General features: G+C 60.4%; 49 protein-coding genes and 1 tRNA gene (1 of these 50 running past the window's edge). 20 read left to right on the forward strand and 30 right to left on the reverse strand.

Translation table 11 applies throughout. The annotated features are described in order from the left end of the window. Positions 1-485: 485 nt before the first annotated feature. From BFP93_RS18295 to BFP93_RS18310, 4 genes are all read left to right on the forward strand, one after another. Positions 486-2291 (forward strand): phenylacyl-CoA dehydrogenase, encoded by a 1806-nt coding sequence (locus tag BFP93_RS18295; protein ID WP_065894134.1) that lies wholly within the window; start codon positions 486-488, stop codon positions 2289-2291. A gap of 341 nt (positions 2292-2632) precedes the next feature. After that, entirely contained in the window at positions 2633-3922 is a 1290-nt protein-coding gene (locus BFP93_RS18300; protein WP_065894135.1) for a GGDEF domain-containing protein, read from the forward strand. A gap of 90 nt (positions 3923-4012) precedes the next feature. Next, positions 4013-5782 (forward strand): acyl-CoA dehydrogenase C-terminal domain-containing protein, encoded by a 1770-nt coding sequence (locus BFP93_RS18305; protein WP_065894137.1) that lies wholly within the window; start codon positions 4013-4015, stop codon positions 5780-5782. 145 nt (positions 5783-5927) lie between these two features. Beyond that, the gene (locus BFP93_RS18310; protein ID WP_065894139.1) at positions 5928-7706 is read left to right on the forward strand and encodes an acyl-CoA dehydrogenase C-terminal domain-containing protein; all 1779 of its coding nucleotides are present in this window, start codon (positions 5928-5930) and stop codon (positions 7704-7706) included. Positions 7707-7932: 226 nt separating this feature from the next. Here BFP93_RS18310 and BFP93_RS18315 read toward each other — a convergent pair whose 3' ends face one another. Then, on the reverse strand, positions 7933-8832 hold the full coding sequence (locus BFP93_RS18315) for a LysR family transcriptional regulator (RefSeq protein ID WP_065894142.1): 900 nt from the start codon (positions 8830-8832) through the stop codon (positions 7933-7935). A gap of 209 nt (positions 8833-9041) precedes the next feature. On the opposite strand from BFP93_RS18315, the gene BFP93_RS18320 reads away from it, so the two are divergent. The 4 genes from BFP93_RS18320 (at position 9042) to BFP93_RS18335 (ending at position 11449) form a co-directional block, all read left to right on the forward strand. Beyond that, positions 9042-10304 (forward strand): aspartate aminotransferase family protein, encoded by a 1263-nt coding sequence (locus tag BFP93_RS18320; RefSeq protein WP_065894144.1) that lies wholly within the window; start codon positions 9042-9044, stop codon positions 10302-10304. 223 nt (positions 10305-10527) lie between these two features. Continuing rightward, positions 10528-10893 (forward strand): type II toxin-antitoxin system RelE/ParE family toxin, encoded by a 366-nt coding sequence (locus tag BFP93_RS18325; RefSeq protein WP_065885483.1) that lies wholly within the window; start codon positions 10528-10530, stop codon positions 10891-10893. Next, on the forward strand, positions 10877-11197 hold the full coding sequence (locus BFP93_RS18330) for a helix-turn-helix domain-containing protein (RefSeq protein ID WP_065885484.1): 321 nt from the start codon (positions 10877-10879) through the stop codon (positions 11195-11197). Before BFP93_RS18325 ends, BFP93_RS18330 begins: the two co-directional genes overlap by 17 nt. Before the next feature lie 93 nt (positions 11198-11290). After that, positions 11291-11449: a YqaE/Pmp3 family membrane protein gene (locus tag BFP93_RS18335; protein ID WP_003194776.1), complete on the forward strand. Its 159-nt coding sequence runs from the start codon at positions 11291-11293 to the stop codon at positions 11447-11449. Between the two features lie 5 nt (positions 11450-11454). Here the strand turns inward: BFP93_RS18335 and pqqE are convergent, their stop codons facing one another. The 9 genes from pqqE to BFP93_RS18380 form a co-directional block, all read right to left on the reverse strand. Continuing rightward, the gene (pqqE, locus tag BFP93_RS18340) at positions 11455-12636 is read right to left on the reverse strand and encodes a pyrroloquinoline quinone biosynthesis protein PqqE (RefSeq protein WP_065894145.1); all 1182 of its coding nucleotides are present in this window, start codon (positions 12634-12636) and stop codon (positions 11455-11457) included. Beyond that, complete coding sequence (gene pqqD / locus BFP93_RS18345; protein WP_065885486.1) at positions 12578-12853, reverse strand: pyrroloquinoline quinone biosynthesis peptide chaperone PqqD; 276 nt, start codon at positions 12851-12853, stop codon at positions 12578-12580. The genes pqqE and pqqD overlap by 59 nt, the downstream gene beginning before the upstream one ends. After that, complete coding sequence (gene pqqC / locus BFP93_RS18350; RefSeq protein ID WP_065894147.1) at positions 12850-13602, reverse strand: pyrroloquinoline-quinone synthase PqqC; 753 nt, start codon at positions 13600-13602, stop codon at positions 12850-12852. Before pqqC ends, pqqD begins: the two co-directional genes overlap by 4 nt. A gap of 10 nt (positions 13603-13612) precedes the next feature. Then, positions 13613-14524, reverse strand: a complete 912-nt coding sequence (pqqB, locus tag BFP93_RS18355; protein WP_065894149.1) for a pyrroloquinoline quinone biosynthesis protein PqqB — start codon at positions 14522-14524, stop codon at positions 13613-13615. 70 nt (positions 14525-14594) lie between these two features. Further along, the gene (gene pqqA / locus BFP93_RS18360) at positions 14595-14669 is read right to left on the reverse strand and encodes a pyrroloquinoline quinone precursor peptide PqqA (RefSeq protein WP_003194766.1); all 75 of its coding nucleotides are present in this window, start codon (positions 14667-14669) and stop codon (positions 14595-14597) included. Between the two features lie 159 nt (positions 14670-14828). Next, positions 14829-17204 carry a pyrroloquinoline quinone biosynthesis protein PqqF gene (gene pqqF / locus BFP93_RS18365; RefSeq protein WP_065894151.1) on the reverse strand — a complete coding sequence of 792 codons (2376 nt, stop codon included), beginning with the start codon at positions 17202-17204 and terminating at the stop codon, positions 14829-14831. A gap of 48 nt (positions 17205-17252) precedes the next feature. Beyond that, positions 17253-18047 (reverse strand): carbon-nitrogen hydrolase family protein, encoded by a 795-nt coding sequence (locus BFP93_RS18370; RefSeq protein WP_065894153.1) that lies wholly within the window; start codon positions 18045-18047, stop codon positions 17253-17255. 10 nt (positions 18048-18057) lie between these two features. After that, a complete protein-coding gene (locus tag BFP93_RS18375) occupies positions 18058-19740 on the reverse strand; it encodes a flavin monoamine oxidase family protein (RefSeq protein WP_065885542.1) in 1683 nt (560 codons plus the stop codon). Positions 19741-19907: 167 nt separating this feature from the next. Next, on the reverse strand, positions 19908-20354 hold the full coding sequence (locus BFP93_RS18380) for an Lrp/AsnC family transcriptional regulator (RefSeq protein WP_065885491.1): 447 nt from the start codon (positions 20352-20354) through the stop codon (positions 19908-19910). A 262-nt stretch (positions 20355-20616) separates the two neighbouring features. Here BFP93_RS18380 and BFP93_RS18385 point away from each other — a divergent pair, with 262 nt between their 5' ends. Continuing rightward, on the forward strand, positions 20617-20865 hold the full coding sequence (locus tag BFP93_RS18385) for a CsbD family protein (RefSeq protein ID WP_065885492.1): 249 nt from the start codon (positions 20617-20619) through the stop codon (positions 20863-20865). 164 nt (positions 20866-21029) lie between these two features. Here BFP93_RS18385 and BFP93_RS18390 read toward each other — a convergent pair whose 3' ends face one another. The 7 genes from BFP93_RS18390 to rpsU all read right to left on the reverse strand — a co-directional run bounded on the left by BFP93_RS18390 (position 21030) and on the right by rpsU (position 30109). Beyond that, positions 21030-21317, reverse strand: coding sequence for a type II toxin-antitoxin system RelE family toxin (locus BFP93_RS18390; protein ID WP_065894155.1), 288 nt, complete (start codon positions 21315-21317; stop codon positions 21030-21032). A 9-nt stretch (positions 21318-21326) separates the two neighbouring features. Beyond that, positions 21327-21617 carry a Phd-YefM gene (locus BFP93_RS18395; protein ID WP_065894157.1) on the reverse strand — a complete coding sequence of 97 codons (291 nt, stop codon included), beginning with the start codon at positions 21615-21617 and terminating at the stop codon, positions 21327-21329. Positions 21618-21961: 344 nt separating this feature from the next. Further along, a tRNA-Ile gene (locus tag BFP93_RS18400) sits at positions 21962-22038 on the reverse strand. 17 nt (positions 22039-22055) lie between these two features. Then, positions 22056-25427, reverse strand: a complete 3372-nt coding sequence (locus tag BFP93_RS18405) for a bifunctional diguanylate cyclase/phosphodiesterase (RefSeq protein ID WP_065894159.1) — start codon at positions 25425-25427, stop codon at positions 22056-22058. A gap of 135 nt (positions 25428-25562) precedes the next feature. Further along, entirely contained in the window at positions 25563-27413 is a 1851-nt protein-coding gene (gene rpoD, locus BFP93_RS18410) for an RNA polymerase sigma factor RpoD (RefSeq protein ID WP_065894161.1), read from the reverse strand. Positions 27414-27480: 67 nt separating this feature from the next. After that, on the reverse strand, positions 27481-29451 hold the full coding sequence (gene dnaG / locus BFP93_RS18415) for a DNA primase (protein ID WP_065894163.1): 1971 nt from the start codon (positions 29449-29451) through the stop codon (positions 27481-27483). Between the two features lie 442 nt (positions 29452-29893). After that, positions 29894-30109: a 30S ribosomal protein S21 gene (gene rpsU, locus BFP93_RS27680; protein ID WP_002551877.1), complete on the reverse strand. Its 216-nt coding sequence runs from the start codon at positions 30107-30109 to the stop codon at positions 29894-29896. Between the two features lie 202 nt (positions 30110-30311). Between rpsU and tsaD the strand changes: the two genes are divergently transcribed. Further along, the gene (tsaD, locus tag BFP93_RS18425; protein ID WP_065885497.1) at positions 30312-31337 is read left to right on the forward strand and encodes a tRNA (adenosine(37)-N6)-threonylcarbamoyltransferase complex transferase subunit TsaD; all 1026 of its coding nucleotides are present in this window, start codon (positions 30312-30314) and stop codon (positions 31335-31337) included. Positions 31338-31355: 18 nt separating this feature from the next. Here the strand turns inward: tsaD and plsY are convergent, their stop codons facing one another. Continuing rightward, positions 31356-31925: a glycerol-3-phosphate 1-O-acyltransferase PlsY gene (plsY, locus tag BFP93_RS18430; RefSeq protein ID WP_057723660.1), complete on the reverse strand. Its 570-nt coding sequence runs from the start codon at positions 31923-31925 to the stop codon at positions 31356-31358. Between the two features lie 74 nt (positions 31926-31999). Here plsY and folB point away from each other — a divergent pair, with 74 nt between their 5' ends. Together folB and folK are read left to right on the forward strand one after the other, a co-directional pair. Continuing rightward, the gene (folB, locus tag BFP93_RS18435; RefSeq protein ID WP_065894165.1) at positions 32000-32353 is read left to right on the forward strand and encodes a dihydroneopterin aldolase; all 354 of its coding nucleotides are present in this window, start codon (positions 32000-32002) and stop codon (positions 32351-32353) included. After that, the gene (gene folK / locus BFP93_RS18440; protein WP_065894167.1) at positions 32344-32862 is read left to right on the forward strand and encodes a 2-amino-4-hydroxy-6-hydroxymethyldihydropteridine diphosphokinase; all 519 of its coding nucleotides are present in this window, start codon (positions 32344-32346) and stop codon (positions 32860-32862) included. The genes folB and folK overlap by 10 nt, the downstream gene beginning before the upstream one ends. Before the next feature lie 72 nt (positions 32863-32934). On the opposite strand, the gene BFP93_RS18445 is transcribed toward folK, so the two are convergent. From BFP93_RS18445 to BFP93_RS18495, 11 genes are all read right to left on the reverse strand, one after another. Continuing rightward, entirely contained in the window at positions 32935-34167 is a 1233-nt protein-coding gene (locus tag BFP93_RS18445) for a multifunctional CCA addition/repair protein (RefSeq protein WP_065894169.1), read from the reverse strand. Positions 34168-34230: 63 nt separating this feature from the next. Beyond that, a complete protein-coding gene (locus BFP93_RS18450) occupies positions 34231-35796 on the reverse strand; it encodes a SpoVR family protein (RefSeq protein WP_065885501.1) in 1566 nt (521 codons plus the stop codon). Beyond that, positions 35793-37064 (reverse strand): YeaH/YhbH family protein, encoded by a 1272-nt coding sequence (locus tag BFP93_RS18455; protein ID WP_065885502.1) that lies wholly within the window; start codon positions 37062-37064, stop codon positions 35793-35795. The genes BFP93_RS18450 and BFP93_RS18455 overlap by 4 nt, the downstream gene beginning before the upstream one ends. Before the next feature lie 113 nt (positions 37065-37177). Continuing rightward, positions 37178-39100 carry a PrkA family serine protein kinase gene (locus tag BFP93_RS18460; protein ID WP_065894171.1) on the reverse strand — a complete coding sequence of 641 codons (1923 nt, stop codon included), beginning with the start codon at positions 39098-39100 and terminating at the stop codon, positions 37178-37180. Between the two features lie 285 nt (positions 39101-39385). After that, complete coding sequence (glpE, locus tag BFP93_RS18465; RefSeq protein ID WP_065894173.1) at positions 39386-39715, reverse strand: thiosulfate sulfurtransferase GlpE; 330 nt, start codon at positions 39713-39715, stop codon at positions 39386-39388. Positions 39716-39724: 9 nt separating this feature from the next. Beyond that, a complete protein-coding gene (locus BFP93_RS18470) occupies positions 39725-40576 on the reverse strand; it encodes a symmetrical bis(5'-nucleosyl)-tetraphosphatase (RefSeq protein WP_065894174.1) in 852 nt (283 codons plus the stop codon). Next, positions 40576-40956: a Co2+/Mg2+ efflux protein ApaG gene (gene apaG / locus BFP93_RS18475; protein WP_065885506.1), complete on the reverse strand. Its 381-nt coding sequence runs from the start codon at positions 40954-40956 to the stop codon at positions 40576-40578. Before apaG ends, BFP93_RS18470 begins: the two co-directional genes overlap by 1 nt. Positions 40957-41157: 201 nt before the next feature. Next, complete coding sequence (gene rsmA, locus BFP93_RS18480; RefSeq protein WP_065885507.1) at positions 41158-41976, reverse strand: 16S rRNA (adenine(1518)-N(6)/adenine(1519)-N(6))-dimethyltransferase RsmA; 819 nt, start codon at positions 41974-41976, stop codon at positions 41158-41160. Next, the gene (gene pdxA / locus BFP93_RS18485) at positions 41973-42962 is read right to left on the reverse strand and encodes a 4-hydroxythreonine-4-phosphate dehydrogenase PdxA (RefSeq protein WP_065894180.1); all 990 of its coding nucleotides are present in this window, start codon (positions 42960-42962) and stop codon (positions 41973-41975) included. The genes rsmA and pdxA overlap by 4 nt, the downstream gene beginning before the upstream one ends. Continuing rightward, positions 42959-44293 carry a peptidylprolyl isomerase gene (locus tag BFP93_RS18490; RefSeq protein WP_082632017.1) on the reverse strand — a complete coding sequence of 445 codons (1335 nt, stop codon included), beginning with the start codon at positions 44291-44293 and terminating at the stop codon, positions 42959-42961. Before BFP93_RS18490 ends, pdxA begins: the two co-directional genes overlap by 4 nt. Then, on the reverse strand, positions 44274-47048 hold the full coding sequence (locus BFP93_RS18495; RefSeq protein ID WP_065894182.1) for an LPS-assembly protein LptD: 2775 nt from the start codon (positions 47046-47048) through the stop codon (positions 44274-44276). The genes BFP93_RS18490 and BFP93_RS18495 overlap by 20 nt, the downstream gene beginning before the upstream one ends. Positions 47049-47178: 130 nt before the next feature. On the opposite strand from BFP93_RS18495, the gene BFP93_RS18500 reads away from it, so the two are divergent. Genes BFP93_RS18500 through BFP93_RS18510 form a run of 3 tightly spaced genes read left to right on the forward strand, consistent with a single transcriptional unit; the run spans position 47179 to position 49644 of the window. Then, positions 47179-48204 (forward strand): aminoglycoside phosphotransferase family protein, encoded by a 1026-nt coding sequence (locus BFP93_RS18500; protein ID WP_065894183.1) that lies wholly within the window; start codon positions 47179-47181, stop codon positions 48202-48204. Continuing rightward, positions 48201-48875, forward strand: a complete 675-nt coding sequence (gene murU, locus BFP93_RS18505) for an N-acetylmuramate alpha-1-phosphate uridylyltransferase MurU (RefSeq protein WP_065894184.1) — start codon at positions 48201-48203, stop codon at positions 48873-48875. Before BFP93_RS18500 ends, murU begins: the two co-directional genes overlap by 4 nt. Position 48876: 1 nt before the next feature. Further along, a complete protein-coding gene (locus BFP93_RS18510) occupies positions 48877-49644 on the forward strand; it encodes a TerB family tellurite resistance protein (protein WP_065894185.1) in 768 nt (255 codons plus the stop codon). A gap of 592 nt (positions 49645-50236) precedes the next feature. Here the strand turns inward: BFP93_RS18510 and BFP93_RS18515 are convergent. Then, positions 50237-51205, reverse strand: coding sequence for an alpha/beta hydrolase family protein (locus BFP93_RS18515; RefSeq protein WP_065894186.1), 969 nt, complete (start codon positions 51203-51205; stop codon positions 50237-50239). Between the two features lie 75 nt (positions 51206-51280). On the opposite strand from BFP93_RS18515, the gene BFP93_RS18520 reads away from it, so the two are divergent. The 5 genes from BFP93_RS18520 to BFP93_RS18540 form a co-directional block, all read left to right on the forward strand. Next, the gene (locus tag BFP93_RS18520; RefSeq protein ID WP_065894187.1) at positions 51281-53275 is read left to right on the forward strand and encodes a sensor histidine kinase; all 1995 of its coding nucleotides are present in this window, start codon (positions 51281-51283) and stop codon (positions 53273-53275) included. A gap of 18 nt (positions 53276-53293) precedes the next feature. Further along, positions 53294-53923, forward strand: a complete 630-nt coding sequence (locus BFP93_RS18525) for a response regulator (protein WP_057723679.1) — start codon at positions 53294-53296, stop codon at positions 53921-53923. Between the two features lie 225 nt (positions 53924-54148). Next, complete coding sequence (locus tag BFP93_RS18530) at positions 54149-55261, forward strand: ABC transporter ATP-binding protein (protein ID WP_065885515.1); 1113 nt, start codon at positions 54149-54151, stop codon at positions 55259-55261. A gap of 43 nt (positions 55262-55304) precedes the next feature. Beyond that, positions 55305-56345 (forward strand): ABC transporter substrate-binding protein, encoded by a 1041-nt coding sequence (locus BFP93_RS18535; RefSeq protein ID WP_065894189.1) that lies wholly within the window; start codon positions 55305-55307, stop codon positions 56343-56345. A gap of 235 nt (positions 56346-56580) precedes the next feature. Beyond that, a protein-coding gene (locus tag BFP93_RS18540) for an ABC transporter permease (RefSeq protein WP_065894191.1) crosses the window boundary here: on the forward strand, positions 56581-57428 show its 5' portion. The gene runs 379 nt beyond the window's last position; only the first 848 of its 1227 coding nucleotides appear in the window; its start codon is at positions 56581-56583; its stop codon lies off the right edge, out of view.

Consider the following 57428-nt stretch of genomic DNA (forward strand, 5'->3'; position numbering starts at 1 on the left):
AGAGCGTTTTGCTTACTTTTGCGCTTTTCAAAAGTGAGCCGCTGTAAAAGCGGAACCACTAGCAGCCGTTACCGCAGAAACGGATATGTACTCAATCTGATCCAACATCCTGGTCGGCCCAGAGGCCGCCATCGGGGGCAAGCCCCCTCCCACATTTGGACCTCGGAGCGTCAGGTAGATACGCTTTAGCTCCCTCGCCAAAGGTGCGGTGTCGCACCGAAATTGTGTAGATGCCTATGGCCATCGGGGGCAAGCCCCCTACCACATTGTTTTGTGCCCTCTCGCTTAACTCCTACACTTCTTAATCATGTGGCATCACGCCACAGGCTTGGCCGTGCGCGCCATTGACCCGCATCAAGACAAACGGCGTCGGGCCGACGCTTGACAACCCCAGGTCGTAAACGTATGTTTCAAACACCTGTTTGACCGCCATCATCCTTTCACGCGGTTGTTCATCCCAGATACATCAGCAGAGGTTTATCGCTATGCCTGACTACAAGGCCCCCTTGCGTGATATTCGCTTCGTTCGTGACGAACTGCTCGGTTATGAAGCGCACTATCAGAGCCTGCCGGCTTGCCAGGACGCTACCCCGGACATGGTTGACGCCATTCTCGAAGAAGGCGCCAAGTTCTGTGAGCAAGTGCTGGCGCCGCTGAACCGCGTGGGTGACATCGAAGGGTGTACCTGGAGCGAGTCAGGCGTTAAAACCCCTGCCGGTTTCAAAGAAGCCTACAAACAGTTCGTCGAAGGCGGCTGGCCAAGCCTGGCCCATGACGTGGAGCACGGTGGCCAAGGCCTGCCGGAGTCCCTGGGCCTTGCCGTGAGTGAAATGGTCGGCGAAGCCAACTGGTCGTGGGGCATGTACCCAGGCCTGTCCCACGGCGCGATGAACACTATTTCCGAGCACGGCACGCCGGAGCAGCAAGAGGCTTACCTGACCAAGCTGGTGTCGGGCGAGTGGACCGGCACCATGTGCCTGACCGAGCCGCACTGCGGCACCGACCTGGGCATGCTGCGCACCAAGGCCGAACCTCAGGCTGACGGCTCCTACAAAGTCTCCGGCACCAAGATTTTCATCTCGGCCGGTGAGCACGACATGGCCGACAACATCGTCCACATCGTACTGGCGCGCCTGCCCGATGCACCGGCCGGTACCAAGGGTATCTCGCTGTTTATCGTGCCCAAATTCCTGCCTAACGCCGATGGTTCGATCGGTGAGCGCAACGCGGTGACCTGTGGCTCCCTGGAGCACAAGATGGGCATCCACGGCAACGCCACCTGCGTGATGAACTTCGACGCGGCCACCGGTTACCTGATCGGCCCGGCGAACAAAGGCCTGAACTGCATGTTCACCTTCATGAACACCGCTCGCCTGGGAACCGCGCTGCAAGGCCTGGCTCACGCCGAGATCGGTTTCCAGGGTGGCCTGAAATATGCGCGTGACCGCCTGCAAATGCGTTCCCTGACCGGCCCGAAAGCGCCGGAAAAAGCCGCCGACCCGATCATCGTGCACCCTGACGTGCGCCGCATGCTGCTGACCATGAAAGCCTTTGCTGAAGGCAACCGTGCGATGGTGTACTTCACCGCCAAGCAAGTGGACATCGTCAAGTACGGCACCGATGACGAAGCCAAGAAACACGCCGATGGCCTGCTGGCCTTCATGACCCCGATCGCCAAGGCGTTCATGACCGAAGTCGGTTTCGAGTCCGCCAACCACGGCGTACAGATCTACGGCGGTCACGGCTTTATCGCCGAGTGGGGCATGGAGCAGAACGTTCGCGACAGCCGCATTTCGATGCTGTACGAAGGCACCACCGGTATCCAGGCCCTCGACCTGCTCGGCCGTAAAGTGCTGATGACCCAGGGCGAAGCGCTCAAGGGTTTCACCAAGATCGTGCACAAGTTCTGCCAGGCCAACGAAGGCAACGAAGCCGTCAAGGAATTCGTTGCACCGCTGGCGGCGCTGAACAAAGAGTGGGGCGAGTTGACCATGAAGGTCGGCATGGCTGCGATGAAAGACCGTGAAGAAGTCGGTGCCGCCTCGGTGGACTACCTGATGTATTCCGGTTATGCCTGCCTGGCTTACTTCTGGGCCGACATGGCGCGCCTGGCTGCCGAGAAACTGGCCGCCGGCACCAGCGAAGAGGCGTTCTACACCGCCAAGCTGCAGACCGCGCGCTTCTACTTCCAGCGCATCCTGCCGCGTACCCGCACCCATGTAGCGACCATGCTGTCGGGCGCCAAAAACCTGATGGACATGAAAGAAGAAGACTTCGGCCTGGCTTACTAAGCCTTACCGGGTTCAGAAAAACCGCTTCCTTCCGGGGAAGCGGTTTTTTTTGTGTGTGCAAAGGCCGCTGACCAAGCATTGAAATGCGGTGAATGTGGGAGGGGACTTGCTCCCGATTGCGGTATGTCAGCTACACGATTTGGCGGCTGTCACACTGCAATCGGGAGCAAGCCCCCTCCCACATGCGTTCTGTGCCGATCCGAAAAATGCGCGCTGACGCTAAGGCTTTAATGAAGCGTGCCGTTACAGTGATGGCAATGTGATACAGGTCGGACGGGTTGTGTTTAACTGGCTGTGTAGAAGCACCATGCCATTACTTTTTGCGGGTCGGAGTTCTACCCTTGTTACGCGTGTCCGCTGTGCGGTTCAGTCATTTCCTACCCTCGTTGCTGCTGTTGATGGCTGGGCTCTCGGCTGCTTATCTCAAGGACCTCAACGTTTTCTTCACCTCGCTGTTCAACGTGCTGCCGACCCTGGTGCTGTTGCTCGGCGGAGCGTACTGCGCGGTGTATCGGCGCCAGCGTGAGTTGTTCCTGATGGTCACGGTGTACGTCGTCTATTTCCTGCTGGACACCCAGACCGATTTCTACCGCGACAATGGTCGCGTGCGCGAAGACGCCGCCGTCGTGTTTCACCTGTGCTGCCTGCTGCTGCCGTTGCTGTTCAGCGTGTACGCGCTGTGGCAGGAAAAGACTCACCTGTTCCGTGACTTCGTCGCACGTTGCGCGGTGCTGTTGGCCGTCGGCAGCGTGGCGTTTGCGCTGGAGCAACGTTACCCACAGGGCGTGCTGGACTGGTTGGCCGAGATTCGCTGGCCGGCGCTGCATGGCGCGTGGATGAGCTTGATCCAGCTTTCATACCCGATGTTTCTGATTGGCTTTATCACCCTGGCCGCCCAGTACTGGTATCAGCCGCGCCCGCTGCACGCTGCGCAATTGGTGGGGTTGCTGGGGATGTTCTGGATGCTGCCGCAAACCTTCATCCTGCCGTTTACGCTCAACATCATGTGCAGCCAGGTGATGCTGATGATCGCTGCCGGTGTGGCGCATGAGGCGTATCAAATGGCCTTTCGCGATGAGCTGACCGGCTTGCCGGGCCGCCGCGCCCTGAACGAACGCATGCAGCGGCTGGGGCGCAACTATGTGTTGGCGATGAGCGATGTGGACCACTTCAAGCGTTTCAACGATACCCACGGCCATGACGTGGGCGACCAGGTGTTGCGCCTGGTGGCGAGCAAACTGTCCAAGGTCAGCGGCGGCGGGCGCGCCTACCGTTACGGCGGTGAAGAGTTCGCCGTGGTGTTTGCCGGCAAGAGCCTGGATGAATGCCTGCCGCACCTGGAGGCGATCCGCGAAAGCATAGCCACCTATGCGATCAAGTTGCGCAACCCGGACCGCCCCAATGACGACCATCAAGGTCGCCAGCGTCGGGCCGCCAGTGGTGCGTCCAGTGTGTCGGTGACGGTCAGCATCGGCGTGGCCGAACGTCAGGCCGAGCAGCGTAGTCCTGAAGAAGTGCTCAAGTGCGCCGATCAGGCGCTCTATGCCGCCAAGGGCGCCGGGCGCAATTGCGTGATCGCGGCCGGGCAGAACCGTCGCGGCGCCGTGCGCATGGAAAGCGCTGCCGGTTGAGTAATGGCGCTGTATTCAGCAGCGCTACAGTGATTGTTCGCGGCGTTGGCCGGCAGTAGGTTGAGTCCATCTGCCGCCGGAGACATCGCCATGCCTGAGTACAAAGCTCCCCTGCGCGACATGCGCTTTCTGATCGATAACGTGTTCGATTTCCATGGTCACTACGCGGCCCTGGGCGCGACGGACGCCAGCCCCGACATGGTCAGTGCGATTCTCGAAGAAGGCGCGAAGTTCTGCGAAAACGTCCTCGCGCCGCTCAATCGCAGCGGCGACGAGGAGGGCTGCCATTTTGACAATGGCGTCGTGACCACGCCCAAGGGGTTCAAGCAAGCCTTCGCCCAGTACGTCGAAGGCGGCTGGCACGGCGTGGCGGCGGACCCGGCCTACGGCGGCCAGGGGTTGCCGCAGTCCCTCGGGCTGGTGCTGAGCGAGATGATCGGCTCCAGCAATACGTCCTGGGGCATGTACCCGGGCCTGACCCACGGCGCAATGTCGGCGATTCACGCCCACGGCACCGACGAACAGAAAGCCACGTACCTGCACAAACTCACCGCCGGCGAGTGGACCGGCACCATGTGCCTGACCGAAGCCCACTGCGGCACCGACCTGGGTTTGATCAAGACTCGCGCGGTTCCTCAGGCCGATGGCAGTTATGCGCTCACCGGCAGCAAGATCTTCATCTCGGCCGGTGAGCACGACATGAGTGCCAATATCATCCATCTGGTGCTGGCCAAGCTGCCGGATGCACCGGCGGGGACCAAAGGCATCTCGTTGTTCATCGTGCCCAAGTTTCATGCCGATTCCGGCGAACGCAACGCCGTGCAGTGCGGCTCCATCGAACACAAGATGGGCATCAAGGCTTCGGCCACCTGTGTGCTGAACTTCGACGGCGCCAGGGGCTTTCTGATTGGCGAAGCCAACAAAGGCCTCAACTGCATGTTCACCATGATGAACCACGCGCGCCTGGGCACCGGGATGCAGGGGCTGTGCAATGGCGAGGCAAGCTTTCAGGGCGCGATCAAATATGCCGGGGAGCGCCTGCAAATGCGCTCGCTGACCGGCGCCAAGGCTCCGGACAAACCCGCCGACCCGATCATCGTGCATGCCGATGTACGTCGCATGTTGCTGACCATGAAAGCCTTCAACGAAGGCAATCGTGCGCTGACCTACTTCACCGCCCAGTTGCTCGACACCGCGCACTTGAGCCGCGACGCCGCCCAGCGCCAGGAGGCCGAGGACCTGTTGGCCTTCCTCACGCCGATCTGCAAAGCCTTCATGACCGAAACCGGGCTGGAGGTGACCAACCACGGTATGCAAGTGTTCGGCGGCCATGGCTATATTCGCGAGTGGGGCATGGAGCAACTGGCCCGTGATGCGCGGATTGCGCCGATCTACGAAGGCACCAACGGCATCCAGGCGCTCGATCTACTGGGGCGCAAGGTGCTGGGCAGCCAGGGCAAGTTGCTGCGCGGCTTTACCAGAATCGTGCATAAGTTCTGTGCCGCCAATGCCGAACATCCGCAACTCAAGGCCCATGTCGAACAGCTCAATCAGTTGAACCAGCAATGGGGCGAGCTGACGCTGAAGGTCGGTACGGCGGCGATGAGCAATCCCGACGAAGTGGGAGCGGCGGCCATGGACTACCTGATGTACAGCGGCTACATCATCCTCGCCTACCTGTGGTTGCGCATGGCGATTGCGGCGCAGGCGCACGACGACCCAGGGTTTGCCCAGGCCAAGCAGGCCACGTGTGACTTTTATTTCAAGCGCCTGTTACCGCGCACCACGATGCACAGGGCAGCAGTGGAGGCGGGCAGCGAATGCCTGATGAGCCTGCCGGCGCAGGCATTCGCATTGTAAACGTGCGGCAACAGCCTGGTTCGTGACTTACAAATACTTGTCGGTCACGAACGGACCCTATGTGTCTTAAAAGTTGTTCGGGTACACTCGGAGCCTGTAAAACCGATCCTATCGAATCACTTTTCACGTTCTCACGAGGTTTGCCATGGCTGATTACAAAGCGCCGTTGCGTGATATGCGCTTCGTCCTCAACGAAGTTTTTGACGTCGCCACCACCTGGGCGCAGTTGCCTGCCCTGGCAGACACGGTTGACGCCGAAACCGTTGAAGCCATCCTCGAAGAGGCCGGCAAGGTCACCGCCAAGTCCATCGCGCCGTTAAGCCGTGGCGGTGATGAGCAAGGCTGCCGCTGGGTGGACGGTGCCGTCAGCACGCCGGACGGTTTCCCACAGGCTTACGCGACCTATGCCGAAGGTGGCTGGGTGGGCGTCGGCGGCGATCCGGTGTATGGCGGTATGGGCATGCCCAAGGCGGTGTCGGCGCAGGTCGAGGAGATGATCAACTCGTCCAGCCTGGCGTTCGGCCTGTACCCGATGTTGACCTCGGGCGCTTGCGTGTCGATCAATACCCACGCCAGCGACGAACTCAAGGCCACCTACCTGCCGAAGATGTATTCCGGCGAATGGGCCGGTTCCATGTGCCTGACCGAAGCCCATGCCGGTACCGACCTGGGCATGATTCGCACCAAGGCCGAGCCGCAGGCGGATGGTTCCTACAAAGTCAGCGGCACCAAGATTTTCATTACCGGCGGTGAACACGACCTGACCGAAAACATCATCCACTTGGTGCTGGCCAAGCTTCCTGATGCACCGGCGGGGCCCAAGGGCATTTCGCTGTTCCTGGTCCCCAAGTTCATGGTGAACGCCGACGGCAGCCTCGGTGCCCGCAACCCGGTGACCTGCGGCTCGATCGAACACAAGATGGGCATCCAGGCCTCCGCGACGTGCGTGATGAACTTCGACGAAGCCGTCGGCTACCTCGTCGGTGAGCCCAACCGTGGCTTGGCGGCGATGTTCACCATGATGAACTACGAGCGCCTGGGGGTAGGTATCCAGGGCCTGGCTTCCGGCGAGCGCTCCTATCAGAACGCGATTGAATATGCCCGAGATCGGGTGCAGAGCCGTTCGCCATTGGGCGCCCAAGCCAAGGATAAACCGGCCGATCCGATCATCGTGCACCCGGACGTGCGCCGCATGCTGCTGACCATGAAGGCGGCGAACGAGGGCGGTCGTGCGTTCTCCACCTATGTGGCCACGCAGTTGGACATCGCCAAATTCAGCGAAGACGCTGCTGCCCGTGAGCGCGCCGACAACCTGGTGGCGCTGCTGACGCCGGTCGCCAAGGCGTTTCTCAGCGACCTGGGCCTGGAAACCACCGTGCTCGGCCAGCAAGTGTTCGGTGGCCACGGCTACATTCGCGAGTGGGGTCAGGAGCAATTGGTGCGTGACGTGCGCATCACCCAGATCTACGAAGGCACCAATGGTATCCAGGCACTGGATTTGATGGGGCGCAAGATTGTCGGCAGCGGCGGCGCGTTCTACACCTTGTTCGCCGATGAGATCCGCCAGTTCATCGCCAGTGCCGGCGCGCAACTGGGCGAGTTCACCCGCCCGCTCGGCGCGGCGGTGGACAACCTGGACGAATTGACCGCCTGGGTGCTGGACCGTGCCAAGACCAATCCGAATGAAATCGGCGCGGCATCGGTGGAATACCTGCACGCGTTTGGTTACATGGCGTATGCCTATATGTGGGCACGCATGGCCAAGGCCGCGTTGGGCAAAGAGGCCGAAGACGATTTCTATGCCAGCAAGCTGGGCACGGCGCGCTTTTACTTTGCGCGCCTGTTGCCGCGTATTCATTCGTTGAGCGCGTCGGTGAAGGCCGGTAGCGAGTCGCTGTTCCTGATGGATGAAGCACTGTTCTAGGGGCGAAGCGTGCGTGTAAGCAATCTCTTACATGACGTGCTGCTAATCGTCCTCTATCGCCAAATTGGATCCACGGATAATCTACTTCACATGGACGTCGCGCAGGAAGCGCAAAGCAACAACACGGACACGTAGGATTCTGCCAGGATGGCGGAGTGAAATGGATGTCAGGGAAACAGTCTGCAAAGCCCCGCTTCGGCGGGGTTTTCTTTTGCCCTCGAAAAAGTCAGGCGCCCGCCTGCGGGGCATTCATCACGTCTTCGAGCAACGTGCGCAGCAACGCCACCGTCGCTTGCTGGCGCTGCACGTCACGGCACACCAAACCGACTTTCAACGGCACCCTGGGTTCGCTCAAGGGTTTCCACAGCAGCGACTGGCTGTTGTGTTCGTCCTGGGAACGCCCCGGCAACACAGTGGACAACTGCGTATGAGGCAGGCTGTCGAGAATCCCCGCCATGGTATTGAGCTCGGCCTGCACCTGCGGGCGTCGGCCCAGGTTGGCCAACTGACCCTGCCAGATCTGCCGTACCTGGAATTCCTCCCCCAGCAGCAACATCGGCAACTCCGCTGCCTGTTTCAGCGAGACCTTCTTGAATTCCCGCAAGGGATGTTGCTCAGGGATGACCACCTTCAATTCATCCTCGTACAACAACACGCCATGCAGGCCCGGTTGGCGGGGTGGCAGGTAGCTGATGCCGATGTCCAGCGAGCCGTTGAGCAGCCGCCGCTCGATCTCAAGCCCGGTCAATTCGTAGATCTGCACGACCAGGTGCGGTTGGGCCTTGCGCACCCGCTCGAGCATTTGCGGCACCAGGCTGGTGTGCACGGTTTGCAGCACACCGATGGCCAAGGTGCGCATCGCCTGGCCCTTGAAGTTACGCAACGCCTCCACGGCTTGCTGCATGCCGTCGATCAGGGGCAAGGCGTGGTTGTACAGCGTGTGTGCGGCGAGTGTGGGGAGCAGGCGCTTGCTGCTGCGTTCGAACAGGCTCACGTCGAGGTTCTGCTCCAGTTGGCGAACCTGCTGCGATAAGGCCGGCTGGGAGATCGACAGACGCTCTGCGGCACGCCCTACGTGGCCTTCCTCATAAACCGCGACGAAATAACGCAGTTGCTTGAAATCCATAAGATTTGCTTATCGAAAAAGCTGGAAAATCGAAATGGCCGTTGGCCTCCGAGCGGCCTAGTCTAGCGCCTATTCGCAGGGCTTACAGGGCCGAATCGGGCAATGACTCACGTTTTTGGTAATGGCGTTTACATAGGCAAGACAAAACACCGCGTCGCGCTGTTGGTACCCGACACCTACCCAGGTGCGGTTGCTATCGGGGCTGAACTGTGAACCTGTTCCGGCGTCCGGCGCCCAGTCTTGACGACCTGGTACTTCATGCTCCGCCTGATGATTTTTCCAGCCAATGCCTGATGCCCACTGTCGCGCGTCCCTGCGAGGTGTTTGTCCAGGGTCAAGGCGCCTGGCTTTCGGACAGTAACGGCCGTGCCTACCTGGATTTCAGCCAGGGCGGCGGCGCCAACAGCCTCGGCCACAGCCCACAAGCGGTGCGCGACGCCATCACCGAACAGATGCAAACCGTGATCAACCCGGGCATGGGCTTGTACAACCGGGCGCAGCTCGACCTGGTTGATCGCCTGTGCCATCACACCGGCAGCGATCAGGCCTACCTGCTCAACAGCGGTGCCCAGGCCTGCGAAGCCGCAATCAAACTGGCGCGCAAATGGGGCCAACTGCATCGCGGCGGCGCTTATCACATCATTACGGTGAGCAACGGCTGCCACGGCCAGAGCTTCGCCGCGATGTCGGCTTCGGCCGTTGCCTGGGAAAACCGTTTCGAGCCGCAGTTGCCGGGTTTCAGTCATGTACCTTTCAACGATCTGCCGGCTTTGCACGCCGCCGTCGATGCGCATACCGTCGCCATCATGCTGGAGCCGATCCAAAGCGCCGCCGGTGTCATCCCTGCGACCGAACACTACCTCAAGGGCGTCGAACGTCTGTGCCGCGAACTGGGCATCCTGCTGATTCTCGATGAAGTGCAAACCGGGATCGGCCGCTGCGGCAGTCTGCTCGCCGAGCAGCAATATGGCATTCGCGCCGACATCATTACCCTCGGCAAAGGCCTGGGCGGTGGCGTGCCGCTGGCGGCGTTGCTGGCACGCGGCACCGCCTGTTGCTTCGAAACGGGCGAGCTGGACGGTACCCATCACGGCAATGCGCTGATGGCCGCAGCGGGGATCGCGGTGCTCGAGGCCGTCTTGACCGACGGCTTTCTCGAACACGTACGCGAATCCGGCCTCTACCTGGCAGAAGGCCTTACCCGCCTGGCCTACCGTTACGAGCATGGGCAACTGCGCGGCAACGGACTGATATGGGGCCTGACTCTGTCGGACGATTGCGCGGCTGCGGTAGTAAAGGCCGCGCTGCACGAAGGCCTGATCCTCACGGCTGCGCAGCCGGATTCCCTGCGTTTCACCCCCGCCCTGAACATCGGTAAGAACCACATTGACGAAATGCTCCTACGCCTGGCCCGTGCCTTCTCTCGGGTACGCACCGCCCAACTGCAATGCCGCAAGGGCATTGCCGTCTGATCCCATTTCCTGAACCGTCTCGCGGGATACGCGGCGCCTCCAGCCTGATTCTTTTGGCTGGGGGCGTTTTTTTGCGTGCGTAATTTTTGGATTGAAAAGGTTGCTTGTGCGTCGTTGGAAACAATGGCTTTTTAGCGGGCTTCGGCAAGGAATGTCGATGGGGGCGCCCAACGCCCTCTTCTAATCTATACCACCGAGTGGTATGTTTTCGAGAAGGATTTTCATGAAGCTCAGATTGTTCAAAACTCGGAATTTTGCGAAAGCAGCCAGCAAAGCTTGGATAAGCGATTCTGAGCTAAAAGAAGCATTCAGCGATTTGCTGAACGGGCAGGCTGAAAATTTGGGCGGCGGCGTTTGGAAGAAGCGGCTGAACCAAAATCGCCATCGCTCCATTGTCCTGGCTAAAGGCAGGCACTACTGGGTCTACCAATTGCTGTTCGCCAAGCAGAGTCAGAGCAATATCAGTCAGCGTGAACTGGATGGCTTTCGGTTGCTGGCCAAGCTCTACGAAGACTTAAACCATGTCCAGATTCAGCAATTGCTGGATTTAAAAGAGTTTGTGGAGATACATCATGACCAGGAAATATAAAAGTGAGGCGCTTGAGTCTATTCACCAGTCCGCCGAAGCGCTTTATACAATTGGCGCCATCAGCAAAACCACGCTTCGTGAGTTCGACGAAACGTGTCTGGCAACGGTGCCTGCACATATGCCAGCCGAGCAGATCAAACACTTGCGTGAAAGCAGCCACGTCAGCCAGCCCGTGTTCGCGCGCTACCTGAACACCAGCGCATCGACTGTTAAGCAGTGGGAGTCCGGCGAAAAACAACCCAGCGGCATGGCGCTCAAGTTGTTGAGCATTGTTCAAAAGCATGGCCTGCAGATTCTGGCATGAGATGGCCCAATGCCAGAAACCACTGAACCCTCACGAAGCGCCAATGTCGATTAGCTACACGGCTCACACGAGCCGATTTTCTGGAGCTGACCCATGGACATCATTCGTATCATCATCGCCATTCTGCTGCCGCCACTGGGTGTGTTCCTGCAAGTAGGATTTGGCGGCGCATTCTGGCTGAACATCCTGCTGACCCTGTGCGGTTACTTCCCCGGCATCATTCACGCCGTGTACATCATCGCCAAGCGCTGAGGCCCTCAGCCTTTTGCGATGAGGCGTGAATTGCGCTCATTGCGAAACGCCAGCTGTTCAATGGTCTGGGTGGCATGTTCGGCTTCTTCCCGCGCTTGCAGGATGATGCCGTGCTGCTCGGACTTGCTGCACACCGGGTCTGCGTTACTCGCATCCCCGGTGAGCATGAAAGCCTGGCAGCGGCAGCCGCCGAAGTCCTTTTCCTTCTCATCGCATGAACGGCACGGCTCGGGCATCCAGTCGTAGCCGCGAAAGCGGTTGAAACCGAACGAGTCGTACCAGATGTGCTGCATGCTGTGGTCGCGCACATTGGGAAACTGCACCGGCATCTGTCGGGCACCATGACAGGGCAGGGCGGTACCGTCCGGCGTGACTGTCAGGAAAATACTGCCCCAGCCATTCATGCAGGCTTTCGGACGTTCTTCGTAGTAATCCGGCGTGACAAAAATCAACTTGCACGGGTGGCCTTCGGCTTCGAGCCTCGCGCGGTATTCGTTGGTGATGCGTTCGGCGCGCACCAGTTGTTCCCGGGTCGGCAATAACCCCACACGGTTGAGCTGTGCCCAGCCGTAGAACTGGCAAGTGGCAAGCTCGACAAAGTCCGCCTCAAGCGCGATACACAGCTCGATAATGCGGTCGATCTTGTCGATGTTATGCCGGTGGGTGACGAAGTTCAGCACCATCGGGTAACCGTGGGCTTTTACCGCGCGGGCCATTTCGAGTTTTTGCGCGAAGGCTTTCTTCGAACCGGCCAGCAGGTTGTTGACCTGTTCGTCGCTGGCCTGGAAGCTGATCTGGATATGGTCCAGGCCGGCCTTTTTGAAGTCGCTGATCTTCTGTTCGGTCAGGCCGATGCCGGAGGTGATCAGGTTGGTGTAGAAACCGAGCTTGCGCGCCTCGCCGATCAGCTCGGCAAGGTCCTGGCGCACCAGCGGTTCACCGCCGGAAAACCCAAGCTGCGCGGCGCCCATCTCGCGGGCCTCGCGAAATACCTTGATCCACTGTTCGGTGCTCAACTCCTTGCCCTGCTCGGCAAAATCCAGCGGGTTGGAACAGTACGGGCACTGCAGCGGGCAGCGGTAAGTCAGCTCGGCGAGCAGCCAGAGCGGCAGGCCGATAGCGGGTTTTTCAGGCAAGGGTGATCCAGTGCTCGGCACGGGCGACCTCCATGAATTGCTCGATGTCATCACCGAGTTCCGGCACGCCGGGGAATTGCTGGTCCAGCTCGGCGATGATGGCGGCCACGTCGCGCTCGCCGTCAATCAGTCCACCAATCAGCGCGGCGCTGTCGTTGAGCTTGATCATGCCTTCCGGGTAGAGCAGCACATGGCCTTTCTGTGCGGGCTCGTACTGATAGCGATAGCCTGGGCGCCAAGTCGGTTTTTTGCTGCGATCAAAACTCATAGGGTGATCCCTTTATGCCAGACCCGCTCTGCGGTCACGCTGTGGTACGGCGGGCGGTTCAGTTCGTAGGCCATGCTCATGGCGTCGAGCATGCTCCACAGGATGTCCAGTTTGAACTGGAGAATTTCCAGCATGCGCTCCTGGCCTTCACGGGTGGTGTAATGCTGCAGGGTGATCGCCAACCCGTGTTCCACGTCGCGACGGGCCTGGCCCAGCCGGGTGCGGAAGTATTCATAGCCGGTCGGGTCGATCCACGGGTAATGCTGCGGCCAGCTGTCGAGGCGCGACTGGTGGATCTGCGGCGCGAACAGTTCGGTCAACGAGCTGCTGGCGGCCTCTTGCCAGCTGGCGCGGCGGGCGAAGTTGACGTAGGCATCCACCGCAAAGCGTACGCCGGGCAGCACCAGTTCCTGGGAGCGCAGTTGGTCGGGATCGAGGCCAACGGCCTGGCCCAGGCGCAGCCAGGCTTCGATGCCGCCGTCTTCTCCGGGCGCGCCATCGTGATCGAGCAGGCGCTGGATCCATTCACGGCGGATTTCCCGGTCCGGGCAGTTGGCCAGGATCGCGGCGTCCTTCAGGGGAATGTTCACCTGATAGTAGAAGCGGTTGGCGACCCAGCCCTGGATCTGCTCGCGGGTGGCGCGGCCGTCGTACATCGCCACATGGTAGGGGTGGTGGATGTGGTAGAAGGCGCCTTTGGCGCGCAGGGCCTGTTCGAATGCTTCAGGGGTCATCGGTGTATCAGTCATCTGAGGTCTCCTACAACTCAATGCTCATGCCGTCGTAGGCTACTTCGACATTTCGCCGCACCAGCTCGGCTCGCTCGGGGGAGTCTTCATCGAGGATCGGGTTGGTGTTGTTGATGTGGATAAGCACTTTGCGCTGCGTTGGCAACTGCTCCAGCACTTCGAGCATACCGCCAGGACCGTTCTGCGCCAGGTGGCCCATTTCGCGGCCGGTGCGAGTGCCGACGCCACGGCGCTGCATTTCGTCGTCGTCCCACATCGTGCCGTCCACCAGCAGGCAGTCGCTGCCGGCCATGATCTCCAGCAGCGGCGCGTCGACCTTGCCCAGGCCTGGGGCGTAGAACAGTTTGCCGCCGGTGCGCAGGTCTTCGACGATCAGGCCGATGTTGTCGCCCGGGTGCGGGTCGAAGCGATGCGGCGAATAAGGCGGCGCCGCGCTGCGCAGCGGCAGCGGGGTGAAGCGCAGGTTGGGGCACGCCTTGATGGTGAAGCTGGCGTCCAGCTCGATACGGTTCCAGGCCAGGCCGCCGTTCCAGTGAGTGAGCATGGTGAACAGCGGGAAGCCGGTACTCAGGTCTTCATGGACCATATCGGTGCACCACACCTGGTGCGGGCAGCCCTCGCGCAGGCTTAGCAGGCCGGTGGTGTGGTCGATCTGGCTGTCCATCAGGATGATCGCGCCGATACCTGTGTCACGCAGGGCGCGGCCCGGTTGCATCGGCGCAAAGCCCTGCAACTGCGCGCGGATATCCGGCGACGCATTGCACAGCACCCAGTTCACACCATCGTCGGAAATCGCAATGGACGACTGGGTACGCGCCTGGGCCCGCAGGCTGCCATCACGAAAACCTGCGCAGTTCACGCAGTTGCAGTTCCACTGCGGGAAGCCACCGCCGGCGGCGGAACCTAGAATCTGGACAAACATGATCGCTCCATCAGCAAAGCTCAAAACAAAAACGCCCCGGGCGAACCGAGGCGTTGTAGTACCCAGCGAATTAACGGCTGGCGAAGTACATGGTGACTTCGAAACCGATGCGCAGATCGGTGTAGGCAGGTTTGGACCAGGTCATATTCATACTCCTATCAAGGGATGGGGATGTTCACTACCAAGTAGTACATATAGTCCACCTCCCATGGGAGATGTTCAGATATTGCGTGTGAATATTACGCAATTCTTTTCGAGTTAGCGCTGTCTTGAAAGAAAAAGCCTGTTGCAGGGTTGGCAACGATCAATCGGCCGAGTGCCACGCCCGTAGGGGGCACGGCCCGTTGGCGAGGCAACGCCAGCCGCCTGTGGCGTCGTTCAGCTGTTGAGCGGCGCGCTGTACATCTTGCCGCGAGCAGGTTTGTATCAAATCTTGTAATTGCTCCAGGTAGTCCGATGGGCGACCCGCCAGGTGCGCGTGCCACAGCAAATCGGCGGCTTGGGTGATAGGCAGTGACTGGACCCTGAATTGCTGCGCCAGAGCCTCGTTACCCATGTCGGCGCTGCGCTCGATCAATGACGGCAGTTGTGCCAGAAAGGTCTGCACCTGTTCGACGATTTCATCCAGGGAAGCGCTGGGGGACTGCACGCCGAACAGCAGGCCGGTTTGCCCATTGAGCTGTCGGATGCCGCTGAAAACCGCGTAGCCGATTTGTAGTTCAACGCGCAGGCGCTGATAGAACGGCCCTTGCAGCAGATGACCGAGCAAGCGCCAGGCGGCTTCATCGCTCAGGGCCTGGGTGGGTGTCGGGCAGAACAGCAACAGCGCTGCTTCGCCGGAATCGGTGTTTATCTCATGCCAGAGACGCTGGTCCTGGAGATTTTCAGGCGGATACTGAAGCGGTGCAGGTTGCCCAGGCAGTCGTGCCGAGGCGGTTTTGATGGCCGCTTCACAGGCTGCCGGTAAACCTGCGCCCAGCCCATGCCAACGCGCGGTGGCCCATGAGACAGGGGTTGCCTGGGACGTTGGCTGAACACCGGCACAGCAACCGGGCAATGCCTTGAGCAGTTCGCGGATGGCGATCATCGGTGCCGAGGGCGGTGGCGGCAGATGTTCATCGGCAGTGGTCAAGCAGTGCGCCAGCGCTTCGAGCACGGCGGGCATGGGCTCGTGGACGCCAAGCATTTTTACCTGCCAGTCATTGGCGATGGTTTCGAAACACAACTCGACACCCGCCTGAGCGGCACGCTCGCGCAGCGGCTGCAACAGGTTTTCTAGACCGGCAGGCACGCCGCAGTCAAATCGCCAGCGCAGGTACAGCGCGCCTTCGTCAGTGTCATTGGCCATGGCCTGGCTGAATGTCAGCGCCGACAGGTCCCGTCGTCCCCGTGAACGATCCTGGGCGAACGTGCGCAAGCCACGGTGGGCGCTGGTCTGGCCGCGAATCAAGCCGGCCCGTTCTTCCTTGACGGGCGGGCGCAGGAACGGGTTATTCGGTGGAAGCTGCCACCCGCGCGTGGCAGGCGGCAGGTGCAAGGCGTCGAGCATGGCCTTGAGGGCTGCGAGGCTTTGCTCCGATAACTCTTCGGTGTCGTTGCGTGCCAGCGCCAGGGCGCCCTGGACCTGCTGCTGGCGCGCAGTGAGCAAGGCGAACTCTTCGCGTAACGGCGCCCAGTCGCTGTGTGCGAAAAAACTCAGCCAGTCGTACAACAGCGCCTCGATCTGTGTGGTCGAGTCGCTTTGGATGTCGAGGGTAAAGTCGATATCCAGCACGGCCTGTCCGCCAAAGTGATACGGCACCGAGGCGTGCACTGCCGTTGCCAGGCGTCGATCCTTGAGTTCAGCGAGCAAGCCGCCCGGCGCCGCACTGTTGAGCCAGGTACAGAGAAACGCCAGCGCTTCGCGCGGTGCATCACAGGTGATGACCTGGTGCAGATGATGATCGGCAGCGTGCTGATAGCCCCGCGCTTGCCCGGCCATCAGCGCCGGTGGCGCAGCCTGGGGATGCAGCGGGCCAGGGCTCAACTGCGTACTGAATCGCTGCGCCAGCGCTTCCAGGTCTTCCTGGGATTGCGGGCCGGCCAGGCTCAATGTCATCTGCCCGCTCTGATAGAAGCGTTGATGAAATTCGCGCAGCGCCTGCTGAAAGGTCTCACGTTCCACTGGCAGGCTGTCGCGATTGCCCGCATGAAAGCCGCGCAGCGGATGATCAGCGGCCAGGCCCTTCAGCAAGGCTACCTGTTGCTGCGCCTTGGCATCCTGAGACCAGGCCACGAACTCCGCATGCAGCACTTCGCGCTCGCGCAGTTGGTCGTCAATGGCCAGGCGAGGGTGCGTCAGCATTTCGGCCAAGCGCACCAGCCCTTCGTCGAAGGTCGACACCGGCAGCTCGAAAAAGAACTCGGTGACGCGCTCCCGGGTGCTGGCATTCACTTGCCCGCCATGACGCTGTACGTAGGCCATCAGCCCTTCGCCTGTAGGAAAACGCTCAGTTCCCAGAAACAACAAGTGCTCTAGAAAATGCGCCAGCCCCGGCCATGCCAACGGCGCGTCATGACTGCCCGCCGCCACGCGTAAAACGGCGGCGCAGCGCTTCAAGCGCGGCGCATGGCGCAGGCAAAGGTGCAGGCCATTGGCCAAAGTCAGGTGCAGAGGGTGAGGGTGAACCGGCGCAGGCATGGGCACTTCCGAAACGGGGCAAGTGCCTATGCTAGCAAACCCGGTGGGTCAGGGCTTGTGCAGTGCGCCGTAAAGCTCGGGGCGACGGTCCTGCAAGTAGTGATTGGCGGCGCGGGCGTCGAGGATCGCTTGCCGCTCAAGCGTGCCGACGATCAACGTTTCATCCAGCCCCGCCTGGGCGATGCGCTGACCATCCGGCGCGGCAATGCTGCTTTGGCCGCAGTAGTGAATATCGCCCTCGTGCCCACAGTAATTGGCGTAGGCCACGAAACACTGGTTCTCGAACGCCCGCGCTCGCACGGTGACGTCGGCGACAAAGTCGAACGGCACCATATTGGCGGTGGGCACCAGGATCAGCTCGGCACCGGCCAGGGCCAGGCGGCGCGTGTTTTCCGGAAACTCCAGGTCGTAGCAAATCAGCAAACCCAGCTTCCAGCCGTTCAATTCCACCAACGGGAAGTCGTCGTCACCGGCGCTGAACATCGAATGGTCCAGATCGCCAAACAGATGCGTCTTGCGGTAGTTGCACAGGCGTGTGCCATGGGCGTCGATCAACTGCACGGCGTTGTAGACCTGGCCATCCTCGGTCCGCTCCGGATAACCGTACAGAATCGCCAACCCGGCACTTTGCGCGATGTCGGCAATGGTTTGGGCAGACTCGCCATTCTGAGCCTCGGCCAAGGCGCCTGCAGCCTCGGCGCCAATGTTGTAGCCCGTGAGGAACATCTCCGGCAACACGAGCACATCGGCTCCCGCTGCTTCGTGCGCCAGTTGCCGCAGACGTGTGAGATTACCGGCGACATCCAGCGGAAGTGGCGGGCATTGGTACAGGGCGACACGCATGTCAGGCTCCTTATTCGGGCAGGGCGATGGGCCCAATCTCGTCAAACACATCGCCCGGCCCCGGGTTTTCCGGGTGGGTGCTGCCGCCGAAGTGGGTCATGATGCCCCACACCGCGTTCAGCGAGGTCTGCACCGCGCCTTCAACCCAGGCCGGTGTCCAGGAAACGTCGTCGCCGGCGATAAAAATCCCACGTTGCTCGGCGGGCATGTCCTTCTGCATGAAGTGCGCATACATGCGCTGGTTATACCGATAATGGCCGGGCAACGCGCCTTTAAAGGCACCGAGGAAATGCGGATCAGCTTCCCAGGACACAGTAATCGGGTCGCCGATGATGCGTGCCTTGATGTCGACTTTCGGGTAGATCTTGGCCAGCGCGTCGAGTGCCAGCTTGACCCGCTTATCGATGGGCTGGGGCAGCATTTTCAGCGCGTCGCTCATCCACGAGTAGGACAGGCAGATCACACCCGGCTTGTCGTCGCCGTTATCGAACAGATAGGTGCCACGGGTCAGGCGGTCGGTGAGGGTCATGCTCATCAGGTCGCGGCCGGTTTGCGGGTCTTTGTCTTTCCAGAACGGGCGGTCGACCATGACGAAGGTTTTCGATGACTGCATGTAACGAGTGCGGTCCAGGGCCATCCACATTTTTTGCGAAAACAGGGTTTCGTCGCATTCGATCTGGGTGGTCAGCAGCCAGCTCTGGCAGGTGGTCAACACGGCGGCGTACTCGCGGGTGTCACCGTAGTTGTCGGTGACGGCGAAACGACCGTCGGCGGCGTGGGCGATGCGCTTCACCCCGGCCCGTGGCGCGCCTCTGTGCAATGAGCTGAGGCTGGTACCGGCGGGCCAGTGGGCACAGCGCTCGGGTACGTGACGCCAAATGCCCATGGGCACTTGCGCCACACCGCCGACCACCAGGTGTTGATGGTCGTCACAGTTGGTCATTACCACGCGGAAGATTTCCAGCATCGAGTTGGGGAAGTCCGAGTCCCAGCCGCCGGTGCCGAAACCGACCTGGCCGAAGACTTCGCGATGATGGAACGACAGCTTGGCGAACGCTTTGGAGGTGGCGACGAAATCGTAGAAGGTGCGGTCGTCCCACAGCGGAACCAGTTTATTCCACAGCGCCTTGAGGCGCGGCACGTCGCGGTCGCGGATCGCTTGCTGGATATCGCTGAACTGAGAACCGGCTTCCAGGGCGTCGGCCCAGGCGTCGGCCACTTCCTGGAACAGTGCAGGCAAGTCGGACAGTTTTTGCGCGTAGTGGGTCTGGCCTTCCAGATCGATGACGGTACTGCCGGATGCCGGCGTCAGCGGGTTGGGGAAGGGTTTGGTTTCCAGGCCCAGTTTGTCCACATAGTGATAGAAGGCGGTGGATGACACTGGAAAACGCATCCCCCCCAGCTCGGCGATAATGCCTTCGGCGCCTTCAAAAGCCTGGGAGCGCAGGCGACCGCCCATCTTCGAGGCTTCGTACACCACCGGCTTCAAGCCCAGCTTCATCAGTTCGTAGGCCGCCACCAGCCCCGCAATGCCGGCGCCTACGATCGCCACTTCAGCGCCGTGATTGGCGGCAGGAATACTGCCCAGGCCGGCGGGATGCTCGATCCAGTCATCAAAGGCAAACGGAAAGTCCGGGCCGAAGATCGTGATGGGTTTTTTACCGTCAGTGGGGTGGCGATGGGGCTTGGCGATGCTGCTGGACGGAATGCTCATGGCTGACCTTACTGACGACTCGGCGGGAGAGGGCCCGTTGAGTATAGGAAAAGATGGCAGCCAGTTTAGGGAGCGTTGCGCTCGTTAATAAGACGCAATGTGTCGTCGGATTGCACTTATTTTAGTCATTATGACGAGCTGTTTGGTCAGATAGGTTGTCCACGGTCCAATTTGTTACTGAGAATGATCGAAGTCGTGGTTTTCTCCACACCATCGACACTGCCGATCTGATCGAGCAATTGATCCAGCTGCTCCGGCGACTCAGTGCGCAGCCACGCCACATAATCAAACTCGCCGCTCACCGCGCACAACTGCTGGACCTGAGCCATTGCACTCAACCTGCGCAGCACCTCCTTGCCCGAACGCGGCTGCACGGTAATCCCGACATAAGCCTGCAAACCGCCATCCGCCAAGCGCTGGCCCAGGCGCACCCCATAACCGGTAATCACCTGGGTTTTCTCCAGGCGCGCCAAGCGCGACGTCACCGTGGTACGCGCAATGCCCAACTGCCGGGCAAGCATGGCCACGCTTTCGCGAGCGTTGAGCTGCAAGGCGGCGATCAGTTGGCGGTCGATCTCGTCCAGGGTGGGCAAGGGGAGAAGCTCCAGTGCGGGGGTAGTGGGCATGCATGTTACAGGCTTGGTTCGGCTTACAGAACTGCTATGCCAGACGCACGAAAGCCGCGCAATGTGAGGCTTTTTTTGGTTCAAGTCTCACCCTCCACCGTGGTTTGGCCTCTCTGGCGCCTTATCTACTTTGAACTTATCCCAGACCCTATCCCCCTAAAGATTTGCAGATAACCCTGGCCCAGGCAGACCCTGGGTTTCCCACTTACACGCAAAGGTTTGGTGAGTTATGAAGAGTGAACAAGTCGAAGGCGTTACAGAGAAGCTTGCCGGCAAGGCACAGAGCGCCGTGGGTAAATTGTTTGGTGATTCGAAGCTGGAAGCCGAAGGCGCTGGACGCCAAGCTGCCGGGCAACTGACTCAAACTTATGGCGACGCGCTGGACAGCGTATCGACTTTCGTTAAGGAAAAACCGGTTGCGGCCATCGCGATTGGAGCAGTGGCTCTGTTGGTGCTGGACCGTTTGTTGCGCCGTTGAGGTGAGTGGGGCCTCCCACGCCTGTTAACAGGCTGCCAATGGTGGGCTGCTGCATTCCGTGAACTCGTTTGTTATGGATGCTCGCGGCACGCTGGCGGGAGGCTCAAGTCTCTCAGTAATGGTTGTTACTGCCTCGTAACAAAGGGGAGCCCGCCATTGCGGGCTTAGACTCGTTTTTTAGCCGTGTCGTAAATTTCGCTGTCACGGCGAGCTCCGACAGCAACGATTAGAACCTCGATTTTCTTCCCATCGACCCGGTAGACGATTCGAGTGTCGCCCGTCCGGATTCTGCGACACCCAGCCAAGCTGCCGCTTAAAGGTTTTCCGCTTTTGTCAGGCTCGCCGTTTTCAATCCTGTCTTCAATCACATCAAGGATCCGGTTTGCCGCCGCAGAACCAAGCTTATCGAAATCTTCTTCTGTATCCGGGTGGTATATGACGACCCAAACCATCGCAAATCCTTAGTCTTTTCTGGCGTACCTGGTCCGCATATCTGCGTGGGAAATAGCCTTTTGTGGGTCGAAATTTGCCAATCGATCACGTGCCGTCGCTTCAATACGAAGGTCTTCAAGCTCATCAAGCATCTCTTGGTAAGCCTGGACGTTTACGATGACTGCTGCGGGCTCATTATCTTTGAACACAACCAGATGATCGGTGGTGCGGCTCGATACCTCTTTGAGCTTCGCACTGAATCCTCGAACCATCGCGGTAACCGATACGGCCTGATCAGCTCGCTCAAGCAACGCTGCCATGACTGTTACTCCATACGAAATACACATGAAACACAGATATGCATACGATGATGCGTTAAATACTGTGCGTTTACCTGCGTAAAGTATTGCGCAGCATTTCACGCTATTCAACCATTGGTTGAATATATTTATGTACGAAACGTGGTGTTTTCGCTTCGTGTACTCGCAATGACTTCGGAGCTCATGGGATTCCCAACAAGGTTGGTAACTGAGCGGAATGAGGGCGTAGCGGAGAAAATGACAGTGGACGCTTTTTGGACACTTTTGGCTTTATGGAGCAATAGACAGAGCAAAAAAGGGGAATTATAAAACGACAAAGGCCACGTAATACGTGGCCTTGAAGGTGGTGGGCCCACACGGACTTGAACCGTGGACCAAAGGATTATGAGTCCTCTGCTCTGACCAACTGAGCTATAGGCCCTTGTAACTGGACGCGGATTATAACGACGGTTTCCTCGCTGTGCCATCCGTAAAATCCCTCATCCGTGTACGAAGGAAGGTTTCGGCAAATAGCTCCGGTGGCAGGGGCAGGCTGACGATGTAGCCTTGCATCTGTTCACAGCCTTCTGCGGCGAGGAATGCTTGCTGTGCGGGGTTCTCCACGCCTTCGGCGATGATGGTGAATTGCATGCTGTGGCCGAGGGCGATGATGGCGCGCACGATGGCGACGTCGTGAGGGTCGTCGGGCAGGCCGCGGACGAAGGATTGGTCGATCTTGAGGAAGTCCAGCGGCAGGCGCTTGAGGTAGCTGAGGGACGAATAGCCGGTGCCGAAATCATCGATTGCCAGTTGTACGCCCAGTCTTTTGAGCTGGTGCAGCACCGCCAGTGCTTCTTCCGCCTGGCTCATGATGAAGTTTTCGGTGATCTCCAGTTGCAGGCAGCCGGGCTCCAGGCGGTAATCGCGCAGCAGTTGTTCGATGCGCGACAACAGATTGGGGTGTCGCAGCTGCGCGCCGGCGAGGTTGACCGACAGCGGCCCGAAGTCCTCGAAAGCGCCTTGCCAGACATGCAGCTGTCGACAGGCCTGTTCCAGTACCCAATCGCCAATTTGCAAAATAGTGCCGTTCTCTTCGGCCAGGGCGATGAAGTGTTCGGGCGGGACGTCGCCGAAGGTGGGGTGGTGCCAGCGAATCAAGGCTTCGGCGCCGATCAGTTCGTGGGTGATCAGGCTGCGTTTGGGTTGGTAGTACAGGCTCAACTCTTCACGTTCGATGGCGCGGCGCAGCTCATGCTCCAGCGCTACGCGTTCATTGGCCTGGGCCGTCAGGTCGCGGGTGTAGCTTTCAACACGGTTGCGGCCCTTGGCTTTGGAGCGGTACATCGCGGCGTCGGCGTTTTTGACCAGGGTGGCGACGTCGGTGCCGTCCTGTGGGTACAGGCTTGTACCGATACTCGCGCTGATAAAGAACTCGTGTTCGCCGGCCTGGAAGGGCGGTGTGAAGCAATCGAGCAGTTTGTTCGCCAGGTATTGCGCGTCGCTGGCCTGTTGCAGGCCGGGCAGCAGGATGATGAATTCATCGCCGCCCAGGCGGGCGACGGTGTCGATATCGCGCAGTTGTTCCTTGAGGCGTACGGCGATGTCTTTGAGCAGCAGGTCACCGACCGGGTGGCCCAAGCTGTCATTGATGTGTTTGAAGCGGTCCAGGTCGAGAAACAGCACGGCGCCTTGATTCCCGCTTTCCTGCTGGCCATTGAGGGCCGCTTGCAGTCGACTTTCAAACAGCGTGCGGTTGGGCAGGCCGGTCAATGGATCGTGATGGGCCTGATAGTCGAGGCGCGCCTGGGCGAGCTTGAGGCTGGAGATGTCGGCAAATACCGCGACGAAGTGGGTGACCACCTGGTCGCTATTGCGCACCGCGCTGATGGTGAGCCAGCTTGGGTAAAGCTCTCCGTTCTTGCGGCGGTTGGAAATCTCGCCCTGCCAGTGTCCCTGGGTCGTCAACTGGTGCCACATTGCGGCATAGAAGGCGCTGTCGTGCAGGCCGGAGGCGAGCAGGCGCGGGGTGTGGCCAAGTGCTTCGGCTTCGCTGTAGCCCGTGATTTCGCTGAACGCGCGATTGACGGCGCTGATGTTCTGCCGCGTATCGGTGATCAAGACGCCTTCGGCAGTGCTCTCGAACACGGTGGCGGCCTGTTGCAGTTTTTCCTGCATTTGCTGGCGTTCGGTGATGTCGCGGGCGATGGTCAGCATGCAGTCTTCTTCGCCGATGGGCAGCGGGCGGCTGGACAGTTCGCAGAGGCGAATCCGGCCATCGACGTGGCGAATACGGCAGATGAAGTCGCGCACAAAGCCGTCGCGCTTCATCAATTCCAGCATGTGCTTGCGTTCATTGAGGTCGACCCATATGCCGAGGTCCAGGGTGGATTGATCGAGCGAAGTGGCGCTGGTGTAACCGGTCAGGTGGCTGAAGCCTTCGTTCACTTCTATCAGCAGGCCATCGCTTTGACGGCTCAGCAACAAGCCATCGGGGGAGGCATGAAACGCCTTGGCGAACTTCTGCTCGGACAGCAGCAGTGCCTCTTCCGTACGTTTGGCCTCGCTGATGTCGATCATCAGACCGCGCAGCACCGGTTCCGGACCGTATTTGATCAGGCTGACAATGTCGCGCACCCACAGGCAGCGGCCGTCGGCAGTGATGACACGGTAGTCGATGCTGTGATCACGGTTAGCGCGGGTTTCACGGTAGCAATAGGTTTCGGCGCGCACCAGGTCGGCGGGGTGAATGATGTTGCGCCAGAAGCCGGGGATCAGCCAGTGGGCACGGGGGTAGCCAAGCAGTTCCTCAGCATGGGGCGACACGTAGCTGTAGGTGAAATCGCTGATGCTGGCTTCCCAGGCGATGGCGGACAGGCTCTCCACCAGGCCGCGATAGTGGTACTCGCTGCTGCGCAGTTGCTGCTCAAGGGCCACTCGGCGGGAAATTTCCGAGCTGAGCCGGCGATTGATTCGAATGACTATGGCCAGCACGGTACTCAGCAGCAACACCGCAGGCAGGCCGTACATCAACAAATCTGCCCAGAACGTGCGGTGATCGCTGAAACTGCCCACCCAGTGCTGCTGGATCGCATCGGTTTCGGTTGGGCTGAGATCGGCGAGGACCTTGTCCAGGATACCCACCAGTATTTTTTCATCCCGTGGTACGCCCATTGCCAACTGATAGCGGTAGGGCGTTTCGCCGCTGACGTACAAACCATCGAGTTTCAGTTGGCGCAGGCTCCAGACGCTGGACGCCAGGTCACTGACTACCGCATCCACTTCATCGATGGCCAGGGCCTGCAGCGTGGAGCTGACGTTAGGCATCGCGACGAGATTGAGGTCCGGGTGGTGGGTGCGCAGTAATTCATGGGGCGCATAGTTTTCCACCACGGCGATTTTCAGTCCGTACAGGTCCTTGAGGCTGCGTGGTTTCGCACCGCCTTCATGGGCCAGTATCACGATGGGAAAGTCGATATAGGGGCGCGTGAAGGCCAGGAAGCTCTGGCGTTCCGGGGTGGACATGACGCCGGGTAGCAGATCGAGCTGATTGTTGCGCGCTTGTTCGAGCACGGCGGTCCAATTCGCCGGCTCGATCAACTTGACCCTGATGCCCAGGCGATCCTGGATCAGGCGTACATAATCGGCGGCCAGGCCCTGGTAGCGGCCATTTTCATCACGGTATTCAAAGGGTGGCCATGACGCATCCACCCCAAGGCGCAGCTCCTGATGGTCCGTCAGCCAGCTACGCTCATCATCAGTGAGAGTCATCGCGCCAGCCGTTGCGGTCCAGGTCAGCAGCGACAGCAGTATCACGGTCGGCAATCTGGGCATAACGGTCTCGTTATGGCACGGGGAATGTCTCGAGTGTAGACGGGCATTGCGAGGGCGGGGCGTTGCGGGGCAGTTAATCTTTGGAAAAAAATGCCTGGAAAGCAAAACCCCCGGCCTGGGCCGGGGGTTCTGTTATCACTCGTCGAGGAAGGAGCGCAGATGCTCGCTTCGCGTCGGGTGGCGCAACTTGCGCAGCGCCTTGGCTTCGATCTGACGGATCCGCTCACGGGTCACGTCAAACTGCTTACCGACTTCCTCGAGGGTGTGGTCGGTATTCATGTCGATGCCGAAACGCATGCGCAGTACCTTGGCTTCACGGGCAGTGAGGCCGGAGAGTACGTCGCGAGTCGCTTCCTTGAGACTCTCAACAGTGGCGACATCGATAGGCGACTGCATGGTCGAGTCTTCGATGAAGTCACCCAGATGGGAGTCTTCGTCATCACCAATCGGCGTCTCCATGGAGATCGGCTCTTTAGCGATCTTCAATACCTTGCGGATTTTATCCTCAGGCATTTCCATGCGTTCGCCCAGCTCTTCCGGGGTCGGTTCGCGACCCATTTCCTGCAACATCTGCCGGGAAATACGGTTGAGCTTGTTGATGGTTTCGATCATGTGCACCGGAATACGGATGGTGCGGGCCTGGTCGGCGATCGAGCGAGTGATCGCCTGACGGATCCACCAGGTGGCATAAGTCGAGAACTTGTAGCCGCGACGGTATTCGAACTTGTCCACAGCCTTCATCAGGCCGATGTTGCCTTCCTGGATCAGGTCGAGGAATTGCAGGCCGCGGTTGGTGTACTTCTTGGCGATGGAGATCACCAGACGCAAGTTGGCTTCAACCATCTCTTTCTTCGCGCGGCGGGCCTTGGCCTCACCGATCGACATGCGACGGTTGATGTCCTTGATCTCGGCGATCGTCAGGCCAGTTTCAGTCTCCAGTGCGCTCAGTTTCTGCTGGCAACGGATGATGTCCGGCTGCAGGCGACCAATGGCTTCGGCGTATTTCGACTTGCCTTTGGCCAGGGTGTCACTCCAGGTTTCGTCAACTTCGTTGCCCGGGAACTGGCGCAGGAAGTCGGTACGCGGCATGCGCGCATCACGGACACAGAGCTGCATGATGGCACGCTCTTGTGCACGCAGACGCTCGAGGGCGCTACGAACCCGTTCAACCAGACCTTCGAATTGCTTGGGCACCAGCTTGATCGGCATGAACAGCTCAGCCAGGGCCAGCAGCTCGGCAATGGCCTGCTTGTTGCCACGACCATGCTTTTTCAGCGCCTTGCGGGTGATTTCCATTTGATCGGAAACCGCACCGAAACGCTGGGCAGCGACGACCGGGTCCGGACCGCTTTCGACTTCTTCTTCGTCGTCGGTGCTGGCTTCAGCCTCGTCTTCGTCGGTATCGTCGTCCGCTTTCGGCGCTTTTGGATCAACCGGCGGCGGTACTTCGGCGGCAGGTGGCGCAATGCCGTCGTCCGGGTCGATATAACCGCTCAGGACGTCGGACAGGCGGCCACCTTCGGTGGTGACGCGAGTGTACTCGGAGAGAATGTGGTCAACCGTGCCAGGGAAGTGCGCGATTGCGCCCATCACTTCACGGATGCCCTCTTCGATACGCTTGGCGATTTCGATTTCGCCTTCACGTGTCAGCAACTCGACGGTACCCATTTCACGCATATACATGCGCACAGGGTCAGTCGTGCGACCGATGTCGGTCTCCACCGCGGCCAACGCGGCAGCGGCTTCTTCAGCGGCTGCCTCGTCGGTATCGGCGTCGGCCAACATAAGGGCGTCCGCATCCGGAGCACTCTCGTGTACGGGGATCCCCATGTCATTAATCATGCGGATGATGTCTTCCACCTGCTCAGGATCTGAAATATCCTCAGGCAGGTGGTCGTTGACCTCTGCGTAAGTCAGATACTTCTGCTCACGACCAAGGGTGATCAACTCTTTGATACGAGACTGCTGTTGCGCTTTTCCGGACATAACACCCTATCCACTGAAGGTCTTGGCGGGCAAAAAACAAGCCGAGGATTATACCCGAGCTATGACCTCACACGCCAGCTGAGGTCGGGTTTGATGTGCAAACGTTCTGTTTTAAAAGGTCGCGCATCTGTTTTGCTATCTGAATTTGCTCTTCAGCCGACAATCCCGGCTGTCTTGCTCTCTTAATGAGCTCATCGAGGGTCTGTGTGTGCTGACCCGCGGATAACCTATTAATGGTGTCTAAAAACTGTTGTTCAAGGTTATCGCCGTCAATTAGCCACTCCTTTTCCGCAAGTGCCTTCAACAAACGGCCCTGTTCCGTGCCATGCCAGCGAGCCATCAGCTGGATTGAGTTTAGCTTAGGATTTTTCTGCACGGCCTCGATCAAGGCGATAAGCACCTGAGCGTAGGTGTTGCTCGCGTTGGCGAAATGGTCGGCGCTTTCAACCTTGCCCGCCAATTGCGGGTGATGGATGAGGGTGCGCAAGGCAATCAGCGTCGGCGCTTCCACGGCAACCGGAGTGCGCGGGGCATGGGCCTCATCGCGGTCGCCGCGTTTGCCATTCTTGCTCCAGGGCTTCTTGTCCCATTTCTTGCCGCCGGCACCGGGCTTTTTCGGCGTCCATTCCTGCTGGGGCGCATACGCCTCCTGCGGTTGGTGGAAGTCGGAATAGTCCGGCATGGCGTCGTAATCCATGCCAGGGTCGTAGGCCGGTGGAGCATCTTGCGGTGCGTTATGCACCAGCTGGCTGACGGCTTCGCCGCTCAAGCCGGTGATTTCCAGCAAGCGCATGCGCATCAGTGATTTCAGGTTGGCGCCGGGGACTTTATCGATCAGCGGCGCTGCGAGGGTGGCCATATGGGCCTTGCCTTCAAGCGAGCGCGGGTCGGCTTCTTCGGTCAGTTGCTGGAAGAAATAGTCCGCCAGCGGCTGTGCGTGTTGATTGATGCGGGCGCGGAACGCGTCGGTGCCTTCGGAGCGCACCAGGGTGTCCGGGTCTTCGCCTTCGGGCAGGAACAGAAAGCGTGCGCGGCGCCCATCCTGCAGGCTCGACAGCGTGGCCTCGAGCGCGCGCCAGGCGGCGTTGCGGCCGGCCTGGTCGCCGTCGAAGCAGAACAGCACGCTGGGCACCACGCGAAACAGGCGTTTCATGTGTTCTTCGCTGGTGGCGGTACCGAGCGTTGCCACCGCATTGCGCAGGCCTTGCTGGGCCAGGGCGATCACGTCCATATAGCCTTCAACCACGATGATTTCGTCGAGGTTGCGGTTGTTCTTGCGTGCCTCAAACAGTCCGTAGAGTTCCTGGCCCTTATGGAAAACCGGGGTTTCCGGAGAGTTCAGGTACTTGGGCTTGTCGTCCCCCAGCACGCGGCCACCGAACGCGATGATGCGGCCGCGGCTGTCGCGAATCGGAAACATCACGCGGTCACGGAAGCGGTCATAGCGCTTGCCGGTCTCGGCATTTTCCACCAGCAGGCCGGCATCAATCATGGCTTTTTGCTGGAGCGTATCGCTGCTCAGGTGCTTGTACAGATTGTCCCAGCCGGGCGGTGCAAAGCCGAGGCCGAAGTCCCGGGCGATTTCACCGGTGAGGCCGCGGCCCTTGAGGTAATTGACGGCGGCTTTGCGCTGCGGATGGCTTTTAAGTGCCTGTCGATAGAAGTCGGCAGCGGCGGTCAGCAGTGGATACAGCGGCGAGTCAGTGGGCTGTCGCGGTTTGTGCGCGCGGCCACTTTCTTCGCGGGGGATCTCCATGCCGGCGGCTTTTGCCAGGTCCTCGACGGCCTGGGGGAAATCCAGGTTGTCGTGGTCCATCAGGAAGCCGAGGGCGTTGCCGCCTGCACCGCAACCGAAGCAGTAATAGAACTGCTTGTCCGGGCTTACGCTGAACGACGGGGTTTTTTCTTTATGGAACGGGCAGCAGGCGGTGTAGTTCTTGCCGGCTTTTTTCAGTTGCACGCGTGAGCTGACGACATCGACAATGTCGGTGCGGTTCAGAAGGTCGTCAATAAAGCTCTGGGGAATCAGCCCGGCCATGGCGTTCTCGTCATCACTGCGTGTAAATGAGGGCCCGTGAAATGTTCAAGCGCACGTTGGGTGCCTGATCATTATCGTCTGCATGGGATGTCAGAGAGTGTATCTGCCGAACATTCGCTGACGTTAGTTTCTATCAGTGTTCGACGAATAAAAGTTGCCCGTGAGTCCGGTCTTGACCTGTGGGCGGTCTCGGAAGCTCAGCTATGGGCACAGTCGACACAGTATGATCGCCTGCTTGAAGAATTAGGTGTGCTCGTCAGTAGCCTTGTTAGGCTCGTCAGAAGAGACGTGCACCGCTGGCAAAAGAGCCAGTCCTGACGTTTGAAGCGGTGTCTCGGTCGCGTGTGCGGCGTCGACGATGAAGCATCAAGCGATATCCGCAAATGCCAACAGCCCGGCTGAGGGCCGGGCTTGGCAGAAGCTTGCTACGAACGTCTGTGTATTAGTACAGACGAACGGCGCGGCGCTGCTCGCGCTGAACTTTCTTGGCGTGACGCTTAACAGCGGCTGCTGCTTTACGCTTACGCTCAGAAGTTGGCTTCTCGTAAAATTCGCGGCTACGAACTTCAGCCAGAACACCGGCTTTTTCGCAGGAGCGCTTGAAACGACGCAGAGCTACGTCGAAGGGTTCGTTCTCTTTTACTTTGACGGCTGGCATCCAGAGCTACCTTCTTTCATTACCGGGATCAACGTTCTCGTCGCAAAAAATTCGCGGCTGAGGTCGTCGGTTTTTAAGGGTTGCGGATGTTAACCCCTCATTGGCAGGAATGCAAAGCCTCTGATCGAAAACCGCTAGGCGGGAGGGGGAGTGGCGACTATTATGCGCGCCTTCGAATTCAGCCTCTACAAGGCGCAAACCCATGCTAGTACTGGGACTTGAAACCTCCTGCGACGAAACCGGTGTCGCACTTTACGACAGTGAACGCGGGCTCCTGGCCGATGCACTGTTCAGTCAGATCGACCTGCATCGCGCCTATGGCGGCGTGGTGCCGGAGCTTGCCAGCCGTGATCACGTCAAACGTATGCTGCCATTGATCCGCCAGGTGCTGGATGAAGCCGGCTGCGTGCCGACCGAGATCGATGCCATTGCCTATACCGCAGGCCCCGGATTGGTCGGAGCCCTGCTGGTTGGGGCTTCCTGTGCTCAGGCGCTGGCATTTGCCTGGGGCATTCCGGCCCTCGGTGTGCACCACATGGAAGGTCATTTACTGGCCCCGATGCTGGAAAAAACACCGCCGGCGTTCCCGTTCGTCGCTTTGTTGGTTTCGGGGGGGCATACGCAGCTGGTTCAGGTCGACGGCATCGGTCAATACACGTTGTTGGGCGAGTCGCTGGACGACGCCGCCGGCGAAGCATTCGACAAGACCGCGAAGATGATGGGGCTCAATTATCCCGGCGGTCCGGAAATCGCCCGGCTCGCCGAAAAAGGCGTGGCCGGTCGTTACACATTCCCACGGCCGATGTGTGATCGCCCTGGTTTGATGTTCAGCTTCAGCGGCCTGAAAACCTCGGCGTTGAATACCTGGCAGCAGAGCGTCAGCGCCGGGGACGACGGCGAGCAAGCCCGTTGCGACATCGCGCTGGCGTTCCAGCAGGCCGTGGTAGAGACTTTAACCATCAAGTGCAAGCGTGCCCTGAAGCAGGCCGGCATGAAGCGGCTGGTGATTGCCGGCGGCGTCAGCGCCAACAAGGCCTTGCGCAGTTCGCTGGAGAAGATGCTCGGGGAGATGAAGGGCGATGTGTTTTACGCGCGTCCTGAGTTTTGCACCGACAATGGCGCAATGATCGCCTACGCCGGCTGCCAGCGCCTGCAGGCCGGGCAGCATGAAAGCCTGGCGATCAGCGTGCAGGCGCGTTGGCCGATGGAGCAGTTGTCGCCGTTGTAGGGGGTAACGTGGACCCTGTTAAAAATGCCGTTCGCGCCCGGCAAACAGGTCGCGTAGATTGCCGCGGTGGCGCCAGACGATCAGCAGTGTCAGTACGCTCATCGGCAGCAGCGCCGCCGGTTCCTGCCAGGCCAGCAAGGGCAGGGTGAGCGGTGTGGCGATCAGTGCCGCCAGTGAGCTGGTACGGGTCAGGTAGAACGTCAGCAGCCAGGCAAGTACCGCCAGTAAGGCTGCCGGAGGGTAGATGCCCAGCAGCATGCCGGCCGCCGTGGCGACACCTTTGCCGCCGCGAAAGCGGAAGTACAGGGGGAACAGGTGGCCGAGGACGGCGCAGATGCCCACCCAGGCCTGCTGTTGCAGGGTAAGGCCCGCGAGGCTGGCGATCAGTACGGGCAGCAGGCCCTTGCAGAGGTCGCCCAGCAGCGTCAGTACGGCAAGTTTTTTGCCGGCCAGGCGCAACATATTGGTGGCGCCGGCATTGCCTGAGCCACTCATTCGCGGATCGGGATTTCCCGTCAGGCGGCTGAGCAAAATGGCAAAGGACAGCGAGCCGAGCAGGTAGGCGAGAATCGCCAGTGACCAAAACATGCTAACTATTCCGGGCGAGGACGCCCTGATTCTAACGGGGCATCGCGCCCTTGTCGTGCTGCGGAGAAGAGTGCTTGGACAGAGTGTTTATCGAAGGCCTGGAAGTCGACACCGTGATCGGCGCCTACGACTGGGAGCGCGGCATCCGTCAATGCCTGCGCCTGGACCTGAGCTTTGCCTGGGACAACCGTCCGGCCGCCGCCGGTGACGACCTGAGCCTGGCCCTGGATTACGCCAGCGTGTCCGCGCGTATCCAGGCCTTTGCCGAACAGTCCCAATACCAACTGGTGGAAACCTTCGCCGAGCGCCTTGCCCAAGTGCTGATGAGTGAATTCCAGATTCCCTGGCTGCACCTCAAATTGACCAAGCCAGGAGCCGTCCCGGCCGCCAAGGGCGTGGGCGTGGAGATCGAGCGCGGATGTCGCTGACTCAGGTTTACCTTGGCCTTGGCAGTAATATCGAGCGCGAGCTCAATTTACGTGCGGGCCTTGATGCGCTGGCGAGCTTTTTGACGGACATGCGCTGTTCGGCGGTGTTCGAAAGCCAGCCGGTGGGTATCAAGAGCGGGCCGTTCTTCAATTTGGTGGTGTCGGGCTGCACCGACCTGCCGTTGATGGAGCTGGACCGCCGGTTGAAATCCATCGAGGCCGACAATGGTCGTTATGCGCCCGATCGCAAAGGCTTGCCGTTGGACATCGACGTGCTGCTGTATGGCGATCTGGTGGGTAATTTCGACGGTTTGATCCTGCCGCGCGCAGAAATCCTGAAAAACGCTTTTGTGCTGTGGCCGCTGTCGATGATGGCGCCGGATCGTGTTCACCCGGAGGCGGGCAAGACCATGGCCGAGCTGTGGCGAGATGCGCAAATTGAACAGGTGCTGGCGCCCGTGGCGTTTGAATGGCAGGGCCGGCAACTCACGGCAGACGTGCTTCTGTAGGAGCCGAGCTTGCTCGCGAAGAACGTGAACGATAACGCGGCGCTCTCAGGTTTTTCGCGAGCAAGCTCGCTCCTACAATGAACTTTGTTGTTCCTTGTAGGCTTTGAGTGCGTTAAGCCGTTCACGCTTGAGCGCTTCGCCCAGCGCGGGGCCTTTGAAGCCTTTTTCCAGCAACGGTGCTACCTGCACCTCGCGCGCAACCTTGGCCGCGCCACGCAAATAATCGGCCTGTGGATAAGTTCGCTGTTCAAAGCCCTTGCGCCCCCGCGCATCCATCTCGCAGGCGAGCACAAACTCCTCAAAGCGTTGCGGGCGACGGTAGACGTCAAAACTCTGCAGCAACTCCAGTAGTGTCGAGGCCTTCAGTTCCAAGGCTCGATGGCCGTGGGTGTGATATTGGCCCACCAGCAGCGCCAGTTCCTGGCAATCCCTTGGCACTTTGAAGCGTTCATTGACGGTCTTGATCAGCTTCAAGCCCCGATGTTCGTGGGCAATATGCTGCGGCAACTTATCCACAGGCGTCAGGCCCTTGCCTAAGTCGTGCAGCAGGCAGGCCCAGCGTACGGTCAGCGGTTGCTTGTACAAGGCCGCCTGCTCCAACACGCTCAATGTGTGCAGGCCCGTGTCGATCTCGGGATGATGGGCTGCGGGCTGCGGTACGCCGAACAGCGCATCCACCTCCGGCATCAAGGTTTTCAGCGCATTGCAGTCGCGCAGCACCTGGATAAACACCTGAGGCTGATCTTCCATCAGTGCCCGGGAAATTTCTTTCCAGCTGCGCTCCGGGGTCAGCGCCTCCAGTTCGCCGGATTCGCTGAGCTGACGCATCAACGCAAGCGTTGGCGCAGCCACGGTGAATCCGAGGTGCGCATAACGCGCGGCAAAGCGCGCAACGCGCAGCACTCGCAAGGGATCCTCGGCGAAAGCGGGCGATACGTGACGTAAAATACGCGCGTCCAGATCGCGCTGGCCGTGGTAAGGGTCGGTCAGATTGCCCTCATCGTCTTCAGCCATGGCATTGATGGTCAGGTCGCGACGAATCAGGTCTTCTTCCAGCGTGACTTCGGGGCTGGCGTGAAATACGAAGCCGCCGTAACCCCGGCCACTTTTACGTTCGGTGCGGGCCAGGGCGTATTCATCGCCGTTTTTTGGGTCCAGGAACACGGGGAAGTCAGCACCGACCGGCTTGAAGCCTTTGGCCAGCATCTCTTCGGTGGTGGCGCCGACGACAACGCGGTCGATGTCGGTGACCTTGATGCCCAGCAGGCGATCACGCACCGCACCGCCGACTTTGTAGATTTTCATGAAAAAGCCTCCATTAGCGGCACAGGATACCGCCTGTGCCTGGCCAATGGAGGCTTTGCCGTTTCAGAGATGCACGACGGCCAGGTCCAGGCGGCCGTAGTCGTTATCGTTGTGATCGCTGCGCGGTGGGACATGGTGGGTTTTCATCACCTGGTCGCCCTGCAGGGTTTCCAGGTGGATGTCGAAGCCCCATAGCCGGTGCAGGTGCTTGAGCACTTCTTCGGTGGATTCGCCCAGGGGTTTGCGGTCGTGCTGCTGGTGACGCAAGGTCAGCGAGCGATCCCCGCGCACATCGATGCTGTAGATCTGCACGTTGGGCTCGCGGTTGCCCAGGTTGTACTGCGCCGCCAGGGTCTCGCGGATAGTCCGATAGCCCGGCTCGTCATGGATGGCCGGCACCACCAGGTCCTCCTTGAGGTCGTCGTCCATGATGCTGAATAGCTTCAGATCGCGAATCACCTGCGGGGACAGGTACTGCAAGATGAAACTCTCGTCCTTGAAACTGCTCATGGCGAACTTGATGGTGGACAGCCAGTCGCTGCCGGCGATTTCCGGGAACCAGCGGCGATCCTCTTCGGTTGGGTGCTCGCACATGCGACGGATGTCGCGGTACATCGCAAAGCCCAGTGCGTAGGGGTTGATGCCGTTGTAATAGGGGCTATCGAACCCGGGCTGGAACACCACGCTGGTGTGGGACGTGAGGAACTCCATCATGAAGCCGTCGGTGACCAGGCCTTCGTCGTACAGGTCGTTCATCAGGGTGTAATGCCAGAACGTCGCCCAGCCCTCGTTCATCACCTGAGTCTGGCGCTGCGGATAAAAGTATTGGGCGATCTTGCGCACGATGCGCACGATTTCCCGCTGCCAGGGTTCCAGCAAAGGGGCGTGCTTTTCCAGGAAATACAGGATGTTTTCCTGAGGTTCGGCGGGGAAGCGTGCATTGTCCTTGTCGCTGTTTTTGCCGGCACGCTTTGGAATGGTGCGCCACAGATCGTTGATCTGCTTCTGCAGGTGTTCCTCACGCTCCTGCTGGCGCAGACGTTCTTCTTCTGCCGAAATCGGATAGGGGCGTTTGTAACGGTCGACGCCGTAGTTCATCAGGGCGTGGCAGGAGTCGAGCAAATCCTCTACCGCGTCGATGCCGTGGCGCTCCTCGCATTGCATGATGTACTGCTTGGCGAACACCAGGTAATCGATGATCGAACTGGCATCGGTCCAGGTGCGGAACAGGTAGTTGCCCTTGAAAAAGCTGTTATGCCCGTAGCATGCGTGGGCCACCACCAGCGCCTGCATGCAGATGGTGTTTTCTTCCATCAGGTAGGCGATGCACGGGTCGGAGTTGATCACGATCTCGTAGGCCAGGCCCATCTGGCCGCGGGTGTAGGACTTTTCGGTGCTGAGGAAGTGTTTGCCATAGGACCAATGGTGATAACCCAGCGGCATGCCGACGGAGGCGTAGGCGTCCATCATCTGTTCGGCGGTGATCACTTCGATCTGGTTGGGGTAGGTGTCCAGCGCATAACCGGCCGCGATGCGGCTGATTTCCCGGTCATAGGCCTGGATCAGTTCAAAGGTCCACTCGGACCCGGTGGAGATAGGTTGGCGCTTATGCTCTTTTTTGGCGGTCATGTCACTAACCTGCGCTGGAAGAGTTCACGGAAGACCGGGTAGATATCGCCGGCCGAGACCAGTTGCTGCTGGGCGAACGTGTCGGCAAAGGCTTCGCCGATACGCTCGTATTCGAACCACAGCGCCTGGTGCTCACGGGGGGTAATTTCGACGTAGGTGTAGTACTGCACGAAAGGCATGATCTGGTTGATCAGGATATCCCGGCAGATCGGCGAGTCGTCGTTCCAGTTGTCACCGTCGGAAGCCTGGGCCGCATAGATGTTCCACTCATTGGCCGGGTAGCGTTCGGCCATGATTTCCTGCATCAGTTTCAGTGCGCTGGAGACGATGGTGCCACCGGTTTCGCGCGAGTAGAAGAATTCCTCTTCGTCGACTTCCCGGGCGCTGGTGTGATGGCGGATAAACACCACGTCGATCTTGTCGTAGTTCCGTTTCAGGAACAGGTACAGCAGGATAAAGAAACGCTTGGCGATGTCCTTGGTGGCCTGGGTCATGGAGCCGGACACGTCCATCAGGCAGAACATCACGGCCTTCGAGCTGGGGTTGGGTTGCTTGACCAGCAGGTTGTATTTCAAATCGAAGGTGTCAAGAAACGGCACACGGTGAATACGCGCGCTGAGTTTCTCGATTTCGATTTCTATTTCCTGGATATCGCCGAAATTATCCGGTTCTTCGCGCTTCAAACGCGCCAATTCTTCCTTGGCGTGCTTGAGCTTTGCACGGCTGCTGCCTGACAGGGCGATCCGACGGGCGTGGGCTGAGCGCAAAGTGCGGATGATGTTGATACGGGACGGATTGCCCTCGTTGCTGATACCGGCGCGTACGGTTTTGAAGGTGTCGGTGCCGGTCAGGTTGCGTTTGACCAGGTTGGGCAGCTCCAGGTCCTCGAACATGAATTCGAGGAACTCCTCCTGCGTGATCTGGAACACGAATTCGTCCATGCCCTCGCCGGAGTTGCCGGCCTTGCCCGCGCCCTTGCCTCCACCGCCTCCTTGAGGGCGCGCAATGTGTTCACCCGTGGTGAACTCCTTGTTGCCGGGATGCACAACGGTCTGCTTGCCGCCCCGGCCGTGGTGCAGCACGGGTTCGTCGATGTCGCGTCCCGGAATGCTGATTTGTTCGCCATGCTCCATGTCGGTGATGGAGCGGCGGCTGACGGCCTCTTCAACCGCCTTTTTGATGTGGTCACGGTAACGCCGCAGGAAACGCTGGCGGTTTACCGTGCTCTTGTTCTTGCCATTGAGGCGTCGGTCGATCACATAGCTCATGGGGAGCCCTCCGGGCAGCTTCACGTTACAAGCTTCAAGCCGCGAGCTGGAAGCTTAAGGACAAGCGGTCGACTGCCAGGCGTAACGCCTGGCAGTGAGCACCTGTCGCTGCCTTATTGCGATTTGCGCACCCGCAGGTACCACTCGGAGAGCAGTCGTACCTGTTTGTCGGTGTAGCCGCGCTCGACCATTCGTGTGACGAAGTCGTTGTGTTTTTGCTGGTCCTCCTTGCTCGCCTTGGCGTTGAAGCTGATAACCGGCAGCAGATCCTCGGTGTTGGAGAACATTTTCTTCTCGATCACCACCCGCAGTTTCTCGTAGCTGAGCCAGGTTGGGTTCTTGCCGTTGTTGTTGGCGCGGGCGCGCAGCACGAAGTTGACGATTTCGTTGCGGAAGTCCTTCGGATTGCTGATGCCGGCGGGTTTCTCGATCTTCTCCAGCTCTTCGTTGAGCGCCACGCGGTTGAGGATTTCGCCGGTTTCGGGATCGCGGTATTCCTGGTCCTGAATCCAGAAGTCGGCGTACAGCACGTAGCGGTCGAAGATGTTCTGGCCGTACTCGCTGTAGGACTCCAGGTAGGCGGTCTGGATTTCCTTGCCGATGAATTCGATATAGCGCGGCGCCAGGTATTCCTTGAGGAAACGCAGATAGCGCTCGCGGGTTTCGGCCTGGAATTGTTCCTGTTCGATCTGCTGCTCCAGCACGTAGAGCAGGTGCACCGGGTTGGCGGCGATCTCGTGGGGGTCGAAGTTGAAGACCTTGGAGAGGATCTTGAACGCGAAGCGTGTCGACAGGCCGTTCATGCCTTCATCGACGCCCGCCGTGTCACGGTATTCCTGGATTGATTTGGCCTTGGGATCAGTGTCCTTGAGGTTTTCACCGTCGTACACGCGCATTTTCGAGTAGATATTCGAGTTCTCCGGCTCCTTGAGGCGCGACAGCACGGTGAACTGGGCGAGCATCTTCAGGGTGTCGGGGGCGCAATGGGCCTTGGCCAGCGAGCTGTTGAACAGCAGTTTGTCGTAGATCTTGATTTCATCGCTGACCCGCAGGCAGTACGGCACCTTGACGATGTAGATACGGTCGATGAAGGCTTCGTTGTTCTTGTTGTTGCGGAAGGTGTGCCATTCCGATTCGTTGGAGTGCGCCAGCAGGATCCCGGTGAACGGAATCGCGCCCAGGCCTTCGGTACTGTTGTAGTTACCTTCCTGGGTGGCCGTGAGCAGTGGGTGCAGCACCTTGATCGGCGCCTTGAACATCTCCACGAACTCCATCAGGCCCTGGTTGGCCCGGCACAGTGCGCCCGAGTAGCTATAGGCGTCGGCGTCGTTCTGCGGGAATTCTTCGAGTTTGCGGATATCGACCTTGCCCACCAGCGCCGAGATGTCCTGGTTGTTCTCGTCGCCCGGCTCGGTCTTGGCGACGCCGATCTGGTTGAGGATCGATGGGTAGAGCTTGACCACCCGGAACTGGCTGATATCGCCGCCGAACTCGGACAGGCGCTTGGTGGCCCAGGGCGACATGATGGTATTGAGGTAGCGCCGGGGGATGCCGAAGTCTTCTTCGAGGATCGCACCGTCTTCGGTGGCGTTGAACAGCCCCAAAGGCGACTCGAACACCGGTGAGTCCTTGATGGCGTAGAAGGGCACCTTCTCGATCAGTTGTTTGAGTTTTTCCGCCAGGGACGACTTGCCGCCACCAACGGGACCGAGCAGGTAGAGGATCTGTTTCTTCTCTTCCAGGCCCTGGGCCGCATGGCGGAAGTAGGAGACGATCTGGTCGATGCATTCCTCCATGCCGTGGAAGTCTTCAAAGGCCGGGTAACGCCGGATCACCTTGTTGGAGAATATTCGCGACAGGCGCGAATTGTTCGAGGTGTCTACCAGCTGCGGCTCGCCAATCGCCAGCAGCAGGCGTTCGGCGGCAGACGCATAGGTGCTGCGGTCCCGTTTGCACAGCTCAAGATACTCTTGAAGCGTGAGTTCTTCCTGCTGTGTGGACTCGAAACGTTGTTGGAAGTGGCTAAAGATACTCATGACGTCGTCACCTCGCTCGATACGTGGAGCCGACGCCGGATCAATCAGTCGATGCTGGCAGCCATTGGCGTTCCCCAATGGCTGTTTTCCCCCCAGAACACCCTGAAACGCTACCGATGACCCGCGCGCCGGTGTACCGGCTCTCCCCTGATTTGGATGGCCTGCACTTAAGGATAGTTGGTAATCGGGGAGTTCAAGGCGCGATACGTAATTAGTTTGGCTGCGCCGTTCGTCAGAAACGGCGCAAGCCCAAGCGTCACGCGGGGTAGCGGGGTGTGAAAAAAATTATTGCGAATCGCTTGAAGAAATTTCCGCAGGATAGGTCGCGCGCCACAGCTCAAAGCCGCCATCGAGGCTATAAACGTCGGAGAAGCCCTGGCTGACCAGATAGGCTGCGGCGCTTTGGCTGGAGTTACCGTGATAGCACGCCACGATCACCGGCGCGTCGAGGTCGGCGGCGCGGATGAAGTCGGCGATGTTGACGTTGTCCAGATGCTGGGCGCCGGCAATGTGGGCTGCAGCGTAAGTCGGCTGGTCACGGATATCGACGACCACGGCGCCTTGCTCGCGCAGGGCCTGGGCTTGTTCGGGAGGGATACGTTTGAATTCGCTCATGGCGGGCTCCTAGGGCTTGGCGGCGGCCGTCTGTAGGGTGGGTGCAGGGGATTCACACTGGCAACTGATACGCTCGCCGGTGTCGATGTTCATCAGGGTCATGGCGCCGCCCCACACGCAGCCGGTGTCGAGGGCGAACACGCGGGGTTCTTCGCATTTGCCTTCAAGGGCGGCCCAGTGGCCGAAGATGATCTTCGTGTCCCGGGTCTTGCGTTCCTTGTGGGCGAACCAGGGCTGGTAGCCGGGCAGGGCGGTGTCGGCGCCTTCCTTGCTCTTGAGGTCCAGCTTGCCCTGCGCCGTGCAGAAACGCATGCGCGTGAAATAGTTGGTGATCACTCTCAGGCGGGCAACGCCGGTGAGCTCGTTGTCCCACTTCAATGGCTCGTTGCCATACATGCCGTCGAGGTAGGCGGTGTACAGATTGTCATCGGCCAGGGCGCTTTCGACTTCGGCGGCGCACTTGAGGGCTTTCTTCAAGGTCCATTGCGGTGGGATGCCGGCGTGGACAAGGGCGATGTTACGGGCCTCGTCGTAGTGCATGAGCTTTTGTCGGCGCAACCATTCCAGCAACTCGGCGCGGTCCGGTGCTTCGAGGATCTCGCGCAGGGTGTCGCCTTTTTTCAGGCGCTCGATGTTCTGGCCGGCCGCGAGCAGGTGCAGGTCATGGTTGCCCAGTACGCAGACCAGCGAATCGCGCAGGTTATAGAGGTAGCGCAGGGTTTCCAGCGACTGCGGGCCACGGTTGACCAAGTCGCCGACCAGCCACAGGCGATCATTCACGGGGTCGAAGGCGACCTGTTCAAGCAGGCACTTGAGGGGCTCCAGGCACCCTTGCAGGTCACCGACCGCGTACGTCGCCATCAGTGCAGGGCTCCGGGCACCGCGAGGCGGAAGGGCTTGATGGTCGCGTCGAACAAGTGGCCGTCGGTGGCTTTCATCTGATACGAGCCCTGCATGGTGCCGACCCTGGAGGTCATCACCGTGCCGCTGCTGTAGGTATGGCTGGCGCCGATGTCGATCAACGGTTGCTGGCCGACAACGCCCGCGCCGCGTACTTCTTCAACCTGACCGTCACCGTCGGTGATCACCCAATGGCGTGACAGCAACTTGGCCGGCACCAGCCCGTTGTTTTTCACCGTGATGGTGTAGGCAAAGGCAAAGCGGTTGAGTTCGGGTTGCGATTGGTCCGCCAGGAAGCGGGTGACGACGCTGACGTCGATCTGGTAGCGAGGATCGGACATGCAAGAGGCCTTAAAAGCAAAAGCGGAGGACAGCAGATGCGGGTCAGTCTAGGCCAAGAGGTGGGCACTAGGCCAGACATGCAGTCGGGTATGACAGGGTTCAAGTGTGGGAGGGGGCTTGCCCCCGATAGCGGTGGTTCAGTTAAACCTTCCTGCACTGACACAACCTCATCGGGGGCAAGCCCCCTCCCACATTTGTCCTTACACCTGCTCTGCTGCTGGCGCAGGCTGGATAGCCAACTGGTCGGCCAGGCGCACGAATGCGGCCAGGTCCAGTTGCTCGGGACGCAGGCTGCCATCGACGCCGGCAGCTTCGATCTCGGCATTGCTCAACAGCGCCTTGAGCGTGTTGCGCAGGGTCTTGCGGCGCTGGTTGAACGCTTCGCGTACGACACGCTCGAGCAGTTTGTGGTCCTTGGCCGGGTGCGGCAGGACGGCATGGGGCACCAGGCGCACGATGGCCGAGTCGACCTTCGGCGGCGGGTTGAACGCGCCCGGGCCGACGTTGAACAGGTGTTCGACGCGGCAGTGGTACTGGACCATGATCGACAGCCGGCCCCAATCACCGCCACCTGGGCCAGCGGCCAGGCGCTCCACCACTTCTTTTTGCAGCATGAAGTGCATGTCGCGGATGATCCCGGCGTTGTTCAGCAGGTGGAAAATCAGCGGGGTGGAGATGTTGTACGGCAGGTTACCGACAACGCGCAGGCTGTTGGGCGCGGCGTTGAGGGTGTTGAAGTCGAACTTCAGCGCATCGCCCTGATGCAGGTTGAAGTTGGGCTTGCCGGCAAATTGCTGATTGAGGATCGGGATCAGGTCCTTGTCCAGCTCCACCACATCCAGTTGCCCGCCACTGGCCAGCAGGCCTTGGGTCAGTGCGCCCTGGCCCGGGCCGATTTCCAGCAGGCGGTCTTCTGGCTTGGCATGGATGGAGCGCAGGATGCGGTCGATCACGCCAGCGTCGTGCAGGAAGTTTTGCCCGAAGCGCTTGCGCGCCCGGTGTTGGTAATGCTCGGTCATATACGGGTCTCGGCCATCTGATAGGCGGTTTCCAGGGCCACGTGCAGGCTGCCGGTATCGATCTTGCCGCTGCCCGCCAGGTCCAAGGCAGTGCCATGGTCGACGGAGGTGCGGATGATCGGCAGGCCCAGTGTCACGTTGACTGCGGCGCCGAAGCCTTTGTATTTCAGCACGGGCAGCCCCTGGTCATGGTACATCGCCAGCACTGCGTCGCAGTGCTCCAGATATTTGGGGGTAAACAGAGTGTCTGTGGGCAATGGGCCGCGCAGGTCCATGCCTTCCTGGCGCAGACGCTCTAATGTCGGTTCAATGATGTCGATTTCTTCATGGCCCAAATGGCCGCCTTCACCGGCGTGGGGGTTGAGCCCACAGACCAGGATGCGCGGTTGGGCAATGCCGAATTTGTGTTGCAGGTCGGCGTGCAGGATGCGCGTGACGCGTTCTATGCGCTCGGCGGTGATGGCGTCGGCGATATCGCGCAGCGGCAGATGGGTGGTGACCAGCGCGACGCGAAGGCCACGGGTGGCCAGCATCATCACGACTTGTTCGGTGTGGGTGAGTTCGGCCAGGAATTCGGTATGGCCGGAGAACGCGATACCGGATTCGTTGATCACGCCTTTATGAACGGGCGCGGTGATCATGCCGGTGAAGTCGCCGTCGATGCAGCCTTGGCCGGCGCGGGTCAGGGTTTCCAGCACAAAGGCCGCATTGGCCTTGTCCAGTTGCCCGGCGACGACCTTGGCATGCAGCGGGGTGTCCCACACATACAGGCTGCCCGCCGGCGCCGGCAGGTCGGGCCAGTTGCCCGGTGCAACGCTCAGCAGGTTGACAGCCACACCCAGCTGCGCGGCCCGCTCAAGGAGCAGGTCGCGGCTGGTAATGGCAATCAGGGGGTGTGGCTGGGGTTGCGAGGCGAGCAGCAGGCACAGGTCTGGACCAATGCCGGCCGGCTCGCCGGGTGTTACCGCGAAACGCTGGGGTTTCACTGCGCTGCCTGGTCGGTGCCTGTTTGCTCGGCGGCCGGCAGTTTGTTTTCTACGTAGGCTTCGTCACGGATCTGACGCAGCCAGGTTTGCAGCTCTTCGTCGTACTTGCGGTTGCGCAGTACGGTCAGGGCTTGCTGTTCGCGGGCCTGGTTGGTGTTGTCGGTGGCGCGACGGCCAAGGACTTCCAGTACATGCCAGCCGTATTGGGTCTTGAACGGCTTGGACAGCACACCTTGCGGCGTATCGGCCATCACCTGCTGGAACTCCGGCACCAGGGCTTTCGGGTCGATCCAGTTCAGGTCGCCGCCGTTGAGGGCCGAGCCTGGGTCTTCCGAAAAACTCTTGGCCAGGGTGGCGAAGTCTTCACCGCTTTCGATGCGGTCATAGATCTTCTGGGCCAGTTCCTTGGTTTGTGCTTCGGTGCGGATTTCGCTGGGTTTGACCAGGATGTGACGGACGTGTACTTCGTCCTTCAGCGAGGTCTCGCCGCCGCGCTTGCCGAGCAGCTTGAGGATGATAAAGCCGCCTGGAGTACGTGCAGGCTGGGTAATGTCACCCACGTTCATGGCACTGAGCTCACGGTCGAACGGCGGCGGCAGTTGAGCGGCTTTACGCCAGCCCATGTCACCACCGTCGAGCGCGTTGTCGCTGCCGGACTGGGCAATCGCCATTTGAGCGAAATCAGCACCCGCCTTGAGGCGGTCGTAGATCGCCTGGGTCTTGGCCGCGGCGGCATTGAGCTGCTCGGCGTTGGCGCTGTCTGGCGTCGGGATCAGGATATTGGCCAGGTGCAGCTCTTCGGAGAGTTGCATCTTGCCCAGGTCCGAGGCCAGGAAGTTCTTCACTTCCTGCTCCGACACCTGCACCCGCTCCGCTACGCGACGTTGACGTACACGGCTGATGATCATTTCACGCTTGATTTGGTCACGCGCGTCCTCATAGGACAGGCCATCATGCGCCAGGGCTGCGCGGAACTGATCGATGCTCATGTTGTTGCGTTGAGCGATGGTGCCGACGGCCTGGTTGAGCTCTTCGTCCGAAATACGGATGCCGGAGCGCTCGCCGATCTGCAGTTGCAGGTTTTCGACGATCAGGCGTTCCAGTACCTGGGGCTCCAGGACGCTGGTCGGCGGCACACCACCACCACGCTTGGCGATGGTCTGCTGAACTTCCTTGACCCGCTGGTCCAGCTGGCTCTGCATGATCACGTCGTTATCGACGATGGCTGCGACTTTATCCAGCTGTTGCACCGCGGCATGCGCCGAGGCGGCACCCAGGAACAGCGCGCCCAGCACTAGCGGGCGCAAACACTCAGAAAGCTTTGTCTTCACGTTCACGATAACCTTCAATGCCTTTGTCGAGGAAGCTCTCTACCTTGGCGCCGGTCAGGCCGCCGAGTCCTTTGAGGACGATCTGGAAGAAGAGCCCGTGGTCACCCTTTTCGTTAAGCGGGGCGATCTGGCTGTATTCGTCGTTGGAAACCCAGTAACGGTTGATGACGCGCAGTTTCCAGCAGCAGTTGTCGTACTCGAAACCACCAAAGGCTTCCAGGGTACGGTTACGTGCATAGTCATACTGCCAGCGGGTGATCAGGTTCCACTGTGGAATGATCGGCCACATCATCGAGAAGTCGTGTTGCTGGATTTTGTAGTAATCCTTCACGTAGTTCGGATCGCCCGGCTTGCCGTAGTCGCCACCGAACTGCCATTTGTTGGTCAGCTGGTTATAGACGACCTGGTCGTTGCGATAGCGATAACCGAGGTTGATAACCTTGTTCGGGTCGTTCTCCGGCTGATAGTGGAACATCGCGCTACCGGACCGTGGGGAGTGGCTCTCGGGGTCCCAGTTGTAGTCGGCGGTGGCGCGCCAGTCGCGGTTGAAGTGGAACTCGTACTCCAGCGCGATAGGCGATACGTCGGTACGCGCATCATCACGATCGGCGGCCAATACGCCTGGCAGTTGAACCTCACGGTCCTTGAAGTACACGGCCTGACCTACCGAAACGCGTTGGCGCTCAAAACCGTTATCTTCGATCCAGCGGCTGGTTACGCCCAGGGACAGCTTGTTCTCGTCACCGATCCGGTCGGAACCGCTGAAGCGGTTGTCGCGGAACAATGAGGAATAGCTGAACGAGTATTCACTGGTATCAAACACCGGAATATCGCTCTGGTCCTTGTTCGGTACGTAGAGGTAGTAGGCCCGTGGTTCCAGGGTCTGATTGAAGTCCTTGCCGAACAAATTGGTTCTGCGGTCGAAGTACAGGCCGCTGTCTACACTGGCAATCGGTATCGCGCGGTCCTGGGAGCTCTTGAACGTTTCGCCTGCACCCAGCGTGTTTTTGCCTCTGGTATCAAGGTCAAGATCGTACTTGGTGTAGACGTATTTGAGCTTCGGCGTAATAAAACCGTAAGTCCAATTCATCGGGTATTCGACGGCTGGCGCGACGTTCAGACGAGTACCGTTGGCGCGGGTGAGACCCAGTACGTTGCTATCCAGGCGAGGTGAAACCAAGCCGTTTTCGTCGGTGAACGTACCGCTCTGCAAGTCACGATCAAAGCGTACGGCTTCGGTTTCATAACTGAAGTTCAAGCCGCCCGGATGAAACGGCAGTTGGCCGTTCAGCGTGAGCTGCGGCAACCGGTCATACGGCGTGATTTGAGAGATTGTGGACAACTGGTACGCCTGGACATTCAAGCGAGCCTGATAAGAATCGCCCCGGTACGTCAGGGAACCCTGCTGGTTCAGGAAGTCCCGGTTCTGGACACCCTCCTCGAAGGTCTTCAAGTCCTGGAAGTAGTAAGGATCGCTGATCTTGGTGTAGTCCACCTGGGACGTCAGGCGCGAATCCAACCCACCCCTATGCTGCCAGTTGAGCATGTAGCGGGTTTTTTCGTAATCGGTCTGGTTCTTGCGCTCGTCGTTGTCGTCGTTCAGGTACGCCCCGCCGAACTGGCCTTCGCTGGACTTGGTGAGGTAGCGGAATTCGCCTTCCATCAACAGGCCGCGCTTGGTCATATATTGCGGGTACAACGTGGCGTCGTAGTTCGGTGCCAGGTTGAAGTAGTACGGCGTCACGAGGGTAAAGCCAGTCTCACTGCCGGTGCTGAAGCTCGGCGGCAGGAAGCCGGACTGACGGCGGTCGTCAATCGGGAAGTAGATGTAAGGGGTGTACAGGATCGGGATGTTCTTGACCCGCAACGTCGCGTTGGTGGCCGTACCGAAACCGGTGGCCGGGTTCAACGTGATGTTGTTGCCCTTGAGCTGCCAGGCGTTGCTGTCCGGCTCGCAGGTGGTGTACGTACCGTCCTTGAGACGGATGATCGCGTTCTCGGCGCGCTTGGCGTACAGCGCATTACCGCGGATACGCGACTTGTGCATCACGTACTCGGCGTTGTCGATCTGGGCGGCGCCGGTGTCGAGCTGAACCTGGGCACGGTCACCCACGATCAGCGCGCCGTTGTCGCGCAGGCGCACGTTGCCGTTCAGCTCGCCACGGTTCTCGGCCTGGTACAGGCTGGCTTCGTCGGACTCCAGCTGCATGCTGCCCTGGCGCATGACGACGTCACCGGCCAGTGTGGCGACCTGCTGTTCCTGCTCGTAACGAGAAGCCTTGGCACCGATGAAGGTCGGCGCATCGCTCTTGTTCGTCTTGTCATTCATGCCAGGACGCGTCGGCTCGATGTAGGCACCGCCGCAGTAAGGGCCGGTTTCGGCCAACTGTGCTGCGGTCAGTTTCTCGCGAGGCACCCAGTCCAGGTGGCTGTAGTCTTTGCTGCGCGAACGCAGCCCACGGCCCTTGGCTTCGGTGACCAGCATGGTCTTGGGCTCGGCGTCGACGCTGCCGCCAGCCTCGCCCTGCGGCGTGCTGTTGGCCGAGCTGACGGCAGAACCGTCATGCACCGGGCGCGGTGGCAATGGGGCGGCGGCCGTTTTCGGCGCGCAATCCCAGGCACCCGAAGCAGAGACTGAGCAGTCATACTGTTCCGCGGCGACCACGAATGAGGTGGCGAAAGGTTGCAAGGCCAGCAGACTGCCGGTTACCAGCAACGGAAATTTTCTACGAAACGCGGGGGATTTCAATGCCATCTTATTAGTCCGGGCTTCCTGCGTGCCATCTGCCCGCGGTTTGGGCCGCACGCCTCTCGATGGTCTGAAAAAGATGCGTGATAATAAAGCATGCCCCGCTTGACGGCTAGCGCCGTCGGAGACCCTTGTAATGCCCGAGCACGATCTACGTTTACAACAGCTGGAAGTCTGGCTGGATGAGCAGTTGCCGATTCTCTTCAACGCTCAGGACTGGGGCCCCGTACCCCCGGCCACATTGACCGCGGCCAGCAGCGACGCGAGTTTCAGGCGTTACTTCCGGTGGGAGGGTGGGGCGCATACATTCGTCGTAATGGACGCGCCACCGCCCCAGGAAAACTGCAAACCTTTCGTCGATATCGCACATTTGCTCGCGAAATCGGGAATTAATGTGCCAAAAATTTATGCAGAAGATTTGCCCCGTGGCTTTCTTTTGCTCAATGACCTGGGCCGAAAAACCTATCTGGACGTGATTGACGAGCAAAACGCCGATCAATTGTTCGCCGACGCCATCGATGCGCTGCTGGCGTTCCAGCAGTTGCCGATGGACGCGCCGTTGCCCAGCTATGACGTCGCCCTGCTGCGTCGCGAGCTTGAGTTGTTCCCTGAATGGTACGTACGCCGGCACCTGGGTATCGAGCTTGATACCTGCCAGCAGGCCCTTTGGCAACGCGTCAGTGACCGCTTGATCGACAGCGCCCTGGCCCAGCCCACCGTGCTGGTGCACCGCGACTATATGCCGCGCAACCTGATGATCAGCGAGCCTAACCCTGGGGTGCTGGATTTCCAGGATGCGGTCTATGGCCCGGTGACCTATGACATTACCTGTCTGTTCAAGGACGCCTTCCTCAGCTGGCCCCAGGCCCGCGTGCGCGCGTGGCAGCGCGGCTATTGGGAACGCGCCGGGCAGTTGGGCATCCCTGTGCAGGAGGATTTTGAAGAGTTCCTGCGTGCCAGCGACCTGATGGGCGTGCAGCGTCACCTCAAGGTCATCGGCATCTTCGCGCGGATCTGCCACCGCGATGGCAAACCACGCTATCTGGCGGACGTGCCGCGCTTCTTTGCTTATATAGAAGCGGTGCTGGCCGACCGACCGGAGTTGAGCGAGCTGGGTGAACTGCTCAGCAGCCTGCGCCAACCGGCCGAGGCTTGCGTATGAAAGCGATGATCCTGGCGGCCGGCAAGGGCGAGCGCATGCGCCCGCTGACGCTGCATACGCCAAAACCGCTGGTGCAGGCGGGCGGCAAACGGCTGATCGAGTATCACCTTGAAGCGCTGGCCAAGGCCGGCTTCACCGAGATCGTGATCAACCATGCCTGGCTCGGTCAACAGATCGAAAGCTACCTGGGTGACGGTGCCCAGTTCGGCGTGCGTATCCGTTATTCAGCCGAAGGCGAGCCGCTGGAAACCGGCGGCGGGATTTTCCAGGCGCTGCCGTTGCTGGGTGACGAGCCGTTCCTGGTGGTCAACGGCGATATCTGGACCGATTACGACTTCAGCCAATTGAAGCGACCGCTCCAGGGCCTGGCCCATCTGGTGATGGTCGACAACCCGGCACATCATCCGTCCGGCGGGGATTTCTACCTGGACGACGGCGTGCTTCATGATGCGGCGCCCGGTGCCGATAACCTGACCTTCAGTGGCATTTCCGTGCTCGACCCTCAATTGTTCGCGGGTTGCAGTGCGGGTGCCTTCAAGCTGGCGCCGTTACTGCGCGCGGCGATGGCCAACGGTCGGGTGACGGGTGAACACATGAAGGGACGCTGGGTGGATGTCGGAACGCTTGAACGTCTGGCGCAGGTCGAAACCTTGCTGACAGCGGGACGATAGGATGCTGTGGCCAGGGACGCTGATCGGCGCCGGGGCTGGCTTTGCGATTGCCAGCATTCCGGGGGCTTTGTTGGGTGCATTGCTGGGGCAGGCGCTGGACCGGCGCCTGCAATTACACAGCTGGGCGCAGTTGCGCGAACGCCTTGGCGGCCGCCCCGCGTTGCGCAACGACGAATTGTTGTTCGTGCTGCTGGGGCGCTTGGCCAAAAGCAACGGTCGCATTGTGGACGGGCATATCCAGCAGGCGCGCCAGGAAATGCGCGCACTGGACATGACCGAGCCGGCCCAGCGCCGAGCCATCATGGCGTTTAATCGTGGCAAGTCCGGCACTGACCGTGTGCGCAGTTATCTGCGCGTGCTCAAGGCGCAACCCCATGCCGCCGAGGGTGTTCTACGTGCGTGCTGGCGGATGGCCTGGGCGGATGGCCGGGCGGATGATGCCGAGCGTGACCTGATCGAACGGTGGGGCAAATGGCTGGGCTGGACGCCGCAACAAATCCGCGCGTTGGCCTCCGATTACGCGCCGGCGCGCAAGCCGTTGGTGAACCGTGTCGGGGCTTATCAGGAGGCGCTGCGGATTCTGGGGGTGACGGCGACCGCTGAGCCGTCGGTGATCAAGCGCGCCTATCGCCGCCTGCTCAGCCGCCATCACCCGGACAAGATCGCCGGCAGTGGCGCCAGCCCCGCGCAAGTGCGTGAGGCGACCGAGCGTACCCGTGAGTTGCATAACGCTTATGCGTTGATTCGCGAGCGGCGGGACTTTCGCTGACATCGCCGATCAAATGTGGGAGGGGGCTTGCCCCCGATGGCCATAGGTATCTACACAGTTTTGGTGCTACACCGCACCTGTGGCGAGGGAGCTAACGCGTATCTACCTGACGCTCCGAGGTCAAAATGTGGGAGGGGGCTTGCCCCCGATGGCGGCCTCTGGGCTAGCCAGGATGTTGGATTGGACCGAGTACATATCCGTTTCTGCGGTAACGGCTGCTTAGGGTTCCGCCCTGACGGCGGCTCACTTTTGAAAAGCGCAAAAGTAAGCAAAACGCTCTTGCCCCACCACTCGGCACCTCGCCTAGGCTCGGTGTGCCCTCGCTCCGGCTTGAATCCGTGGGCCGCCGCCACGCGCCATCCATGGCGCGGGGCGGCTAACCCGGCGTCCTGCCGGGTTGCCCACGGATTCAAGCCTGCGTTCGGCCAGCGTGGTTTAACGGGGCGCCTGAGATCAAAAGCAGATCAAGATCAAGAGCGGCTCGCTTCGCATCGTGGTTACGGTTGGGCGCTGTTGAGTTGTGTAGATACTTATGGCTATCGGGGGCAAGCTCCCTCCCACATTGGTTATTCAACACTTTCGAAAAATGTGTTCAATCGGCCTGCGGGCTTAACCAGCCGCGAACTCGCCGGTAGAGCTGTTCCTGCTCGGCGGCATCGTTGCCGGGCAGGGCGTGGAGTTGCACCGGCTTGTAGCCTTCGTTCTTGCCGCGCTTGGCCGCCTGGATACGGGCCAGTGCGTTTTTGCCGTCCTGGGCGCCGTCCTGGTAGAACACATCCGCCGTAGGTACTTTCAGCGCTGGGGCCAATTGCTGCAGGTCCGGTTGACGAGCGGCGGGTGTCTTGCCGGCCACCATCACCAGTTTCTGCACCTGGGCGGGTTGTTTCTCGCTCAGGTAACGCGCAGCCCACCATGCGCCGGTGCCGTGACCGAGCAGTGCCACACTGCGGGCGCCCTGGGTCTGGGCGAAGGCGACGGCAGCGTCGATGCGGTCGAAGATACGTTTGGCGTCGGTCTTGTCCTGTTCATCCGCGCCCGGTACCACTGCCGGGTCAGTGCCTTCGGCTTCCGCGCTGGCGGCCTGTTCGACGGGTTTGGCGACCGTGCTGCCGTCCTTGCTGCTGGTATCGACCGCCGCTTTGGGCGGCTCGATGACGCGTGGCGGCAAGGTGTCCAGATTGACGTCCGGCAATGACAGGCTGAGGGTGCCCCAGGCAGCGTCCGGCAGTTTGCGCCGCAACGGGCCGATCGCTTGCGGCCAGTCGGCATTTTCGCCGGCACTTGGCACGATAATCACCACGCCCTGGGGTTCGGCGCTGTTGGCGGGCCTCCACAGGGCCAGGAACGACTCGCTGCCGGCCTGCAATTGTTGTTGTTCCTGTTGCGCAACCTGGCGTTCGAGCGCGCGGGCTTCTGCCTCGCTGCGCTCGGGCAAGGGCTGGCGCTCGGCGGGTTTTTCCGCGACGGCTGCAGGCGCATCGGCGGCTTGAACAGAAAAGGCGCTGGTAAATAGCAGCGACAGGCACAATGCTGGCAGTGCCGAACGGTTTAGAGGTGGCATCGTTAAATCCCGGCCGGAAGATCCCAGCAGCCTAATGGGTTGATCGGTATTTGTCAGTGATGTGAGACGTGGATCATGGGTTTTCGCTTGCTGCTGGTTATCGGCTGTCTGTGTGTTGCCTTGATGGCGAACGCAGCGCCTGCCCCCGTCGTGCCCCAGGCGCAACTGGATGCGCAGCAGCGTGCGTGGCTGGCGCAGCACCCGCAATTGCGGGTGGGCCTGGTGTTGCAGGCGCCTTACGCGCAATACGACCGACGGCTGCAGCGGTTGTCCGGGGCCAATGTCGAGTTGATGCAGTGGCTGGCCAGGGCACTGGGCATCGAGCTGACCTGGCGCAACTTTCCCGATCAGCAGCAATTGGAGGCCGCCGTGCGCGACGGCGAGGTGGACATCGCCCCCGGCCTGCAGCAAACCCCGGCCGGCTTGCGCCTGTGGTTGTTCAGCGACCCTTATATGCGCGTGCCCCAGCATATTGTCGGTATTCGTGAAGGCGGCGGCGCGGTGGAGCTGGAAAAACTCGACGCACAATCGCGCATCGCGGTGCGCATGCCCAGCACGGTGGCCGACTACCTGCGCAGCACCTATCCCAACCTCAACCTGCAAGGCGTGCCCATGGAGCGTCAGGCCCTGCAGTTACTGGTGAGCCGGCAGGCCCGCTATGCGGTGGTGGATGAGGCGCAACTGGGCCGGTTGTCCGGCGAGGCGGAGTTTGCCGGGCTGGCGGTGGTCGGCGATATCGGCCTGCCGCAGTTGCTGCGGGTGGCCACGCGGCGTGAATGGCCGCAGCTGGCCGGCATCATGCAAAGCGCCTTGCGGGCGATACCCGCCCGCGACCTCGACCAATTGCACAGCCGCTGGCTGCAGCCTCAGTACCCGCGCTTATCAAACGCCATGGGTGTGTGGAAAAACCTCAGCGTGCTGCTGGGCCTGATGCTGCTCGCCAGCCTCGCGGCGGTGCTCTGGCAGCGCCGCCAACAACGCAACCTGGAGCACGACCTGTTGGCGGCGCGAGAGGAAAGTGCGGCGCGCGCCGCTGGCGCTGAAGCCTTGCGCCTGACGCAGTTTTCCATCGATCAAAGTACGGTCGGCATCCTGTGGGTCAATTGGGACAGTCACGTGCGTTACGCCAATCGCGCCGCCGAAACCATGCTCGGCTATGGCGCTGGCGCATTGATCGAGCGACCGCTGATCGATTTCGACCCGACATTGACCATGGACCGCTGGCTCAATCTGTGGAAACGAGGGCGGGCCAGCGAGGAGGGCGCGCAGACCTTCGCCACCGACTGCCTGCGCGCCGACGGCAGCATCCTGCCGGCAGACGTGTCGTTGAGTTTTCTGCGCTTTGCCGACGGCGAGTACCTGGTGGTTTACCTGACTGACGTCACCGAGCGCCGCCGTTATGTGGCCGCCCTGCTGCAAAGCGAGGCACAGTTGCGCCAATTGTCAGCCCACCTGGAAACGGTGCGCGAAGAAGAAAAGGCGCGTATCGCCCGCGAAGTACACGACGAACTGGGGCAGATGCTCACCGTGCTCAAGCTGGAAACCTCAATGTGTGAATTGGCCTATGCGCAACTCGACCCGGGCCTGAACGAGCGCTTGAACAGCATGAAGCGCCTGATAGCCCAGCTTTTTCAATTGGTACGTGATGTCGCGACGGCGCTGCGCCCGCCGATTCTCGACGCCGGCATTGCCTCGGCCATCGAATGGCAGGCACGACGCTTCGAAGCGCGCACGCAGATTCCCTGCCTGGTACGCGTCCCGGAAAACCCGCCAATACTGAGCGACGCCAAGGCCATCGGCCTGTTCCGCATCCTGCAGGAGGCGCTGACCAATGTGATGCGCCATGCCCAGGCGCATACTGTGGAGCTGACGCTGGGCGTGGATGGCCCGAACCTGCGGCTGACCATCAGCGATGACGGTATCGGTTTCGTGCAGGCGCAGGGGCGAGCGGTATCGTTCGGCCTGGTCGGCATGCGCGAACGGGTACTGATCATGGGCGGGCAGTTGAGCCTGGTCAGCGAGTTGGGGGAGGGCACCACCCTGAGCGTCACGGTGCCGCTGGATGCATAACGATAAGAGGAAACCCCTGTGATCCGCGTACTGGTAGCCGAAGACCACACCATTGTCCGGGAAGGCATCAAGCAATTGATCGGCCTGGCCAAGGACCTGCTGGTGGTAGGCGAAGCGAGCAATGGCGAGCAATTGCTCGAGACCCTGCGCCATGTGCCGTGCGAGGTGGTGTTGCTGGATATCTCCATGCCCGGCGTGAATGGCCTGGAGGCTATCGCGCGTATCCGCGCGCTGAGCAACCCGCCGGCGATCCTGGTGCTGTCCATGCACGATGAGGCGCAAATGGCCGCCCGCGCCCTGAAGGTGGGTGCGGCCGGCTATGCCACCAAGGACAGCGACCCGGCATTGCTGCTGATGGCGATTCGCAAGGTCGCGGCGGGTGGGCGCTATATCGACCCGGACCTGGCAGACCGCATGGTCTTCGAAGTCGGCCTGACGGATTCGCGCCCCTTGCACTCGCTGCTGTCGGAGCGCGAGTTTTCGGTGTTCGAACGTCTGGCACAAGGCGCCAACGTCAACGACATCGCCCTGCAGTTGGCCCTGAGCAGCAAAACCATCAGCACGCACAAGGCGCGCTTGATGCAAAAGCTCAACATCACCTCCCTGGCCGAGTTGGTGAAATACGCCATGGAACACAAGCTGCTGTAGCGGCGTATCCATCAGCGACACCTCAAGAACGCCGCCGAGCCTGTTCTTGCCGCTTGCAGCTCGTCGCTTGCAGCTGCACTGTCCCATGCCCGCCATCCGTGTAGGGCGATCCCTACCCCGAACCTTCCATCCGGCTGATGGGATTCTCTCCTCGCCCCCGATTTCCGGGGCCTCGCGCCTGGACTAGGCTTGTGTCACAGCGGTCCAAAACACAAAGGTGCGGGTATGAGCGAGGTGGATTCAAATGATGTGCTGGTCAGCTTTCGTGGCGTGCAGAAAAGCTACGATGGCGAAAACCTGATCGTCAAAGACCTCAACCTGGAGATTCGCAAGGGCGAGTTCCTCACCCTGCTCGGGCCGTCCGGTTCGGGCAAGACCACCAGCCTGATGATGCTGGCCGGCTTTGAAACACCCACCGCCGGCGAAATCCAGCTGGCCGGGCGCTCGATCAATAACGTGCCGCCGCACAAGCGCGACATCGGCATGGTGTTCCAGAACTATGCATTGTTCCCGCACATGACCGTGGCCGAGAACCTGGCGTTTCCCCTGTCCGTGCGTGGCTTGAGCAAGACCGACATCAGCGAGCGGGTCAAGCGCGTGCTGAGCATGGTCCAGCTCGACGCTTTCGCCCAGCGCTACCCGGCGCAACTGTCCGGGGGCCAGCAACAGCGGGTGGCGTTGGCTCGCGCGTTGGTGTTCGAGCCGCAGCTGGTGCTGATGGACGAACCCCTCGGCGCCCTCGACAAGCAATTGCGCGAACACATGCAGATGGAAATCAAGCACCTGCATCAGCGCCTCGGCGTGACCGTGGTGTATGTGACCCATGACCAGGGCGAAGCCTTGACCATGTCCGACCGCGTGGCGGTGTTCCACCAGGGCGAAATCCAGCAGATCGCCGCGCCGCGCAGCCTGTATGAAGAGCCGAAAAATACCTTTGTGGCCAACTTCATCGGCGAAAATAACCGTCTCAATGGCCGTCTGCACAGCCACACCGGCGAGCGCTGTGTGGTGGAGCTGGCGCGCGGCGAAAAGGTCGAGGCGCTGGCGGTGAACGTCGGCTCGATCGGCGGCCCGGTGACGCTGTCGGTGCGTCCGGAGCGCGTCAGCCTCAATGGCGCAAGTGACCGCTGCATCAACCGTTTTTCCGGGCGGGTGGCGGAGTTCATCTACCTGGGCGACCACGTGCGTGTGCGCCTGGAAGTTTGCGGCAAGACCGATTTTTTCGTGAAACAACCGATCGCCGAGCTGGACCCGGCCCTGACGGTCGGCGACGTAGTACCGATTGGCTGGCAAGTCGAGCACGTTCGCGCACTCGACCCACTTCTAGAGGCGAATTGATCGCCCCCTGGCTTCACCAACCCTGCACGTGGAGAGCACAACAATGTTGAGATCCCTTAAGTATTCGGCCCTGGCTATCGGCCTGATGGGCGCGACACAGGCCATGGCAGGCCCGGACCTGACCGTCGTTTCCTTTGGCGGCGCGAACAAGGCGGCCCAGGTCAAGGCCTTCTATGCCCCGTGGGAAAGCGCGGGCAACGGCAAGATCATTGCTGGTGAATACAACGGTGAGATGGCCAAGGTCAAAGCCATGGTCGACACCAAGAGCGTGTCCTGGGACCTGGTGGAAGTGGAGTCGCCTGAACTGTCCCGTGGTTGCGACGAAGACATGTTCGAGCCCCTCGACCCGAAACTGTTCGGCAACGGCGCCGACTACGTCAAAGGCGCGATCCAGCCCTGCGGCGTGGGCTTCTTCGTGTGGTCGACAGTGCTGGCCTACAACGCCGACAAACTCGCCAGTGCACCGACCAGTTGGGCGGATTTCTGGGACACCAAGAAATTCCCGGGCAAGCGTGGCCTGCGCAAAGGCGCCAAATACACCCTGGAATTTGCGCTGATGGCCGACGGCGTAGCGCCCAAGGACGTCTACAAAGTGCTGGCCGGCAAAGATGGCCAGGACCGTGCATTCAAGAAACTCGACGAACTCAAGCCGTCGATCCAGTGGTGGGAGGCCGGTGCACAGCCGCCGCAATACCTGGCCTCGGGTGACGTCGTGATGAGCTCGGCCTACAACGGCCGGATCGCCGCCGTGCAGAAAGAAAGCAACCTCAAAGTGGTGTGGAACGGGGGCATCTACGACTTCGACGCCTGGGCCATTCCAAAAGGCCTGGCCAAGGACCGCGCCGAAGCGGCGAAAAAATTCATCGCCTTCTCGGTGCAGCCGCAGCAGCAGAAGATCTATTCGGAAAACATCGCCTACGGCCCGGCCAATACCCAGGCCGTGCCGTTGCTGGCCAAAGACGTGCTCAAGGACATGCCGACCACGCCGGAAAATATCGCCAATCAGGTGCAGATCGATGTGAGCTTCTGGGCCGATAACGGCGAGCAGCTTGAGCAGCGCTTCAATTCCTGGGCCGCCAAGTAACCAGCAGTGCCGCTAACCCTGTGGGAGGGGGCTTGCCCTAATGCCAGTCAGTTAAGCGTACGCCCGCTGTAGGAGCGAGCTTGCTCGCGAAAAACGTCAACGATAACGCGTGCTTCCTGAATGAACGCGGCGCCTGTGAGTTTTTCGCGAGCAAGCTCGCTCCTACAGACTGGCATTAGGGCAATCCCCCTCCCACAGGGGATCTGCATTTATCTTCAAGATCCGGAGTTCAGTCATGGCCCTCGCCATTCCCACCCTCAAGCAGCGCCTGGCCCGTGCCGAGCGGCTCAACCGCTGGAAGGCCCAGGCCTTGATTGCGCCGCTGGTGCTGTTTTTGCTGCTGGTGTTCCTGGTGCCCATTGTTGCGCTGCTCTACAAAAGCGTCGGCAACCCGGAAGTGGTCGCAGGCTTGCCGCGCACAGTGGTGGCAGTGACGGCCTGGGACGGTCGTGGCTTGCCCGGCGAGTCGGTGTACCAGGCGCTCAGTGAGGACCTGGGCGAAGCGCGCAAAAACCAGACCCTGGGCGATTTGTCCAAGCGCTTGAACATGGAGCTGGCCGGCTATCGCAGCCTGCTGACCAAAACCGCGCGGGCGCTGCCGTTTGCCGACGCGCCGGCCTCTTATAAAGCTGCGCTGGAAACCCTCGACGAACGCTGGGGCGACCCCGCGTACTGGCAGGCGATCCGACGCAATACCAGCAGCCTGACGCCTTACTACCTGCTGGCGGCCGTCGATCACCGTATCGACGACCTGGGCGAAATCGCGCCGGCCACCCCGGACCAGGCTATCTATCTGGATATCTTCGCCCGTACATTCTGGATGGGCCTGGTCATCACCGTGGTCTGCCTGCTGCTGGCCTATCCCTTGGCGTACCTGCTGGCCAACCTGCCGGCGCGTAAAAGCAACCTGCTGATGATCCTGGTATTGCTGCCGTTCTGGACCTCGATCCTGGTGCGGGTGGCGGCGTGGATCGTACTGCTGCAATCCGGCGGCCTGATCAACAGCGCCCTGATGGGCATGGGCCTGATCGATACGCCGCTGGAGTTGGTGTTCAACCGTACCGGTGTGTACATCTCCATGGT

The sequence above is a fragment of the Pseudomonas sp. 44 R 15 genome (genome assembly GCF_900004965.1).
In the GTDB taxonomy this organism is placed as follows: domain Bacteria; phylum Pseudomonadota; class Gammaproteobacteria; order Pseudomonadales; family Pseudomonadaceae; genus Aquipseudomonas; species Aquipseudomonas orientalis_A.

Bases quoted from the DNA above. Each gene is read 5' to 3' on its own strand.
- BFP93_RS18450 (WP_065885501.1), bottom strand. From the start codon at position 35,796: ATGACCGCCAAAAAAGAGCATAAGCGCCAACCTATCTCCACCGGGTCC.
- BFP93_RS18455 (WP_065885502.1), bottom strand. From the start codon at position 37,064: ATGAGCTATGTGATCGACCGACGCCTCAATGGCAAGAACAAGAGCACG.
- BFP93_RS18315 (WP_065894142.1), bottom strand. From the start codon at position 8,832: ATGGATTTCAAGCAACTGCGTTATTTCGTCGCGGTTTATGAGGAAGGC.
- BFP93_RS18335 (WP_003194776.1), top strand. From the start codon at position 11,291: ATGGACATCATTCGTATCATCATCGCCATTCTGCTGCCGCCACTGGGT.
- BFP93_RS18535 (WP_065894189.1), top strand. From the start codon at position 55,305: ATGTTGAGATCCCTTAAGTATTCGGCCCTGGCTATCGGCCTGATGGGC.
- murU (WP_065894184.1), top strand. From the start codon at position 48,201: ATGAAAGCGATGATCCTGGCGGCCGGCAAGGGCGAGCGCATGCGCCCG.
- BFP93_RS18305 (WP_065894137.1), top strand. From the start codon at position 4,013: ATGCCTGAGTACAAAGCTCCCCTGCGCGACATGCGCTTTCTGATCGAT.
- pqqF (WP_065894151.1), bottom strand. From the start codon at position 17,204: ATGCCTGCGCCGGTTCACCCTCACCCTCTGCACCTGACTTTGGCCAAT.
- BFP93_RS18325 (WP_065885483.1), top strand. From the start codon at position 10,528: ATGAAGCTCAGATTGTTCAAAACTCGGAATTTTGCGAAAGCAGCCAGC.
- BFP93_RS18495 (WP_065894182.1), bottom strand. From the start codon at position 47,048: ATGGCATTGAAATCCCCCGCGTTTCGTAGAAAATTTCCGTTGCTGGTA.
- BFP93_RS18445 (WP_065894169.1), bottom strand. From the start codon at position 34,167: ATGAAAATCTACAAAGTCGGCGGTGCGGTGCGTGATCGCCTGCTGGGC.
- BFP93_RS18370 (WP_065894153.1), bottom strand. From the start codon at position 18,047: ATGCGTGTCGCCCTGTACCAATGCCCGCCACTTCCGCTGGATGTCGCC.
- folK (WP_065894167.1), top strand. From the start codon at position 32,344: ATGTCGCTGACTCAGGTTTACCTTGGCCTTGGCAGTAATATCGAGCGC.
- plsY (WP_057723660.1), bottom strand. From the start codon at position 31,925: ATGTTTTGGTCACTGGCGATTCTCGCCTACCTGCTCGGCTCGCTGTCC.
- pqqB (WP_065894149.1), bottom strand. From the start codon at position 14,524: ATGTTTGTCCAGATTCTAGGTTCCGCCGCCGGCGGTGGCTTCCCGCAG.
- pqqD (WP_065885486.1), bottom strand. From the start codon at position 12,853: ATGAGTTTTGATCGCAGCAAAAAACCGACTTGGCGCCCAGGCTATCGC.
- apaG (WP_065885506.1), bottom strand. From the start codon at position 40,956: ATGTCCGATCCTCGCTACCAGATCGACGTCAGCGTCGTCACCCGCTTC.
- tsaD (WP_065885497.1), top strand. From the start codon at position 30,312: ATGCTAGTACTGGGACTTGAAACCTCCTGCGACGAAACCGGTGTCGCA.
- BFP93_RS18395 (WP_065894157.1), bottom strand. From the start codon at position 21,617: ATGGCAGCGTTGCTTGAGCGAGCTGATCAGGCCGTATCGGTTACCGCG.
- dnaG (WP_065894163.1), bottom strand. From the start codon at position 29,451: ATGGCCGGGCTGATTCCCCAGAGCTTTATTGACGACCTTCTGAACCGC.
- glpE (WP_065894173.1), bottom strand. From the start codon at position 39,715: ATGAGCGAATTCAAACGTATCCCTCCCGAACAAGCCCAGGCCCTGCGC.
- BFP93_RS18405 (WP_065894159.1), bottom strand. From the start codon at position 25,427: ATGCCCAGATTGCCGACCGTGATACTGCTGTCGCTGCTGACCTGGACC.
- BFP93_RS18390 (WP_065894155.1), bottom strand. From the start codon at position 21,317: ATGGTTTGGGTCGTCATATACCACCCGGATACAGAAGAAGATTTCGAT.
- BFP93_RS18470 (WP_065894174.1), bottom strand. From the start codon at position 40,576: ATGGCGACGTACGCGGTCGGTGACCTGCAAGGGTGCCTGGAGCCCCTC.
- pqqC (WP_065894147.1), bottom strand. From the start codon at position 13,602: ATGACTGATACACCGATGACCCCTGAAGCATTCGAACAGGCCCTGCGC.
- BFP93_RS18310 (WP_065894139.1), top strand. From the start codon at position 5,928: ATGGCTGATTACAAAGCGCCGTTGCGTGATATGCGCTTCGTCCTCAAC.
- BFP93_RS18510 (WP_065894185.1), top strand. From the start codon at position 48,877: ATGCTGTGGCCAGGGACGCTGATCGGCGCCGGGGCTGGCTTTGCGATT.
- BFP93_RS18500 (WP_065894183.1), top strand. From the start codon at position 47,179: ATGCCCGAGCACGATCTACGTTTACAACAGCTGGAAGTCTGGCTGGAT.
- BFP93_RS18330 (WP_065885484.1), top strand. From the start codon at position 10,877: ATGACCAGGAAATATAAAAGTGAGGCGCTTGAGTCTATTCACCAGTCC.
- BFP93_RS18460 (WP_065894171.1), bottom strand. From the start codon at position 39,100: ATGAGTATCTTTAGCCACTTCCAACAACGTTTCGAGTCCACACAGCAG.
- BFP93_RS18295 (WP_065894134.1), top strand. From the start codon at position 486: ATGCCTGACTACAAGGCCCCCTTGCGTGATATTCGCTTCGTTCGTGAC.
- rpsU (WP_002551877.1), bottom strand. From the start codon at position 30,109: ATGCCAGCCGTCAAAGTAAAAGAGAACGAACCCTTCGACGTAGCTCTG.
- BFP93_RS18520 (WP_065894187.1), top strand. From the start codon at position 51,281: ATGGGTTTTCGCTTGCTGCTGGTTATCGGCTGTCTGTGTGTTGCCTTG.
- BFP93_RS18530 (WP_065885515.1), top strand. From the start codon at position 54,149: ATGAGCGAGGTGGATTCAAATGATGTGCTGGTCAGCTTTCGTGGCGTG.
- BFP93_RS18385 (WP_065885492.1), top strand. From the start codon at position 20,617: ATGAAGAGTGAACAAGTCGAAGGCGTTACAGAGAAGCTTGCCGGCAAG.
- rsmA (WP_065885507.1), bottom strand. From the start codon at position 41,976: ATGACCGAGCATTACCAACACCGGGCGCGCAAGCGCTTCGGGCAAAAC.
- pqqE (WP_065894145.1), bottom strand. From the start codon at position 12,636: ATGACATCGAGCAATTCATGGAGGTCGCCCGTGCCGAGCACTGGATCA.
- rpoD (WP_065894161.1), bottom strand. From the start codon at position 27,413: ATGTCCGGAAAAGCGCAACAGCAGTCTCGTATCAAAGAGTTGATCACC.
- BFP93_RS18515 (WP_065894186.1), bottom strand. From the start codon at position 51,205: ATGCCACCTCTAAACCGTTCGGCACTGCCAGCATTGTGCCTGTCGCTG.